Below are 57671 nucleotides of genomic sequence, written 5' to 3'. Positions count from 1 at the left end.
TATTCCCGGCGACCTATGAACTGCCGAAGAAGGATCTAACGGCAAAAGGGATCGCAGAGACCATGCTGAAGGAAACCGAGAAGCGTTTGGCTGAAATTCCGGATTGGGAGAGCCAGCTGGAGGCGCGAGGCGTGACGTTCCATGGGCTCATGACCATCGCTTCGCTGGTGGAGCGGGAAGTGGTTGCGGACCAGGAGCGCGCCCTGGTAGCCGGCGTGATTTATAACCGGCTGGAAGAGGATATGAGGCTTGAAATCGATGCGACCGTTCAATATCTGTTAGATAAGCCGAAGGAGCGGCTGCTTTACGCCGACCTGGAGGTCGAGAGCCCGTACAACACTTATCGTCAAAAGGGACTTCCGCCGGGGCCTATCTCGAGCCCGAGCCTGGAATCCATTCAGGCAGCCCTGAACCCGGAGAAATCCGATTATTTGTTCTATGTGACGAAGAAGGACGGTACGCAGGAGCATCTCTTTGCCAAAACGTACAAAGAGCATTTAAAAAACATCGAGGCCAGCAAAAAGATGGCACAACAATAATATGACGTGTTCAGCAAGTCCGATTGCGGCAGGCAGGCGACGCCTCAACCCTACGGCATGAAAGAGGCTTGTTGAACAACCTCTAATAGGGAGGAAATCATCATGAGTATCAAACCTGAATTATTGGCGGCAGCCGGCTCCGTGGCCGATGCTGCTGCTTACTTGGAAGCCGGGGCCGATGCGCTGCTTGTCGGCGAAGACCGCTTCGGCATGAGATTGCCCGGCAGTTTGACCCTGGACGAAATTGCGCAAGTCGTGCAGCTTGCTCACGGGCAAGGAAGCAAAGTGTACGTAAGCTTGAACAACTTAATGACCAATGATTTGCTGCCGGAGCTTCCCGCTTATGTTAAAGCGATCGGAGACATCGGAGTGGATGCGGTGGAATTCAACGATCCCTCGGTGCTAACCACCGTAAAAGACTTGGCTCCGCAGGTAAAGCTCCACTGGAATGCGGAAATGACCGCCACCAACTATTCAACGGCCAATTACTGGGGAAGCAAAGGCGCCTCCCGGGTTATTCTGGCGCGTGAATTGAATATGGACGAAGTCACGGACATGAAGCCGCAGCTTCAGCTGGAAGCGCAGGTCCAGGTCCACGGCATGACCAACATCTATCACTCCAAGCGGCGCCTGGTGAACAGTTACATGCAGCAGCAGGGCAGACCGGTCAATGACGGCAGCCTGGGCAAAGAGCGAGGCCTGTTTCTCATCGAGGCCGAACGCCAGGACGAGAAATATCCGATCTATGAGGACATCAATGGCACCCATATCATGAGTTCGGAGGATATCTGCATTCTGGAGGATCTGCATCTGCTGATGGCAGCAGGCGTGGACAGCTTTAAGGTGGAGACCCTGCTGAAGCCGCGCCATTACAATGAGGTTGTAATTCGAACGTATCGTAACGCGATCGATCTCTATGCCGCAGACGCTTCAGCTTATGCATTTCAGGAAGAGTGGATGGACGGAATCCGCGCGATTCAGGATCCGGAACGCGAATTGTCGTTTGGATTTTTCTACAAGGAACAAGTTTATTAAGGAGTGGACAGCATGGAAGCAATGGCACAGCCAAAATACAAAGGCAAACGCTATCGCCTGGACAAGCCGGAATTGCTCGCCCCGGCCGGTAATTTGGAAAAACTGAAATTTGCGGTGCATTATGGCGCCGATGCGGTATATATCGGAGGACAGAAATACGGCCTTCGTTCGAATGCGGACAACTTCAGCTTCGAAGAAATGAAAGAAGGCGTGGAATTCGCCAAGAAATACGGCGCGAAGGTGTTTGTGGCCACCAACATTTATGCGCATAACGAGGACATCGAAGGCATCGAATCCTACCTGCGAAGCCTGGAAGAAGCAGGCATTGCAGCGATCATCGCTGCCGATCCGGCGATTATCGAGGTTGCCAAGCGCGCTGCGCCTAAACTTGAAGTACATCTGAGCACGCAGCAGTCCACGCTCAATTGGCAGGCCGTGAAATTCTGGAAGGACGAAGGATTGCCGCGGGTCGTACTGGGACGGGAGGCAAGCCTGGAGGAAATCGCAGCGATTAAAGAGCATGTTGACATTGAGATCGAAGCCTTTATCCATGGAGCAATGTGCTCCTCGTTCTCCGGTCGCTGCGTATTGTCCAACCATTTTACGGACCGTGATTCCAACCGGGGCGGATGCTGCCAATCCTGCCGTTGGAAATATGATTTGTTCGAGGATGGACGAGAAGAGCAGGGACATTGGGTGTCGGAAGAGCAGCAGCTGATGGAACAGCCTGCCCCTGCTCCATCCCCGTTCAAACCGGGCGTTACCCAAATCCCGCTGTTCCAGCCGGAAGATAATCAGTTTACGATGGGGTCGAAGGATCTCTGCATGTTGGAGCATATTCCGGATCTGATCGAGGTCGGAATCGACAGCTTCAAGATTGAGGGACGGATGAAATCGATCCATTACGTTGCGACCGTGGTCAATGTGTATAGACAGGCGATTGATTCTTACATGGCCGACCCTGACCATTATGTATTGAAGCCGGAATGGATCGAGGAGATTAATAAAGCGGCCAACCGACCGCTGAATACTGGATTTTTCTATGATACGCCGGACCATGAGGATCATATTTATGAACCGGAAGAGAAGGCGGTGCCTTATGATTTCGCGGGATTGGTGATGGAATATGACGAACACTCGGGAACGGCCGTCATCCAGCAGCGGAACCACTTTAAGCCGGGGGATCAAATCGAATTTTTCGGGCCGGAAGGGACCTTCTTTAAGCAGACGGTTGGGCCTATCCAGGATGAGAATGGAAGCGAACTGGATGCAGCTCGCCATCCCCTTCAGCTCATTCGCATGAAGGTGGATCAGCCGGTGCGTCATTTTGATATGATGCGAAAACGCAAAGGATCATAAAATATAGTTCTTAAGAACTACACAATTGAGAATCCGGGTCTGTGGATGGACCTTGGATTCTTTTTGTTTACAAAAAAATTAGGATTTAAGAATTATTTTTTTGCGAAAACCCAAAGGAAAACACCCCCAATTGTCGAAATAAAGAGTAACGAATACGTTTCAGGGGATTGGACCGACGTATTAATAATATGATTGTGGTAGGTGAACAGCTAATGTCAGAAGTTGAGCAGCATGATAAGAAACCGAAAAAGGACAAGAAGCCCGGGGGAAACAAAGAGAAAAAGAAAACGCCTTCGGCATCATCAGGGATACATACTGCCAAGTCGTTCGTTTCCAACATGGGAACGGCCATAAGCCGGATGCCGATGAACCCGGCAAAATCCGTCGGAATCCGGTTGTTCCTGATCTTTTTGTCAGCCATTGTATTTTTTGTGATCGTCCTGGGGTATCTGTCTTACAACAAGGCAAAGGACACGATTGAGAAGAATGCTGCAAACGGCAATCAGCAGACGATTATCCAAACCTCCGAGAAAATCGACATCATTCTGGATAAGTACGAGAATGCCGGCAGACAAATCTTCTATGACATTGAATTGCAGAAATTGTTGTCCGAGTACACGGATAAGAAGTTAAGCGAGTACGATGCGTTTACGGTAGAGCGGACCATCCGCGATAAACTATCCAATCAGATTACGTCGGACTCGGCCATCAGAGCCATTTATTTGATCCCTTCCAAGGGAGAGAAGATCATATCCGCAGGACAATCCTCGGAATCCTCCAAAACCGTCCTTGAGCAAAGCTGGTATGCCGAACTGAAGGAAGGCGACAAGAAGATTATGTGGCTGCCAACGATGCAGAACAGCGGTGCTCCGTATTTCACGATTGCCCGCTCCTTGGGTTCCATGAACGACCTGACGTCTACGTATGTCGTCATGTTTGAACTGAACGCCTCGGTGCTGGATGCCCAGCTGAAGGGAATTAACCTTGGCGAGAACGGTCAACTGCAATTGATCAGTCCGGAAGGCATCGTTGTTTCCTCCAGCGATTCCTCCATCGTGGGTTCGGAAACCGCTTGGACGTTTGCGAAAGAGTTTCCGGCCGACACCAAAACGGATGACGTAAGAACGAAGGATGAGGAAGGAAGAAATGTACTGGCGGTTTACAATACGCTGAGCACGAACGATTGGAAGCTCGTAGGCTCTGTCCAAACGAGCGAGCTCACGAAGGATGCCTCCAGCATACTGGTCATCACGCTGATCGTGGCTGCGATCGACGTTATTTTTGCCATTCTGATCGGTATTTGGATGGTAAGAATGATTGCCCGTCCGATAGGCAAGCTGAACCTGCTGATGAAGGAAGGCGCTAAAGGGAATTTGAATGTTCGTACAGACCATAAGAGCCAGGACGAAATCGGTCAGCTCTCGGCCAGCTTCAACGATATGATGGAGCAGATTACCGGACTCGTGCAGCAAACGAGCAATACCGCCCAGGAAGTGCTTCGAACGGCTGCAGAATTAAGCGATGCCTCGAAGAAGACTGCGATTTCGGCCAAAGAAATTGCCGTGGCTACCGAGGAAATTGCGAACGGAGCCAGCAGTCTGGCAGTTGAAGCAGAGCGCGGCAGCGATCTGACCAACAACATCTCGAAGCAGATGCAAATCGTTGTTACGGCTAACGAAGAGATGGGCAAATCGGCCCGTCACGTAGAAAGCTCCAGTGAGCTGGGAACGAAGCATTTGAGCGACTTGCTGGATAAGACCCATCAGACCGAGGATATGACCCGCTCGATGATGCATAAGGTTGATGGCTTGAAGGAAACGACATCTTCGGTTGCCAAAGTGCTTGATGTGCTTCAGAACATCACTAAGCAAACGAACATCCTCTCCTTGAATGCAACGATCGAAGCGGCCCGTGCCGGAGCAGCCGGTAAAGGCTTCATGGTCGTAGCCGATGAAATCCGCCAGTTGGCAGACCAATCCAGGCAATCCATCGATATGGTCAGCCAAATTACGGACCGCATCATGGCCGAGATGAACGAAACCGTGCAGGTACTGCTCGATGCGAACCCGCTCTTCAAAGGTCAGATGGATGCCGTTAAGGAAACGAACGATATCTTCGTATCCGTTCAACAGCAGATGGTAGAATTTATCGATCGCTTGGATTCCGTCACGCATTCGATTGATGAGTTGAATGAATCTCAAAATGTACTTTCGGAAGCGATGAGCAATGTGAGCGCGGTAGCCGAAGAATCCTCCGCAACTTCGGAAGAGGTGGCTTCTCTCTCCACAGAGCAGCAAAGCGTCAGCAGTCAGCTGGTCAATCTGTCAACACAGCTTGAGAATGTATCGAATGAGCTGAAAGAGACCTTGTCTCGTTTTAGATTATAGAAAGTTGTTTCATAGGCTGTTCCATCCGTTAAGCGGGTAGGAGCAGCCTTTTTTCTGTTACGGATAAAAATGGATTTCAGAGGGTATCATAACGGAGAATATGGTTGAAGGAGTCGAGGTCACATGAAGACGAAGCAGCCTGGCCAAACGCCTGAATTCCTGTCAACGCACCTAAAGGAAAACCTGGAAACATTAAGTCTGTTGCTCAATGACCCCAGCGACCTCACCACCAAAGTGCTTCAGGTTGGGGGCGTTTCATATACCTCAGCCATTGTCAGCTTGGAAGGATTATCCGATCAGTTGTTGATTAAGGAGCAGATTATCCAGCCGATTCAGCATAACCCGGAACAATACGCGTCATCCATGAAGGATGTGCGGCATGTTCTCCATGAAATCGAGAATCGGATGATATCCCTGCAGATCACCAACCGAACGAGACGCTGGGATGAAGTCATTCCGGTCATTCTTTCGGGCGATACGATTCTTATGCTGGAGGGTACGGATGAGGTCCTGCTGATCAAAACCCGCAAATGGCCGGGACGGAGCATTGAGGAACCTCAAACCGAAGCGCTGGTGCGCGGCCCGAGAGTAGGATTTACGGAAAGCATCTACACCAACATCTCCCTGCTGCGAAGACATATTCGCGAGCCCAATCTGACGATCGACCCCCATACCATCGGCAGGCGATCGAACCAGTCGCTTGCGGTCGTCTATATTAAAGGATTGACGAATCCGGAGCTGATCGAAGAAGTCAACCGCCGGCTGAAGTCGCTGGATCTCGACTATGCCCCTGAATCCGGGACGGTGGAGCAATGGATCGAGGACAGCTTTTTATCGCCGTTTCCCCAGATCCTCAATACCGAGCGACCGGATAAAGTCACTTCCGCCCTGCTGCAGGGAAAAGTAGCGATTTTGCTGGACGGTACCCCTTTTGTGCTTCTGCTTCCGTTTACTTTCATTTCCCTGTTACATTCCCCGGAGGATTATTACGAACGATGGAGCATTGGTTCGCTGATACGTTTGCTGCGTCTTGTGGCCATCGGAATTACCTTGTTTCTTCCCGCGCTGTATATTGCCATCCTGTCTTTCCATCCCGGTATGATCCCGTTTAAGCTCGTATTCTCGATTGCTGCTTCACGGGAAGGGGTGCCCTTTCCTGCAGTGATCGAAGCCTTACTGATGGAAGTTACACTGGAATTGCTGCGGGAAGCGGGAATTCGCCTGCCGAAACCGATAGGTCAAACGATCGGTATTGTCGGAGGACTTGTGATCGGGGAGGCTGCGGTTCAGGCGGGGATCGTGAGCCCGATTATGGTCATCATCGTGGCACTGACAGCAATATCCTCCTTTGCCATTCCGTCTTACAGCGCAGGCATTTCTTTTCGAATGCTGCGCTTTGCGATCATGATTGCTGCAAGCTTTCTGGGACTGTATGGGATCGTGCTGACCTTTATCATGATCTGTATCCACTTGATGAGGCTGCATAGTTTCGGAATCCCGTATCTGAGTCCCATTGCCCCCTCTGTTCAGCACGATTGGAAGGATATGTTTATCCGCGTGCCGGTGACTTGGCTTACGCTCAGACCTTTATTTATGAAGCCCCAGGATATCCATCGGGCAAAAAAGCGGTGATTCGTAATGAACCTTAACCAACGAAGCAGTCAAACGATCGGAAGAAAAGAGATTGTCTACTCTGTCAGCAATATGATGATTGGACTCGGAATCCTCACGCTCCCTCATACGATTGCGAAGAAGACCCAGTTCTCGGATGGCTGGATGCCGATCATTCTGGGCGGCATGATCGCATTTGTATTTGCTTGGGCCATCGGCGTATTGGCTTCGAGGTTTCCCGGTAAAAACTATCATGCAATGGCCTCGATGATTTTGAGCCGAAAAGCAGCCCATGTGTTGACGCTGTTAATGAGTCTCTACTTTTTGTTATTTGTCAGTTATCAAGTGCGCGGCGTTTCTACGATAACGAGGCTGTATTTATTCGATAACACGCCGGAGGAAATCATCGGACTGGTTTACTTGCTGGTATTAATCTATGCCGTTGCCGGTCCAAGCATCGCTTTGGTGCGCTTGAACCTGATTTTCTTTCCAATCGTTGTCACGATTTTGCTGCTGATCGTCCTCTTGAATCTTGGAAGCTTAAACATGCACTTTCTGCTGCCTGTGTTTAAAACCGATTGGAGAAGAATCGTTGCCTCTTCGAAGGATACGGTATTCTCCTACCTCGGACTGGAGATCATGCTGTTCTACAACATCTATGTCGCTAGGAAAAGCAAGCTTCCAGGCTCTATCTTACGCGGGCTGATGATACCGATCTGCATATACTTTGTTGTTTTTGTGTTTGTCATTGGCGTTTTTGGACCGATGGTGGTTTCCAATACGCTGTATCCGTTAGCCGAATTGGCCAAAGAGGTTGAAGTTCCGGGAGGAATATTCGAACGGTTTGAATTTTTCTTTTTTGTCATCTGGTTGATGACGTTGTTCAGCACGAATGCGATGGCGTTTGACGTGGCTTTATTGGCGTTGGAATCCGTATTCCCTAAACATCGAAGATTTACGATGATCCTTGTTCTTGGACCGGTACTGTTCATCCTCGGTTTATTGCCGAGCTCGCTCCGAGAACTCAACGTTTTTGCCGAATGGATCAGTTATATGGGGGTCGGATTCGCATGGGTGCTTCCGGCACTGCTGCTCTTGATCGCTAAAGTTCGGGGGGTGAAGGGGGATGGCTAGAAAACTCCGGATGTTCCTGGCGCTTATGCTGTTATGGCCGACAGCCGGCTGCTGGGACCGCATCGAAATCGAGGAGCGCGGATTTGTAGTCGGCACGGCTCTTGACGCGGCAGAGGAAGGACAAATTAAGCTTACGTTTCAAATTGTCGTGCCTACGCAGATGAAAGGCTCCAGCGGCCAAAAGAGTGAGGGGGGGAGCCCTTTTATCAATCTGTCCTCGACCGCGAGCAGCGTATTCAAAGCCGCACGGAAGATGTCGAATGAGATCAGCCGCTCTCCTTACCTGGCCCATAATCAAGTGATCATTATCTCCGAAGCGCTGGCCGGAACGGAGCACATAGGCGATGTACTGGATTTGTTTGTCCGGGATCCGGAGAACCGGCGAGCTTCCAATATTATGGTCGCTGAGGGAGAGGCAAGCAAGATCCTGGAGATCCATTCAAAGATCGAAACCTTGCCCGTGCAGTACATTCGTTCGACGCAAGAAAATAAGGACAAAAGCGAATCCATCACGCCTCCAACGAATATGGGGGAACTGCATCATTTCCTGTTGTCCAAGTCGAGTTATGCGCTGCCCCGGGTATCGATCACGCAAGACGACAGAGTATCCACCAGCGGCGCGGCTGTGTTTAACGGCGAGAACTACAGGTTCATGGGATTCCTGGACAACGATGAAACCACGGGCCGGAACATGATGCAGGGAACGGTAAAAACCGCATCCCTGGAACTGGTCGTTCACGGCAAACAGCTCGTTTATGAAGTCAGGGAATTCAACCGGATCATTCGAGTCCATCTGGACGATCGCGGACTTCCCGAGTTTGACGTTGAAATTTCGGTTAGAGGCAATATTGGGGAAGCTGAGCTGGAAGAGAGCGAAATCGTTCGCGAACTAAACGGGGAGATCAAGCGCAAGGCGGAGGAACGGATCAAGGAAATCGCAATGGATGTCATTCAAAAGGCCCAGAACGATTATAAATCGGACTTTTTGGGCTTCTGGAAGAAATGCCAAGAGCAGGAGTACGAAACTTGGAACCGTTACAAGGACGACTGGGACCGAGGTCAAAACATTTTTTCGCAATGCAAGATCCATGTGCACGCAGACGCAAGAGTCCGAACCATTGGAACCATTACCGGGACAGAATAAGGAAGGAAGGCAGGTTGATGGAATTCATGGATCTTCGCTACGATATTTTGTTAAATCCGCTTGTCGTGATTGGTATACTGCTGCTCATCCTCGTACCGTTGACCTTATTCCAAACGAACCGGTATCTGCACAAATACGGGGATCCGCCCTGGAAGCAGCCGGAGAAACCGGATGATGGTGCAGAGTGAAGCGAACATGATTGAGTCAGGTTCCATATGGAAATAATGAGGAAACAAAGACTCAATTGGAGGACGGAACCATGAGGCTAATCCGCAATAAGCGAATTACATACGGATGGCTGATTTTGACGGTATTGATTGCTATTTTGACGATGCGCCTTGCCTGGGTGCAGCTCGTGATGAAGCATCAACGGGTCCCCGGAAGCCGGCATACAATGGTTGAGGCATCGCTTATCCAGCGGGAACGGGGCATCGTGCTGGATTCGGGCCGCGGACATTTTACGGATCGCAACGGAAAACCGCTCACAGGCAATTTGATCTGGACAGCCGTATTGTTTCCGGCCGGCGAGAAGGAGCTGAGGAGCGCCCATCATCAGGTTGCCAAGCTGGCCCGCATCCTGGGAACGGACACGAATCAGTTGCTGCAAATCTGGGGCAAGCTAAAGGAGCCGCAGCTGTGGCATGGAGCGGATTCCCGCATTCCGCGTTCCTTGTCCAAGGAGCAGATCGAGCAGATTCGCGAGCTTGAGCTCCCCAAACTCAAGGTTCTTCCTTATGAGCAGCGGTACGGTAATCGCCAATCGGGCATGCAGTGGCTTGGTTTTGTATCCGGCCAGCGTAAGGAAAGCCTGTTCTTTCAGGATTATCCGGAGATTTCGGGAACCAGCGGCCTGGAGAAGACGATGGATTCGCTGATCCGGGGTGAAGGACCTACGGTCGTCTATTTTCCGGTAAACAGCACGAATGAAGTGATTCAGGATATGAAGCCGATGGTGAAGGCGCCGGACAATCGGTACTATCCGTTACGGGTATCCACAACGATCGATATCGACATTCAGCGGGGGATCGAGGACATCACGGAAAAAGCGGGCATGAAAGAAGGGGCGGTTGTCGTGCTGGATGCACGCAATGCCGATATCGTGGCGATGGTATCCAGACCGTTTTACAATCCGGAGCAGATACATCCGAAAGACGGTCAGTGGGAGAATCGCGGATTGAAAGCGGCCACGCCAGGCTCCGTGTTCAAGCTTGTCACGGCAGCGGCCATTTTGGAGAATGGTCTCAGCTCGCCAAACGAACATTTTCATTGCGATGGGGAATACGGCAAGTTCGGATTGTCCTGCTGGAAAAAGGGCGGGCATGGAACGATTGATCTGCGCGAGGGCTTTGCGGAATCCTGCAACGTCGTATTTGCCACGCTTGCGGAAAGATTAACCCCACAGCAAATAATCTCAGCGGCATCCGCGCTGGGCTTTGGTCAAAGCGTAGGCTGGCAATCACAGCAGTTTTTAGGGCTTCGCTCATTTGCACCGTTGGATCATGAAGAGAAGGGGACGGTCTTTTCAGGCTCCGCGGATGCCTCCGATGCAGGCGTAAGAGTGCAGACAGGCATAGGCCAAAGAGACGCTGCCGTATCTCCGCTCCAAGCCGCTAATGCGATGGTGACGCTGCTTCATGGCGGGGTGAAGAGCAAGCCGCGTATTGTGAAGCAGATTCGGTACGCGAACGGCCAGTTGCTTCAGGATACGAATCCGCTGTACGAACGCCCAGCAGGAAACGGTATTTCCCGGGAAACCTCTTCGATCCTGCTCGAATGGATGGAGGATGTCGTTCAAGAGGGAACAGGAAGAGCTTTGAATCATCGCAAATGGACCCTTGCAGGCAAATCGGGAACCGCTCAAGTCAAAGTAAAGGGCCGCGCCCGAAACAACCAGTGGTTTGTCGGGTACGGCCCGGTGGAGAAGCCACGTTATGCGGTGGCAGTATTGGTGGAGAATCGGAGCACGAACAGCAGCAATCAGGCAACCGAAATATTCGGTCAGGTCTCCGATTTCTTGGCCTCGGTTGAAGCGGGCTCCGGCTCCGCGTAAGAGCGGGACATATCCCAAGGGGACACATCGAATTCTTCGCTCGGCAGATGGATCCACTGCTTCAGATATCCCTGCGCAAGCAATTCCTTGATGAGAATCAGCAGGATGGGAGCCAGAATCAAACCGGCAACCCCAAATATCGACAGGGAGATCATCATAAAGGACAGCATCAGAAAGGCGGAGGATACGCCGATCGAGTTTCCCGTAATTTTAGGCTCGAGCAGCTGTCTGGAAATGACCACAACGGCAAGCAGAACGATCAAGCCGATTGCAAGCCCGGTGTTGCCTACAATGAACAAATAGGTGATCCACGGAATAAGAATAACGGGAACCCCGAGCAGCGGCAATACATCGAATACGGCGCAGATAAGCGCGACGGACAGGGAATTGCCCGTACCTAATATCAAGAGTCCTATGTATACAATGACAAAGGTGATGCTGACCAGCTTCATCTGGGCTTTAATATAAGAGCCGATTGCCTTGAATACATTGTCCTTCAGGAAAACGAAAGCCGTCTTAAGCGTCTTCGGCGTCTTGTCCTTGGCGATTCTCCGCCAGCTGCCGATTTCCGTGCTCAGGAAGAAAGCGAGGATAATCGCAACCCCGAAATTCGCGATGAACGAGGAGAACGACCCCATGAATCCAACGATGTAACGGAAGAACGACTCGGCAGCGCCCTGGGCAAAGGTGGTAATGTCTTGGAAGTAACCGTTCAGGCGGTCCGTCAGATCCGGCGGCAGCGCGTCGAGCTTCGTCTGCAGGAACATCAGGGTTTCCGAGAAATGCTTCTGGATCGTTTGGGTGTAAGCCGGCAAATTGTCCTGCAGGTTCATGAATTGCGATACGATGAGCGCTCCGGCTCCAAACAGGATGCCAAGGATGACGAGCAGGAAGAGCAGAACGGATATCGCCGCGGCGAAGGGCTTCGGAAGCCCCCTGCGGTGCAGGAATTTGGAGAAAGGCTCAATAATCAGGAAAACGAGGAAAGATAAAAACACCGGAGCCGCAATCTGGTAAAGCTTGCTGAATATGAGCATGATCAAGTAAACCGTAAGCACGATTAAACCTATATCGAAGGCGGTTCTCCAATATTTTTTATACAAGGGAAGCATAGTGGGATATCGGCTCCTTTATACTTTATTGATAGATATCATTGTACACGATTTGCGAAAAAAAAGCCTATTTCTTTAAGTGCTATGATAAAATAATAATAGTGTCTTTCATTAGAAAAAGAAATAAAAAGCGGGGAGTTAGCATGCAAACGTTACTGCTATGGTTGTTTTACCTTTCATCTTTTTATGCATTCATTCCCGGCATCCTGACCCGGATATTCGGTTTTCGAGTATTTCGCAGGGGAACAGGCTTGGAAGACTTCGCCTTAACCTTTGATGATGGTCCTGATCCGTTCTATACGCCAAGACTGCTGGATCTATTGAAGCGGTATAATATGAAAGCGACTTTTTTTCTGGTCGGTTCCCATGCCGAGAAGCATCCGGAGGTCGTCAAACGCATTCATAGCGAGGGTCATCTGATCGGGATTCACAACTATGTTCACAAGAGCAATTGGTTAATGCGACCCGTGACCGTCCGCAAGCAAGTCAAGCGCACGGACGATATCATCTACGCCATAACCGGCGAGCGCTCGAGATATTACAGACCGCCTTGGGGAATCGTGAATCTATTCGATTTTGCCAAGAATACCGGCTGCCGCATCATCTTATGGTCCTCGATGTTTAATGATTGGCGAAGCAAGATCGGCGCTGACAAGCTGACTCAGCGTATGCTGGCCAAGCTGAACGGCGGCGAGGTTATGCTCCTCCATGACTGCGGTACGACGATGGGAGCGAACCCCGATGCGCCGGAGCAAATGCTGATTGCCTTGGAACGCGTACTGAAAGTCGCAGAGCAGAAAGGAATGAGAAGCATCCGAATCGACGACATGATGGCTAAGGAAAGCAAAGCGAAAGCGAAGAAGCTGTCTCCTCTCAAGCGGTTGATCGTCTCATTGTGGCTCTTGTGGGAAAAAGCATTTCATGCGGTGTTCGCGCTCGAAACGGTTAATCCGGAGGATCCGATGCTGCATTTCCGAAAGCGTGCCTTCACCGGCAAAACGGTCGTGATGGAAGACGGCAGCCGGCTTGAGAAGGGAGACCAGGTGCTCGAGCTCCACTTTGACAACAAAAAATTGTTCGAGATCGGCAGCCGCTCCCGCTCGGAAGTGCAGCTTGCCATCAAAATGATTCGTGCCGTGCAGAAGGATTTGCCTTCTCTGGCGAACATGGTGATGGACCGGCCCGAGTTTAAGGATATCAAAGGTTTGTATGCCGTAACCATGATTTCGCGGGGCCCCGAGCAATTCGGATTCCATGTGATGGATTTGCCTCGGGGGCTGTTCGCAAGCTCGTCCAGACTGTATCTGAAACTGCTGCTCAGCGTCATTCACCCGAAAGGGCAGGCCCGCCTGAAGGAGGGCACCCAGATGATGGAGCCGAAAATGCTCATCATGCCGGTGGATGTTCTGATCGGACGTTATGCGGAGAAGAAAACGCAGGTTTTGCCTCCATCGGAGGAACAGCAGGAAGTTCAACAGGAGCATGCGGGTGATCTGGCGGTTGCCAGTGTATCGCAAGGCATGTAGTTCATCGAATCGATGGTTTCCGCTATTATGCATGGATTATCTCTTAGATGGTTTTGGTTATAAAAAAGGGGGTTATCCCCGCAGGCTGCTGCAAATGCCTGCGCGGGATAACCCCTTTGCTTTATTAAGGATTAGATTTTCAATACGCCGCCAGAGCTGGCGTTGGTCACAAGCTTCGAGTAGCGGGCAAGGTAACCGGTTTTCACTTTCGGTTCGAACTCAACCCATTTGCTGCGGCGTACAGCCATTTCCTCTTCGGAAACGTCCAGCAATTGAATCGTCCGTTTATTCAGGTCCAGCTCGATGATATCCCCGTCTTCAACGAAAGCGATAGGTCCGCCTTCAGCCGCTTCCGGCGAGATGTGTCCGATGCTGATGCCGCGGGAAGCGCCGGAGAAGCGTCCGTCAGTGATCAGACCGACTTTGGCTCCAAGCCCCATGCCTGCAATCTGCGAGGTCGGCGCCAGCATTTCCGGCATGCCCGGTCCGCCCTTCGGCCCTTCATATCGAATGACAACCACATGGCCTTCCTTGACCTTGCCGTTGGCAATGCCGCTTAGCGCCTCGTCCTGGGAGTCAAAGCAGATGGCAGGTCCTTTATGGTATCCGCCAACCGACGGATCGACCGCACCGACTTTGATGATGGAGCCTTCAGGAGCCAGATTGCCGTACAGTACCGCGAGTCCGCCGCGCTCGGAATACGGGGAATCGATCGGATGGATGACGTTCTCATCCTGGATTTCACAGCCCTCTACGTTCTCGGCCAGCGTTTTGCCGGTTACGGTAATGCAATCCCCGTGCAGTGCGCCGGGCTTCTTCAGAAGCTCGTGCAGAACCGCGCTTACTCCGCCTGCCAAATGCACATCCTCGATGAAGTAATCCGAAGCCGGAGCCAGCTTGGAGATGTGTGGAACGCGGTCAGCGACTTCGTTGATCCGCTCCAGCGGGTAATCAAGGCCGGCTTCTTGGGCAAGCGCCAATGTATGAAGCACCGTGTTGGTGGAGCCGCCCATCGCCATATCGAGCGCAAACGCATTGTCGATAGCTTCCAGGGTTACGATGTCACGCGGCTTCAGGTCCATTTTGACAAGTTCCATCAATTGTTTGGCCGATTGTTTAACAAACTCTCTGCGCTCTTCGGCGATGGCAAGAATGGTGCCGTTGCCCGGCAGAGCCAGACCCAGCGCTTCGGCGAGGCAGTTCATGGAGTTGGCGGTGAACATGCCGGAGCAGGATCCGCAGGTTGGACATCCGTATTGTTCCAATTCCAGGAGCTCATCGTCATTGATTTTGCCGACCTGGTGAGCGCCGACGCCTTCGAATACGGAAGTCAGGGACAATTTGCGGCCTTTGCTGTCCACGCCGGCCTTCATCGGTCCGCCGCTGACAAACACCGTCGGGATGTTAACGCGCAGGGCGCCCATCAGCATGCCGGGCGTAATTTTGTCGCAGTTCGGGATACACACCATACCGTCGAACCAGTGGGCGGATACAACGGTTTCCAGGGAATCCGCAATGATCTCGCGGCTTGGCAGCGAGTAGCGCATGCCGATATGTCCCATGGCAATTCCGTCATCCACGCCGATGGTGTTGAACTCGAACGGAACGCCGCCGGCTTCACGGATCGCATCCTTCACGATCTTGCCGAATTCCTGAAGATGCACGTGACCCGGAACGATATCGATGTAAGAGTTGCACACGGCGATGAACGGTTTGCCGAAATCCTCTTCCTTAACGCCTGCTGCACGCAGCAAGCTGCGGTGCGGCGCGCGGTCAAAGCCTTTCTTGATCATGTCTGAACGCATTTTTTTGGTTGTCATGATGTCGATTTCCCCCCAGATCTATTTTAAAATTGTTACGCTTTAGCGCGGTCTTCCGGCAAAGCAGCCGGGTACCTGTAAACAGCGAATAGGTTTTAAATGAGTCTATCACAAAAAGGTAGGTTTTTCTACATGATATTAATAGGAAGCGATGGAAGGAAGCCTGTCGTGAAGGCCAAGAAAAAGCCTGTCCCCCTTGGTCGGGAACAGGCTTCCTACTGAAAAGATATGCTATTTCTTGCCGCCTTTGCGGCCAATTTCCTGATAGAATTCGCGATTATGATTCCGCGAGGTGGCTTCGCCGCCCTTTTGACCGATTTCCTGGTAAAACTCGCGGCTATGGTTTTTGGACGTCGCTTTGCCGCCTTTTTTGCCGATTTCCTGATAGAATTCGCGGCTGTGTTTTTTGGCGGTGGCTTCGCCGCCAAGACGTCCGGCTTCTTCGCGGGTCATCTTTCGATTGCTGCTGGTGGCCATGAACAAATCACTCCTTTACCGTCGTATTTGCTATGCGTATATGTTACTTACCACGGTCCATTTGTCATGAATCAAAACATTCGACTAAAGATTGGTAAATTTTCAAGTCGGAGCGATTTCTTGATCCCATGCGCCAATAACGCTTAAATCAGAGTTTATTTCATGGTTTAATAAGAGTATGATCAAGAATAGGATAGGGAGGTTTTGAACCATTGCCGTTTGTTCAACTGAAAGGACGAACCGTTCCCTGCCAAGGGATCTTGTTTGATAAAGACGGTACGCTGCTTCATTTCATGGCGCTGTGGGGAGGATGGGCCGATTATGTGCTCGAGTTCATGGAGGAACGGCTGGAGCTGATGGGATCCGGCTTTACGCTGCCGAAAGAGAAGGTGCTGGGGACCAAGCACGATGCCGGCGGACGCGTATCGGGGTATGATCTGCGGGGTCCGCTCGCCATGGGCACCGTGGAGGAGACGAACGGGCTTCTGGCCTGGCAATTGTACGCAGCCGGGATGCCATGGAACGAGGCGATTGTGCAGGTCCATCAGATTACGAAAAATGCCATGTACGAAGTCCGTCAGCGAAAGCCGGCATTCCCGATGCCCGGACTGGAACATTTTCTGGAAAAATGCAGCTTGGCCTCCGTGAAGATGGCAGTGGTGACTTCGGATCAAACCTCAGGCGCCGTGGAGCAGTTGGAATGGATGGGGCTTCGCTCGTACTTTACGGTCATTATGGGAAGAGATCAGGTTCGAAATGGCAAGCCGCACCCCGAAATGACCGAGGCGGCCTGCCGCCGGCTCGGGATCAAACCGGAGGAAGCGGTCGTCATCGGCGACAGCAACGCGGATATGCAGATGGCGAAGCAAGCAGGCGCTGCGCTGGCCGTAGGTTTAATGACGGATGAAGGGGAGCCGGCGCATCTGACAGATGCCGATGTTGTCATATCCGATTATAATGAATTAGACGTGCACAGGTAGACGTGTTATTTTAAGGGCTGTACGGAGGTGTATAAGAGTGGAGAACAGGGAAAAGATCGAGCAGTTGGCAACATGGATCGAAGCGAGCGACTACATTGTTTTTTTCGGGGGAGCGGGTACCTCCACCGAGAGCGGAATACCAGACTTCCGTTCGGCAGCCGGACTGTACCAGAGCGAGCACCAGTCTCCGTATCCGCCGGAGGTCATGCTCAGCCATACTTTTTTTATGCAGCATCCGGAAGTGTTTTACGACTTTTACCGGAGCAAGATGCTGCACCCGCTTGCGCAGCCGAACGGCTGTCACCGCCTATTGTCGAGACTCGAGCATGACGGGAAGCTAAAGGCGGTCATCACGCAGAATATCGATGGCCTGCATCAGTCGGCGGGATGTTCCGAGGTGCTGGAGCTTCACGGTTCCGTGCACCGCAATTATTGCATGGATTGCTCCCGATTCTACAGCCTTCAGGAGATTCTGGACATTAAGGAAATCGTCCCGCGCTGCAAGGATTGCGGGGGGCTGGTCCGGCCGGACGTCGTGCTGTATGAAGAGGAATTGGACCAGAACGTCATCATGCGCTCGATCCAGGAAATATCGACGGCCGACTTGTTGATTATTGGGGGGACTTCCCTGACGGTACACCCCGCCGCTAGTTTGATCTCCTATTTTCATGGAAGCAAGGTAGCTTTGCTGAATGCAGATCCAACCCCATACGATCATCGGGCAGGCCTCCTGATTGCGGATCGGATCGGTCAAGTCATGACGCAGGTGGATAAACTGATCAGCACGTGAGGGGACAAAAGGCGGCGTATTGCCGTACCTATCCCTGTAATCGTTTTCTTGTCAAAGGAAGACCAAACGCGATAAGATGGAATTTAGCAATGGACCTATTCACTTAGAGAGGCAGGGATTGCAAGTGACCTATGTGGCTAGCGAAGACCGCTATGAAGGAATGAAGTATAACCGCGTGGGGCGGTCCGGGCTTAAACTTCCCGCGATCTCCCTTGGATTATGGCATAATTTCGGTGGCGTCGACACGTACGAGAACGGGCGGAACATGATTACGCGCTCCTTCGATCTGGGCATCACCCATTTTGATCTGGCGAACAATTACGGACCTCCTGCAGGCTCTGCCGAGGAGACTTTCGGTAAAGTGCTTTCCAGAGACCTTAAGGCATATCGTGACGAAATCGTCGTTTCGTCCAAAGCCGGCTATTATATGTGGCCCGGTCCTTACGGCGATTTCGGATCGCGTAAATATCTGGTATCAAGCCTCGACCAGAGCTTGAAGCGAATGGGCCTGGACTATGTGGATATTTTCTATCATCATCGGATGGATCCGGAAACGCCGCTCGAGGAAACCATGGCAGCGCTGGATCATCTCGTTCGTTCCGGCAAGGCGCTGTATGTCGGAGTCTCCAACTATTCGCCGGAGAAGACCCGGGAAGCGATATCGATCCTGAAAAACCTGGGTACCCCGCTGCTCATCCATCAACCGAGCTACTCCATGCTGGACCGCTGGGTGGAGAACGGTTTGCTTGACGTCCTGGAAGAGAACGGGGTCGGAAGCATCGCATTCACGCCGCTTGCCCAAGGGCTTTTGACGAACAAATATTTGAACGGCGTGCCTGTCGATTCCCGTGCCGCAAGCGCATCGGTGTTCCTGAACGAAAGCAATATCACGCCTGAGGTGCTGCGCAAGATCAGAGCCTTGAACCAAATCGCCCAAGCCCGGAACCAGAGTCTGGCTCAATTCGCGCTCGCCTGGGTTCTGCGCGGCGGCCGGGTGACGTCTGCCCTGATCGGAGCTAGCAAAGTAAGCCAGATTGAAGACAACGTGGCTGCCTTGAACAATCTGGAGTTCTCGAAGGAAGAGCTGGATCGCATAGAAGCGATTCTCAAAACGGAGAATGCATCTTCTTCGGAAGGATAGATGCTGGCGAAAACATGGCGGGATTGAAATAGATACATGACAAGGAGCGCCTTTAGGATGATAACCGCCTGAAGGACGCTCCTTTTTTTGCTAAGGGATGGCTTGGGCGCACTCTTTAAGTAAGCGCGGATGAAGAGATGATGTCCTTGCGGTACCGCGACGGGGATCTGCCGACGAGCCGCTTGAATTGGCGCGAGAAATAGAGCGGATCTGTCAGTCCGACCGATGCGGAAACCTGCTCGATGGACAAATCGGGACGTTCGCGCAGCAGCCGTTTGGATTGGTCGATTCTTAATTTAAGCAGATACGTGATCGGAGTCATGCCCGTTTCCTGCTTGAAGATCCGTGACAGGTATGCGCGGTTGTAGCCTAGGCTCGTACACATCTGTTCGATCGAGACGGGATGGGCGTATTGGGAAGCCATGTAACTGATCATCTGCTTCACCGTGCGCTGAACCTGGGGTTCTGACAGCGTCAATCGGGACGGCCGGTCGCTCTGATTCATGATCTCGGCCCAGATTAAATGCAGGTAACCGATGGCGGCCATGTGAGAGCTTTCTTCCCTGGATTGAAAATGGCCCTGGATGAGGGATACATAGCCGGGAATGGGGTTGTTCTCCACAAGGTGGAGGACAGGCTTTTCGGGCGTGAGCCCCAAACGGGATATCTCTTCATCGGCGTGTTCTCCGTCAAAGGCGACCCAGCGGTAACGCCACGGCTGGCTCGCATCGGATACATAGCTGACAATCTGGCCGGGATGAATCAGGAAGCAATCGCCGGGCCCGAGCTGGTATCTGTCGGTTTCGGTCCGAAATACGCCATGGCCCGATTCGATGATGTGCAAGAGGTAATGATCGAATATTTTGGGCCCCAACGCATGCTCCGGAAGGGTCTGGCTCTCGCCGGCGAATCGCACGTGGAGCCAGCCGCCGCCTTGCTGTGCTGGGTTGGAAGCAACAGAATAGGTTGGTTTCATCATTCATTTTCCTTTACAATGAGTTTGGGAAAAAGAGGAACTATAGGGATTTCGTGATCATGAATTTATTGTACCTCCATAAGTCACATAAATCCATATGTATCACACAAGATTTCATTATCGGTAAACGAGATTTCCATTATACTGAAGACAGTAAAACTACCATATGTACAGGATGGAGTGATAGGCAGTGACGACGCAACAGCTTATGGAAAGATTTATGGACAAGCACGGTGAGAGCCAGCATAAGGTTCGCATATTTAATGCGCCAGGGCGCGTGAACCTGATCGGGGAGCATCTGGATTACAACGGGGGCTATGTGCTTCCGGCAGCCCTGGAGTTTGGCACAACCTTGATTATCCGACCGCGTGACGATAACAAGGTGAGCTTTTCATCCACCAATATCCCCTATGAATTAACGATCAGTCTGGACGAGGATTATGGCTACAAAATCGATCAATGGACGGATTACCCGGTCGGCGTCATTACCGAGCTGAATAAAATCGGCTGCGGGCTCAGCAGCGGCTATGACCTGCTGTACCACGGGGATATCCCGAACGGGGCAGGCCTCTCGTCCTCAGCGTCCATCGAAGTGGTCACGGCTTACGCCTTCTTGAAGATGGAGGGCAAGGAGACGGATACGGTGGAGATCGCAAAGCTTTCGCAGCGGGTGGAAAACCTGTTCGTCGGCGTCAACTCCGGCATCATGGATCAATTCGCCGTAGCCAACGGCAAGCAGGATCATGCCATTCTGTTAATGTGCGATACGCTGGAGTATGAGCTGGTGCCTTTCCGGACCGGAGTATACAAAATCGTGATTTCGAATACCAACAAACGGCGCGGACTCGTCGATTCCAAATATAATGAACGCCGCAGCGAATGCGACCGCGCTTTGGAAATTTTGCAAAAGGAGCTCCCGGCGTTATCGTATCTCGCCCAGCTGAATCCGGATCAATTCGCGACCTTGCGGGACAGCATCCAGGATGAGACCGTCAGAAGACGCGCCCAGCATGTCGTCGAGGAGAACCAGCGCGTGCTTGATTCCGTGAAGGCTCTGAAAGAGGGGAATCTGGAAGTTTTCGGACAGTACATGAATCAGTCCCATGACTCTTTGCGTTATCTGTACGAAGTCACGGGCGACGAGTTGGATGCTCTGGTGGAAGAAGCCCAGCGGATTCCGGGTACGCTCGGTTCCAGAATGACGGGAGCCGGCTTTGGCGGCTGCACGGTATCCCTCGTGCACGAGGACGCGGTGGAACGTTTCATCGCGGAAGTGGGACAGCAATATGAGGCCAGAACGGGACTGAAGGCGGACTTCTACGTATGCGGCGTAGGTCAAGGCGTGCATGAAGTAAAGGAGGGCGAATAATATGGCTATTTTAGTGACCGGCGGAGCAGGTTATATCGGTTCACATACCGTGGCGGAGCTGCTGGAGCAAGGGGAAGACGTTGTAGTCATCGACAGCCTGGAGACGGGTCATCGCGAAGCGCTGCTGGGCGGAAAGCTGTATGTCGGCGATCTGCGCGACAAGGCGCTGCTGAAGCAGCTGTTCTCGGACAACGATATTGATGCCGTTATCCATTTTGCCGCGAATTCTCTGGTCGGCGAGAGCATGAAGGATCCGGTGAAATATTACGATAACAACGTGTACGGCACGCTGTGCCTGCTGGAAGCCATGAATGAGGCGGGCGTTCGAAAGATCGTCTTCTCTTCAACGGCCGCGACCTACGGTGAGCCCGAGAAGGTGCCGATCGAGGAAACGGACCGGACCCAGCCGACGAACGTGTACGGGGAAACCAAGCTGATGATGGAACGGATGATGTCCTGGTTCGATACCGTGCTCGGGGTGAAGTATGTCTCCCTTCGTTACTTCAACGCGGCCGGCTCGCATGCCAGCGGCAAGATCGGCGAGGATCACCGGCCGGAGAGCCACTTGATTCCGCTCGTTCTGCAAACCGCTTTGGAGCAGCGCGCCAGCATCTCGGTGTTTGGCGACGATTACGCAACTCCCGATGGCACGTGCGTCCGCGATTACATTCACGTCAGCGATCTGGCGAATGCGCATCTGCGCGCGGTTGAATACCTTCGTCGCGGCGAGTCCAGCAATGTGTTCAATCTCGGCAACGGACTCGGGTTCTCGGTCAAGGAAGTGATCGAGACATCGAAGCGGGTGACGGGTGCCGACATTCCGGTTGTCATGGAAGCCCGCCGTGCGGGTGACCCTGCGGTATTGGTGGCGTCTTCGGACAAAGCGCGCACGGTTCTCGGATGGACGCCGTCCAGAACGACGCTGGAGGAAATTATCGAGAGCGCATGGAAGTGGCACAGCAGTCGTCCGGACGGTTACGGCGACAATTAATCCAAGGGGGACGATGAACATGAATGCTGCAACATCAAGTACTCCCGAATCCAAGCAGGTTCTGCATGCCATTGAAATGCTGGTGCGATTCGCGCTTCATAAAGGCCTGATCCAGGCAGCGGATGCGGATTACAGCCGCAACCTGCTGCTGGAGGATTTCGGGTTCAGCGAGCCGTACGGCGACGAAGTGAACGACCCGATGCCGGATGGGCCCCAGGCTATGCTCGACATCCTGATCGATTACGGTGCGGCGCATGGCATGATCCCGGAGAATACCGATACGTACCGGGATTTGCTGGACGCCAAAATCATGGGCCGCCTCATGGCAAGACCTTCGGAAGTAACCGCTCGGTTCCGGGCGGTAGAGCAGGAGCAGGGGATCATCGAGGCTACCCGGCAATTTTACAGCCTGTGCATCGACTCCAACTACATTCGGATGGATCGCGTAGCCAAAAACGAATACTGGCGGCATGCCAGCGCGTACGGCGATATTGAGATTACCATCAATCTATCCAAGCCGGAGAAAAGTCCGAAGGAAATCGCCATGGCCAAACTGCTGCCTCCGCCGATTTATCCGAAATGCCAGCTCTGCCGGGAGAACGTGGGTTATGCAGGCAGGGTCAATCACCCGGCACGGCAAAACCTGCGCATTATCCCGCTGGAGTTGAACGGTGAACCATGGTTCTTCCAATACTCGCCGTATGTTTACTATAACGAGCACTGCATCGTGTTCCACCACGATCACGTGCCGATGAAGCTGACCAAGGAGACGCTTGCCCGCCTCTTGAGTTTTGTTGATGCTTATCCGCATTATTTTCTCGGATCGAACGCGGATCTTCCGATTGTCGGGGGCTCCATTCTCACACATGATCATTTCCAGGGGGGGCGGCATACCTTCCCGATCCAGAAAGCGCCGAAGGTGGCCGGGTTTACGCACGGGGATTATCCGGAGGTATCCGTTGCCATCGTGAAATGGCCGATGTCGGTGATCCGCCTATCCTCAAGCGATCGGGATTCGCTGCTTGAATGCGCGAACGGCATTTACGAGGGCTGGAAAACCTACAGCGACCCTTCGGCAGACATCGAGGCCTTCAGCGAAGCGGACGGCGAACGGGTCCGCCATAATACGGTGACTCCGATTGCCCGCCGTAATGACGAGGGCATCTATGAGATGGATCTGGTTCTGCGGAACAATCGCACCAACGAGCAGCATCCGGAAGGGATCTTTCATCCTCATCGGGAGATGTTCCACATCAAGAAGGAAAACATCGGCTTGATCGAAGTGATGGGGCTGGCGATCCTGCCGGGCAGGCTCAAGGAAGAGCTGGATCAGATCGCCGAGATTCTGGCGGGGAACGAGGCACTGTATGCGGACAGCCAGGCCGCTGACCATCCGCTCGCCGTCCACGGCGACTGGATCGAGGAGCTGCGGGGCCGGGGCATAGCCGCATCCGATAAAGCCGGGGCCACCCAGCTGGTACGCCGGGAGGTCGGCAGCAAATTCACGACGATTTTGGAGCATGCCGGGGTATACAAACAGACGGCGGAAGGGCAGCAGGCATTTCAGCGATTCCTGAGCCATATGGGGTACGTCCCTGACAGCAGATAAATATTCTTGGATGGAAATATGATGTGTTGAAGCTAACGATAACTAGGATCATCATTCAAACAGCCGATCTTCCGAAAGAAGGACGGCTGTTTGTTTTGCTTAATGGGAATGGTATAGAATGAAAAAGCACGCATGAATGAATTAGATGCAAACCAGATGCGATGGAGGTAATGTGACATGAGACCTTTTGTCTTTCATAATCCGACTCAGTTGATTTTTGGCAAGGGCAAGCTGAGTGCTTTAAGCGGTGAAGTGGCCAAATACGGCCGGAACGTTTTGCTGGTGTACGGCGGCGGCAGCATCAAGCGCAGCGGCCTTTACGACCAGGTCATCGCCTTGCTGAAAGAAGCGAATGCGGTGGTGACGGAGCTTGCCGGGGTGGAACCGAACCCGCGCCTGTCAACGGTACATAAAGGTGTGGAGTTGTGCCGGGAGCATCACATCGACCTTATTTTGGCCGTTGGCGGCGGAAGCGTCCTCGACTGCTCCAAAGCGATTGCCGTAGGAGCCAAGTATGACGGAGATATGTGGGATTTCGTAGAGCGCAAAGCCGTACCGCAAGCGGGTCTGCCGCTTGGAACGGTGCTTACGATGGCCGCAACGGGATCGGAGATGAACGGCGGCTCCGTCATCACCAATGAAGTGACCCAAGAGAAGATGGGCTGGGGCAGCCCGCATGCTTATCCCGCCTTTTCGATCCTGGACCCTGTGCATACCTTCTCCCTTCCCCGGGATCAAACGGTGTACGGTATCGTGGATATCATGTCCCACGTACTGGAGCACTACTTCCATCAGGATACCAATACGCCGGTGCAGGACGGTTTCTGCGAAACGATTCTTCGAACCGTTATCGATACGGCGCCGAAGCTGGTTGAGGACCTGGAGAACTATGAGCACCGCGAGACGATCATGTACTGCGGTACGATGGCGCTGAACGGCATGATCAACATGGGAATGGCCGGCGACTGGGGAACCCATAACATCGAGCACGCGGTGTCTGCCGTATACGACATTCCGCACGGCGGCGGCCTGGCAATCCTGTTCCCGAACTGGATGAAATATAATCTGAACGCGGATCCTCAGCGCTTCAAGTCGCTTGCCGTGAATGTATTCGGTGTTGATGCTGCCGGGAAAAGCGATGAAGCGGCCGGACTGGAAGGAATCGAGGCGCTCCGCCGCTTCTGGACTTCCATCGGTGCGCCGAGCACGCTGGGAGATTACGATATCGACGACCGCGAGATCGGGTCCATGGCCGATAAAGCGATGCGCTTCGGTCCTTTTGGCAACTTCCGCAAGCTGCAGCGCGAGGACGTCGTTGAAATCTATCGGATGTCGTTATAGGGGTTGTCCTGTCGTTAGCTGACAAGGAATAAAAATGGTTTTAAAGCCTGCCGGTTCAAGCCGTGCAGGCTTTTTTGCTGGGGCGTCGAATATAGATTATGAAGAGATTTTCATACGTTTGAGGCAAATAATTGAAACTTTAGCAAACATTTTGCCGTATTACTTGTTATACACAGTAAGGAATTCCAGAGGGGGCAATCAACATGGAAGCGTTATATTGGGGCTGTCTGATCGGGGGCGTGATCTTCGCCATCGTAACCGTGGTGCTAGGCGACATACTTAGCTCGGCGCTTGACGGATTGTTGGACTTTTTGTCAGTGGATTTTTTCAATCCGGTTGTGATCGCCGGGGGAATCACCGTATTCGGCGGGACCGGAATCATGCTGACGAAATACACGGAATTGGCGGCAGGTGCCCATGTAACGCTATCTGTCTTGGCGGCCATCGTCATTTCGATTCTCGTCTACTTCGGGTACGTGAAACCGATGGAGAACAGCGAGAACTCGACGGGCTTTTCCATCAAGGAGCTTGCGGGCAGGATCGGCGTAGTCACGGTGCCGCTACCTGCTGAAGGATTCGGGGAAGTGATGGTCAAGGTCGGGGCAGGCAACACGATGCACATTGCCTCAAGCTTTGATCGTCAAACGCTTCCGGCAGGTGTCCGCGTGGTGGTTGTCGACATTGTTGATGGCGTCCTGAGGGTGTCCGAACTGGAAGAACGAAAAGGAGAGGATTGATTCAATGCCAGAGTACTTAGTAATTCCGTCGATTGTTGTAGGCGTCATTGTCGTGTTAGGACTTGCGTTCTGGGCCCGCTACAAAACGGTGAGCCCGGATGAAGCGATGATTGTCACCGGTTCTTTTTTGGGAAGCAAAAATTTGTCGGAGGACGAATCCGGCCGCAAAATCAAAATCGTTCGCGGCGGCGGCGCTTTTATACTCCCCGTGTTTCAGCGCTCCGAATTCGTATCGCTCTTATCTCATAAACTGGATGTCATGACGCCTGAAGTGTACACGGAGCAAGGCGTGCCGGTTATGGCGGACGGGGTGGCCATCATTAAAGTGGGAAGCTCGATCGAAGATGTGGCGACCGCAGCCGAGCAATTCATGGGCAAGCCCATTGAAGCGCTGAAGGGTGAAGCCCAGGAGGTGCTGGAAGGCCATCTTCGTGCCATTCTCGGTTCCATGACAGTAGAGGAAGTATATCGTAACCGCGACAAGTTCGCGCAGGAAGTTCAGGGGGTCGCAGCAAGAGACCTGAAGAAGATGGGTCTGCAGATCGTTTCCTTTACCATTAAGGACGTTCGCGATAAACACGGATATCTGGAAGCGCTTGGTAAACCGCGGATCGCTACGGTCAAGCGGGATGCGGAGATTGCCGAAGCCGAAGCGATGCGGGATGCGCGGATTCAGAAGGCACGCGCCGAAGAAGAAGGACAGAAGGCCGAGGTCGTACGCGATACCAATATCGCGGAAGCCGAGAAGGAAAGGGAGCTGAAGGTCGCGTCCTTTAAGAAGGAGCAGGATACGGCAAAGGCCGAAGCGGACCAAGCTTATCATATTCAGGAAGCCCGAGCCAGACAAACGGTGGTTGAGGAGCAGATGAAGGTTGAGCTCGTTCGCAAGGAACGCGAAATCGACCTGCAGGAGAAAGAAATCATGGTTCGCGAGAAGCAGTATGACGCGGACGTGAAGAAAAAAGCCGAAGCGGATCGCTATGCGGTTGAGCAGGCTGCCGAAGCGGATAAGGCCCGGAAGATGCGCGAAGCGGATGCTGTGCAATACTCCATCGAAACGCAGGCCAAAGCGTCTGCCGAGCAGAAGCGCCTAGACGGTATGGCGGTTGCGGATGCCGAGCGCGCGAAAGGTACGGCCGAAGCCGAAGTCATCCGCCTGCGCGGTATTGCCGAAGCCGATGCCAAAGAGAAGCTGGCGGAAGCGTTCCAGAAGTTCGGCGAGGCTGCTGTGCTCGATATCATCGTGAAAATGCTGCCTGAGCTTGCCGGCAAGATTGCTCAGCCGATCTCGTCCATCGACAAGCTGACCGTTGTGGATACTGGGAAGGGCGAAGGAGCGGCTCGCGTGAGCAATTATGTGACCGAGCTGATGTCCACGGCGCCTGAGATGCTGAAGAGTGTGTCCGGGATTGACGTGGAGGATCTCATTAAAGGATTAACAACGAAAAAATCCGCCACGGCTCAAAAGCCGGTGTCCATCGAGCAGGAACTTGTACCGGTCCCTGTAGAGACAAGTGCCGCTAAGGAAGAGTAGATCAAGCCGCAAGCAGGGGCCGGAATACATGGTGGCAGGCAGCGGTACGGCACCTTGAAGACTTTGGCAACCACAAATGATTTTGCCGCGCTCTTATATTTCTGATAAGATATCCGAGTATACGCGTATGAATCAAAAAGAGGTGCGAACGTGAGCAGCTTACAAGTGGCTAAAGTGTTGAACAATAATGTAATCATAGCGAAGCATCCTCAACATGGCGAGGTTGTTGTTATCGGCAAGGGCATCGGCTTTAACCGGAAGAATAAAGACCGTATCCCTGCCGCCGCTGCCGAGAAGATGTTCATTTTGACCAAACCGGAGGAGCAGGAGCAGTATAAGCAGCTGGTGCCTCACATCGACGAGAAGCTGATTGAGGCGATGAATGATATTATTCTGAATGCCGCCAAGTCCAGCGACGCTCCTCTGAATGAGCATATCCACATTGCCTTGACGGATCATATCGCATTTGCCATTAAACGCCATGCCCAAGGTCTTTATATCCACAATCCTTTTTTATACGAAACCAAAGAGATGTACCCTGAAGAGTACGAGATGGCCGAATATGCCGTCCGTACCATTCGGGAGAAGCTCGGGGTTGACTTGGGCCAAGAAGAAATCGGATTCATTGCCCTTCATTTTCACGGTGCCCTTACGAACCAGCATATCTCCGAGGTCCGCAAGCATTCGGAGCTGATCGCCGACTTGGTACATACCGTCGAGCAGCAGCTGGAGTACGCCATCCCGAAGGATACGCTGGATTATTCCCGATTGCTGACGCACCTCCGGTTTGCCTTGGAACGGGTTCGGCGGGGGGAAGCGGTGAACGAGACGAGTTCGCTTGACGGCCTTTTGAAGCGTGAATATCCCGAGACCTATTCCCTGGCATGGAAGCTGACCAAAATGATGGAGCAGCGGCTGAAGAAACCCATCTATCCCGCTGAGGCCGGTTATTTGACCATACATCTGGAACGGTTGGTCCAGCGTAAAGAGCAGGGCGGGCAAATGTGAAGATTTTATTAAGTCCCTTACCATGTGGTTGCAACGATAAATGAACGGTGTTACAATACGAACAGTTATGAACCATAAAACTTCAAATCCAACGTGTAACTGATTCGATCAGGCATGAGTATTGCAGGAATTTGGTTGTTATTACCCATTTTTGGGTAATCTAATCCATGAGATTAGTCATCCATTTACCTGTGGTTGCTCATGCCTTTTTTGATTTGATGGCTTTATGATGATCTACCTACAGCTTGTGATAACAACTAGAGACAGAGGGTGAGAATTTTCATGTTTAAGCGGCTTTTTGGCGTACTGCAAAGGGTCGGTAAAGCTCTGATGCTGCCAGTGGCCATATTGCCGGCGGCCGGACTATTGCTCGGTCTTGGAAATATGCTGGTCAACCCCGATTTCCTGCAATACGCACCTTGGCTGGATGCGGCCTGGGTTCAAGCGGCTGCCACGGTCATGATGAATGCGGGACAAATCGTATTCACGAACCTATCCTTGCTGTTTGCAGTGGGGGTTGCGGTCGGTTTAGCCGGAGGTGAGGGCGTTGCGGGACTGGCCGCGATCATCGGTTACCTTGTCATGAACGTCACCATGGGCAGCGTGATCGGCGTGACGCCGGCCATGGTCGGCACGAATTACGAATATGCCAGCGTGCTTGGCATTCCGACGTTGGCTACCGGGGTATTCGGCGGAATCATCGTCGGTATATTGGCAGCCAGCATGTACCGACGGTTTTTCAAAATCGAGCTTCCGTCCTATCTGGGCTTTTTTGCAGGAAAACGTTTTGTTCCGATTATGACGGCCGCAACGTCCGTTTTGCTTGGTCTGTTGATGGTGTTTATATGGCCGCCGATCCAGTCGGCGCTTAACACGGCGTCGCATTTCATGCTGGAACAAAACCTGACGCTGTCCGCTTTTGTGTTCGGCGTCGTGGAACGCGGATTGATTCCGTTCGGACTGCACCACATTTTCTATTCCCCGTTCTGGTTTGAATTCGGGGAATACCTGAACCAGGCAGGACAATTGGTTCGAGGGGACCAGAACATATTCATGGCCCAGCTTCGGGACGGCGTCGAGTTTACGGCAGGCACATTCATGACGGGTAAGTATCCGTTCATGATGTTCGGTCTCCCTGCGGCAGCGCTTGCCATCTATCATGAGGCAAGACCGGAGAACAAAAAGTTCGTGGCCGGCATCATGGGGTCTGCGGCGCTGACTTCCTTCTTGACCGGGATCACGGAACCGCTTGAGTTCTCGTTCCTGTTCGTCGCACCGATCCTGTTCGCCGTGCATGCGTTGTTTGCCGGCCTGTCCTTCATGACCATGCATATTTTGGGCACCAAAATCGGCATGACCTTCTCCGGCGGCCTGATCGACTACATGATCTTCGGTGTCATTCCGAACCGGACGCCATGGTGGAATGTTCTCATCGTGGGTGCTATTATGGCTGTAATCTATTACTTCGGCTTCCGGTTTGTCATTCGGAAATTCAATCTGAGGACGCCGGGGCGCGAGGAAGCTTCGACGACAGAGCCGGAATCAGGCTCTGGAGCAGCGGTCGCTGGCAGTAAAAATGATCTGCCGTCTAATATCCTGACTGCACTGGGCGGCCAGCCTAACATCGCGCATCTGGATGCATGCATCACTCGTCTTCGCGTAGAGGTAAAAGACAAGGGACATGTCGATAAGGCAAGGCTGAAGCAGTTGGGTGCGTCAGGCGTGCTGGAGGTGGGGAATAATATCCAGGCGATATTCGGAACCCGTTCCGATACGATCAAATCGCAGATTCAAGACATCATGTCGGGAATCACGCCGACCACTGCGCCTCAAGCAGAGGCCTTGGAGACGATGCCGACGGCTCAAGAGGAACAGCAGGCCGGACAGGACGGGGAAACGCTCGTTAAGGAGGAAATCGTATCCCCGGCCGATGGAGAGCTTATGGATATTTCCCATGTGCCTGACCCCGTGTTTGCCGAACGGATGACAGGGGACGGATTTGCGATCGTGCCTCATAACGGAACGATTGTGTCTCCCGTTAACGGCACCGTGTTCAATGTGTTCCCCAGCAAGCATGCCGTCGGCATTATGTCGGATGGCGGCAAGGAAGTGCTTGTCCATATCGGCGTCAATACCGTTAAGCTGAAAGGGCAAGGATTTGAAGTCCTGGTGCAAGAGGGGGACCTGGTCTCCACCGGTCAACCGATCATGCAAGTGGATCTGGATTATGTGAAGGAGAATGCCAAATCGATCATTTCTCCTATTATCTTCTCGAATCTGCCGGAGGGAGCTTCCGTGAAGCTGAACAAGACCGGTGAAGTAAAAAGCGGCGAGGAAGGGATCATTACCCTATTGAAACCTTAACCTCGCGATGGTTTCCAGGATTCTAAAAATTAAAATATACGAAAGTAGGATGATGAACATGCAACAAACATTCAGAATTATTGACGAAGATGGAATTCACGCACGCCCGGCAACCGCATTGGTGAATACGGCTAACAAATTCCAGGATACCAACTCTTTTGCCGAAGCTAACGGCAAAAAAGTAACGCTGAAGTCGATTCTCGGCGTTCTGTCCCTCGGATTGGAGCAAGGCGACACATTGACACTGATCACGGAAGGCGGCAATGAAAGCGAGGCGCTGACAGCATTGCAAGAAGTGATGGTGAACGAAGGGCTAGGCGAGCTTCATGAATAATTTGAAAGGTATCGCGGCTTCGGCAGGTATTGCGATAGCACGTGCTTTTACGCTGGAGCATCCCGATTATTCCGTCACGGAGAAGCAAGTCACGGACACGGATGCGGAGCTCGCGAAGCTGGATGCGGCGCTGGCCCAGTCACAGGCTGAGCTGGAAGCGATCAAAGCCCGCACGCTTCAGGAACTCGGGGAGAAGAAGGCTGAGATTTTCGAATCTCATCTTCTCATCCTGAATGATCCCGAATTGATTGAACCGGTCAAGGCGAAAATCGCTTCCGAATCGGTTAACGCGGAATATGCGCTGAACGAAACGGCAACCCAGTTCATTCAAATGTTCGAGAACATGAAGAGCGCCTACTTGCAGGAGCGAGCAGCGGATATGCGCGACGTCACCAAACGCATCCTGAAGCATCTGCTCGGCTTGAATTATGTCAGCCCTTCGGAGATCAGCGAAGAAGTGATCGTGGTTGCAGAGGATTTGACTCCGTCGGATACGGCGCAGTTGAACCGGAACTACGTTAAGGGCTTCACGACGAATATCGGCGGACGTACCTCGCACTCCGCCATCATGGCCCGTTCCCTTGAAATTCCGGCTGTCGTCGGGACGAAGAACGTGCTCTCTGCGGTCAAAAACGGGGATATGATCATCGTTGACGGATTGGAAGGGGATGTCATCGTTAATCCTACGGAAGCCATCGTAGAACAATACCGTGCGAAGCAAGACGCCTATGCCAAGCAGGTGGAGGAGTGGAAGAAGCTGCGCTCCGAACCGACGGTTTCCAAGGACGGAATCCATGTGGAGCTGGCTGCCAACATCGGGACGCCGAATGATGTGGCCGGCGTGTTGGAGAACGGCGGAGAAGCCGTAGGATTGTACCGTACGGAATTCCTGTACATGGGCAGAGACAAACTTCCTTCCGAAGAGATCCAGTATGTCGCTTACAAATCGGTTCTGGAGAAAATGGAAGGCAAGCCGGTTGTTGTTCGCACGCTTGATATCGGCGGGGATAAGGAGCTGCCGTATCTGGATCTTCCCAAGGAAATGAATCCGTTCCTCGGATTCCGTGCCGTCAGATTGTGCCTGGACCGCCAGGATATTTTCAGAACACAGCTTCGGGCGCTGCTGCGTGCAAGCGTCCACGGCAACCTGCGTATCATGTTTCCCATGATAGCGACACTGGGCGAGTTCCGCGAAGCCAAAGCGCTTCTGGAGGAAGAAAAGGCTAAGCTTATAAGCGAAGGCATTTCGGTTTCCGAAGAAATCCAGCTGGGCATCATGGTGGAGATTCCATCTACCGCCGTGCTTGCCGATCAATTTGCCAAAGAGGTGGATTTCTTCAGCATCGGAACCAATGACCTGATTCAATACACGATGGCCGCCGACCGCATGAATGAACGGGTGGCGTATCTGTACCAGCCATACAATCCGGCGATTCTGCGACTGGTTAAAATGGTCATCGATGCCGCCCATCGCGAAGGCCGCTGGGTAGGCATGTGCGGCGAAATGGCCGGCGACGCGACTGCTATTCCGATTCTGCTCGGTCTGGGGCTGGATGAGTTCAGCATGAGCGCGACCTCCATTCTGCCGGCTCGCAGCCAGATCGGGAAGCTGTCCCGCAGCGATATGCAGGCACTTGCAGCCAAAGCGCTTGAAATGGGTACCGCAGAGGAAGTAGTGGCTCTGGTGGAATCCATTGAGGCTGCAGCCGAGTAAGAAGGAAGACAACGTCCAACTTGATCGATCCCTGCAGTCGTATTACGTTTGTTTCTGGGGACTCTACCAATCTTTTTCCACGATAGCATCACATTGACAACATCTGTCCATAGCGGACAGATGTTTTTTTTGTCAAAAGAAAGACACCGGGCATATTTGCTAGTATAATAGCCTAAATATATAGTGAATTGGCTTGGAACCCAAACCAATTCAGGGCTTTTGGCATACCATGATATATGAAAGCGTTCTAAATTCATGTGCTAGAGGTCTGTCTTATGATTCAGGCGCCCATACTAGGAAGAAGTAAATCTACTATAAGTGACGGTGACGATGAGTATGGACATGATCAAGAGCTGCACAAGCGTTAAGCTGGGAGCGACCTACCGAAGAGAGGGAACGGCCTTTCAGGTATGGGCTCCGGATGCGGTTAATGTAAAGCTGGCTTTATATGAGGGTCCGGGAGAGTATAACGAGCAGGGTCTTGTGACGGATCACGAGGGCGGTACGCTGTATGCGATGGTCCGGAATGAGGAAGGCGTATGGTCGGCTCAGGTAAACCGTGATCTCCATGGAACTTATTATATGTACCGAATCGAGTCTGCGGAGGGAGGCGTCTGTTATGCCGTTGACCCTTATGCAACCGCTGTGTCCGCGAATGGCTGCCGCGGCGCGGTGGTCGACCTGGCGAAGAGCAATCCGCCGGGGTGGGAGCAGGATGTTAGACCGAACCTGCTAAAGCCTACGGATTCGGTGCTCTATGAGCTGCATGTACGCGATTTCTCGATCCACACGGATTCGGGAATGAAATATAGAGGAAAATACAAGGCATTTACGGAGGGCGGTCTGCGAGACTCCGAAGGAAACGCCCTTGGTCTGGATCATCTTGAGGAATTGGGCGTGACCCATGTGCATCTGCTGCCGGTATTTGATTTCCGGACGGTCAATGAGCTGGACGGATATGCAAGCGGGCGTTTAAACCGCGAGTATAATTGGGGCTACGATCCGCAGAATTACAATGTGCCTGAAGGTTCGTATGCAACAGATCCCATGGATCCGATCGTGCGCATCCGGGAGCTGAAGGAGATGGTTTTGGCCCTTCATGCAAGGGGAATCCGCGTCGTCATGGATGTGGTTTATAACCATACGTATACGGTGGACGACGGCCCGTTCGAACGATTGGCGCCGGGGTACTTCTATCGCAAGGACGGATACGGGAATCTATCGAACGGTTCGGGCGTAGGGAACGAGCTGGCCACGGAGAAGCCGATGGTGCGCAAATACATCAAGGATTCGTTAAAATACTGGGCCCAGGAATATCATATCGACGGATTTCGGTTCGATCTGATGGCTCTGATCGATACAACGACGATGAAAGAGATCGTAAGCGAGCTGCGCCGAGAGGTCGACCGTTCTCTCTTGTTCTATGGTGAGCCATGGACGGGAGGAATGAGCCCGTTAACGGAGCAAACCGTCAAGGGAAGCCAGAAGGGCCAAGGCTTCGCCGTATTTAATGATCATTTCCGGCATGCCATCAAGGGGGACAATGACGGGCGCGGCCGAGGGTTTGCTACGGGCGAGCCATGGTACGAAGGGGCCGTCGTTGAAGGAATGATGGGCTCGATCCATGATTTTGCGCTCTACCCGGAGGAAACGGTGAATTATGTCACCGTGCACGACAATTTGAATCTGTGGGACAAAATTTTAGTGGCGCAAGGCATGGAAGAGCAGGCAGGGCTTCTCCGTTTGACGGATGGGAAGCTGGTTAACGAAGGAGATGTATGGCAGGCAACCGCTGCGTCCACACCCTATGCCGGCATCCCCGATGAAGATGTGATGTCGGCTGCGGCCGTGCGCCGGAGCTTGCTGGCTAACGGCATCGTGCTGCTCTCCCAGGGGATTCCGCTGCTGCATGCGGGCGATGAGCTGCTACGCACGAAATACGGCGATCATAACAGCTACCGCAGCGGGGACGCCATCAATGCCATTCGCTGGTCCAATAAGCGACGCTTCAAACCGGTGTTCGATTATTACAGAGGTCTTATCGCCCTGCGAAAAGCCCATCCGGCGTTCCGGATGGCATCAAGAGAAGAGATCGAAGGCCATATGGAAGTGCTGCGAAGCAGCGATCGGATCATTGCTTACCGCCTTACGAAGCCAGCCGAACAAGGCAGCTGGGGCCAAATCGTCGTCATCGTTAACGGCAATGAACATGAAATGCCGGTGGATCTGCCGCCTACCCCTTACCGCTGGAACATCGTGGTGAATGATCGTCAGGCGGGGATAGATACGATCCAGACGCTGGATCAAGGGAAGGCAGTCATTCCAGGTCTGTCGCTGATGGTGTTATATGAGGATCTGGCCCATATGAAACAGGGGCTGACGGCCGTTGAGATCGAATATGAGAGACGCGACCAAGCATACGAGGGATGGAACGTATGGGTATGGGGAACGGGCGTGCAGGATGGCAGCATTCCATTCTCCCGCACGGACAGCGGCAGGGCACGGGCAGTCTTCTACGCGGCTTCCGGAACCGATCGGATCGGCTGTATCGTCAGGCTGAATGAATGGGAGGACCGGGAAGGCGAGAACGATTGGTTTATCGATATTCCGCCGGATGAAGCAGAGGTTCGGATAACGCTGCGAAGCGGTCAAAGCGAAGACAGCGACACTAAAGAGCAGCGGGATATCGCCAGTTAGAATAGGATGAAATAACAAGGAGCCCTTTCCATGGTGAAAAGGGCTCCTATTTACATATTTTCAAAAGGGGTACTCTTTATTACCCGCTGCATTGTCATTTAAAACATCGAAATTCCATGATTAGTTAGCAGGTAAATAGGGTAATAATGAGATAGACTTTGTTTTCGATAAAGGAGGATGTCACTCATGTCAAAAGGAAACACAGTTCAACTGAAAGCCAATGTGCGTGATGAATTTACCCGGGCTTCTCGCCGAGAGCTTCGCGAAAGCGGCGGACTTCCCGGTGTTGTATACGGTGCGGGCGAGGAAAGCATCCCCGTAGCTGTTGATTTCAAGGATACGGCGAAGCTGTTCCACACCGGGCGTTCCGAGGTGTTTCAGCTAGATATTCCGGGCTCTGGCAAAGTGCCTGTGTTGATTAAGGATATTCAGAAGAGACGCGGCAACGTATCCCATGTGGACTTCCTGCGCATCTCCATGAACAAGCCGGTCCGTGTCAGCATCCCGGTGGATTATCAGGGCACTGCTGCCGGAACGAAGTCCGGGGGCATCCTGCAAACCCAGGTCACGGAAATCGAAGTGGAGGGTTTGCCGGGCGATCTGCCTACTACCCTGGAAGCGGACGTATCCGCCCTGGAGATTGGGGACAAGCTCACGGTAGCTGATCTTAAGGTGCTGGAGGGTATCACATTACACGCTTCGGAAGAGGAAATTCTCGCCACGGTCATCGTGCCTCGCGCGGTGGAGGCGGCGGAGACCGAGAGTGAAGCGGACGCTGAGGAAGCGAATGCGGAAGAGGCCACAACCGAAGAATCATAATAAGCATGATAAAAAGGCGCTTGCTTTGCTGGTATCCAGCAGGGCAAGCGCTTTTTTTGGCGCAAGGCAGGAATGGCTTTATTTAACCTTGCGGTCATGAATGCCTTTGTAACTGATCGGAGCGTTCCCGAAGTATTTGTTCCATATGGTCAAATACGTTCCGTCCTGCTGCATGGTAGCCAGGGCATTATCCACGGCCGCCACGAGATCCGGATTCCCTTTGACAAAGACTGCGGAAATCTCGGATACTTGATCGGCGGATTCGGCGGCAGCGACCGGTATATCCGGGAACTGCTGCTTTAGGTTGGTGACGGATAGCTGGTCCGAAATGACGGCATCCAGGTCTCCATTTGCGAGCATGTTAGCGGCGTCGGATATATATTTAATCGGGACCGCTTCCGCTCCGTACCGCTTGGCCATATCCTTATAGATTCCGGTTGGGTTCAGGCCGACGCGCTTGCCCTTGATATCCGAAAAGGTACGGATCTGAGCTTCGCCCGAGGAATGAACCAGGAGGACGGGGGTAGAGGATAAGTAAGCGACGGAAAAATCATAGAGCGCCCGCCGGTCCGGCCGGTCTTCGATCTGGTTGAAGACGGCGTCGTATTTGCCTTCCGTCAGCCCAGGCAGCAGATTCTCCCACCCGGTCTCAACGAATTCGGCCTTTAGCTCCATATGACGGGCAACCTCTTCAGCGATTTCCACATCGAATCCCGTAAGTATTCCGCCTGTACCATGGTAACTGAAAGGGGGATAATCCCGTTCCGTGGCGATTCGCAGGGTTCCGCGTTCCACGGCATTCCGAAGCAGGAAGCCGGTGTTCACCCGGTATGGATTAACGCCCATGTTCGGGGACGGGACCCGGTCGTTGCTGTTCACCGTACAGCCGCTAAGCACAATGGAACCGAAAAGAGAAAGCAAGCAGGCAAGACTGACATAACGTATCGATTTTGTTCCGCGCATGACTCCAAAAACCATCCTTTCTTTATTCACGGTCCTTCGAGGCCCATTTCGTAAAGTTAGCATGTCCCAAAGGATGGTTCGTATATTCGCGAAATGTCAGTGCCCGGCCATAATAACGTGTACTAATTCAACGTAAGAGTAACGAACAAAAAGAGGCCTTGCCTCCTCCGGCTGCGGCAGCAGCAGAAAGCGCAAGGCCTCTTATCGCTAGAATCGGTTGGAGCTCACTACGGCAAGGCTTAAAGATAACGCCGTTTCTTGGTTAACGGGCCATCCATCCGCCGTCCACGCATAACACATGCCCGTTCATGTAATCCGAAGCGGCGGAAGCGAGGAACACGGCAGGGCCTCCGATATCCTCGGGCTTGCCCCAGCGTCCGGCCGGAATGCGGTCCGTAATGGACGTGCGGCGATCCTCGTCCTGACGGATGGCTGCCGTGTTATCGGTTTCGATGTAACCGGGAGCAATGCCGTTCACCTGGATGCCGCTGGCTGCCCATTCGTTGGCCAAAGCCTTGGTTAAGCCGGCAACGCCATGCTTGCTCGCCGTGTAACCGGGCACGTTGATTCCGCCTTGGTAGGACAGCATGGAGCAAATGTTAATGATCTTGCCGCTGCCGCGTTCGATCATATGTCTCCCGGCCAGTTGGGACAGCAAAAAGACGGTGTTCAAATTCAAGTCGATCACGTCAAGCCAATCCTGCACGCCGTGATCCTTGGCCGGGGTCCGGCGGATAATGCCGGCATTGTTTACCAGAATGTCCACATGCCCGGTCAGCTCCAGCGCTTGATCAAAGGTCTGCTGAAGTTTGCTTTGGTCGCTTAAATCGACCCGAATCTCGGAGGCTTTTCTGCCGAATCCCTTGATGGCTTCAATCGTTTCGGCGCTTGTATTCATGGACACGGCAACGATATCCGCGCCGGCCTCGGCCAGCGCTATGGCGATGCCTTGCCCCAGTCCGCGGGCCGAGCCGGTGACGATCGCCGTTTTGCCTGATAAATCAAACCTGTTCATGCTCCGTTAATCCCCTCTCATATGTTCGCTAAATGGATGCAGTACGAAACTAGGCCGTTCGTTATAGAGGTAAGAGTCTCAAGCGGGCGGTTACAGCAGGGTAACGCCGGCTCCCTCGTATTGCTTTACCGTCTCGGGAGACAGTCTCGCATCGGTCATGATGCCGCTGATCTCCTGCAAGGATGAAAAAGTCCGCAAGGCCGTCTGACCGAATTTATGATGATCGACGACGGCATAAACCTCCGCCGAGGTTTCGATTAAGGCCCGTTTGAACGGAATCAAATCCCCGGTATAGATGGACAACCCATGGTCAAGATGGACGCCCGTGGCAGATACGAAGGCTTTTTGAATGTTCAGCTGCGTTACGTACGCTACGCCTTCCGGGCCTGCGAGCATGTTCCGCACCCGGTAGCCCCCCGGAACGACCAGCCGGATATGATTCTTGGTCGCCAGCTCGCTGATGATATAGACATCGTTCGTAATGACCGTTAACGGCATATCCTCCAGCCTGCGGGCGATCTCCAGCGTGGTGCTGCCGCCGTCAAGGGCAATGATGTCGTCCGTGTTGATATGCTTCAGTGCCTTCTGCGCGATTTCGGTCTTCTCATCCGGGTGCTTGGCCAGCGGTTCTTTTGAGGGCAGGATGCCGAATTGGTCGCTGTGCGCCAGCACGGCTCCGCCGTGCACGCGGACGATCAGACCCTGCTCCTCGAGCTTGGTCAAATCCTCGCGTATGGTTTTTCCGGTTACCTGAAGCTGCTGGCTCAAATCGGCGACGGTCACTTCTTTATGGGTTAGAAGGTACTCCATTATTTTTTCATAACGTCGTAACGGGTTCATATGGTTCTCAACTCTTCCGTGGGTTAATGGATATTCCCCTCTATTTTAAATCCTTCATGGACACGGGGTCCATATCATCATAACGTTTGTTGTCCCCGGCCATGCCCCAGATAAAGGTATAGTTGCTTGTGCCTACTCCGCTGTGGATCGACCAGCTCGGCGAAATCACGGCCTGTTCGTTGCGCATGACGATGTGGCGCGTTTCGCTCGGTTCACCCATCAGATGGATGGCGACCGCATCCTCCGGCAAGTCAAAATACAGATACGCCTCCATGCGTCTTGGATGCGTATGGGCAGGCATCGTGTTCCACATGTTCCCTTCCTTCAGCAGGGTCATGCCCATGACAAGCTGGGCACTCTGAATGCCTTTTTGATGAATGAAGCGATAGATCACGCGATCATTGGAATTTTTGATGTCGCCCAAAGCGCTGGAATCGGCTTCTTCAAGGGTGGCTTTGGCCGTCGGGAACGATTGGTGGGCCGGGGCCGAATTCAAATAGAATTTGGCAGGATTGGCCGGATCGGTGCTTTGGAAAATGACCTCTTCGGTCCCCATGCCAACGTACAGGCATTCTTTGTTGTTCAGCTCATGCTCCGTCCCGTCAACCAGGACGGTACCGTGTCCGCCGATATTGATGATGCCAAGCTCACGGCGCTCAAGGAAAGAGGAAACGCCAAGCTCTTTAAGGTCGGTATCCAGCTTGACCTGCTCCCGTACGGGTGCGGCACCCCCGATAATCAAACGGTCTTCATGCGTCAGGACCAGCTCCAGCTTGTCGGGCGTAAACAGGACGGGAATATGGAATTCCTTGCGAAGCCGTTCCGTGTCAAATTGTTTCACTTCATTCGGATGTGAGGCATAACGTCTTTCCATTGCATGTCATCTCCTTAAGAGTCATTTTATAATCCATTCATAATGTTCATATAAGTACAAATTACTCCATTTACGTTCATATTACAATAGCCAAAATTCAAAATGAACGGATTGTTGAGTCTTGAAAAGCCGTTTTCCTCCATTTTTACCGACTGAAAAGGGGGAGGAAAGGGAAGAATTAGCTTGAGAAGATATGACAAAGGATGAGCGGACTTAGGAAGTCATAAAGCGAACAAAGCAGGACTAGGAGATGCGAAGCCCTATGAAAAGAATGATGGTTATCTTTGCTGCTCTGCTGGCAGTAACCGGTTCCCAAACGGCAGCCGACGTGCCTCATTATCCATTTCATCATGCCAGGGAACGAGAGGCCTGGATCAGGTCCGGGGGTGAACGCGACGAGTCCTGGGTCAATATCGCCCATCGGGGGGCGTCGGGTTATGCGCCTGAGAATACGATGGCTTCGTTTGTCAAAGCGTTTGACATGGGAGCGGATATGCTGGAGCTGGATGTTCAGCTGAGCAAGGATGGAGAGGTCGTGGTGATCCATGATTCCACGGTTGAGCGAACCACCGACGGGCAAGGCGAAGTGGGCGGCCTAACCTTGGAGGAGCTGAGGCGGCTGGATGCGGGTTCGTGGTACGATTCGTCGTTCAAAGGAGAAATCATTCCGACATTGGCGGAGGTGCTTGAGCACTTCGGTGGCCGGATCGGATTGCTGATCGAATTGAAATCGCCCTCCCGGTACCCGGGCATCGAGCAAAAGGTTGCTGGCGATCTGAGAAGATATGCCGCCCAGACTGAAGGACAAATGTACAAGGACCTGATTATCGTACAGTCTGCCGATACGGACTCGCTGGTTCGGTTCCGCCAGCTGATGCCCGATATCCCGCTTGGCGTAGTTATCACCAGTGCGGGCGACTTATCCAAGCAGCGGCTGGATAATATGAAGGCGTACGCGGACTACGTGAGTATATCGATGAGGCTCGTCTCCAAGGGTCTGGTCCAAAAGATCCATCAATCGGGGATGAAAACGATGGTGTGGACCATTCGGGATATGCTGCAAATACCTTATGTGCTTCAAATTAACGTTGACGGTATCATTACGGATTATCCGGACCGGGTGCCGATTACGATTTCGAACAGGAACATGACCAGATAAATAATGAACGACGGCAGTCTCTTGAGAAATCAAGGGCTGTTTTTTACTTTACGTCAATAAAAATAACACATCATAAAGAAAATTCATTCTATCATTATATAATCACAAACTAAATGTTATTTTATATAACACAAAATAGGGGATTCACACGACAATTTTACTAAAAATGAAAAAACGAAATAAAATTATGTAAGAATTATTGACACAGGAAATATAAGGCAACTATAATGTGGAATAACGAACAGAGTAGAGAGGTTATAGACGGAATGTTCGGAAACGGAAAAAGGGAGTGGGGAGCCAATGAAAAAACAAAGCGTAATCGTTAAAGGATGGGCCTCGTTTGTATTATGCGCCATTTTAATGTCAGGCTGCGTGACGGAAAAGGAAACCGCTCCAACCGCCGGAGCGGATAACGGAAGCCCGCCGGTAGAAGCCGCAGGCGATTCGATCAAGGTCGGCATTCTTCACTCGCTTAGCGGGACGATGGCGATCAGCGAGGTGTCCGTTAAGGATGCCGAGATGCTTGCGATCGAAGAGATCAATGCGGCAGGCGGCGTGCTCGGCAAGCCAATCGAACCCGTGATCGAGGACGGTGCCTCGGATTGGCCGACCTTCGCGGAGAAGGCGGGCAAATTGCTGCAGCAGGATAAGGTTGCCGCCGTGTTCGGAGGCTGGACCTCCGCCAGCCGGAAAGCCATGCTCCCTGTTTTCGAACAAAACCACGGTCTTTTGTTTTATCCGGTTCAATATGAAGGGCTGGAATCCTCACCTAACATTTTCTATACGGGCGCAACAACCAATCAGCAAATCGTGCCTTCGGTGTCCTGGCTGCTCGAGAACCGCGGCAAAAAAATGTTTCTGCTCGGCTCCGATTATGTGTTCCCAAGAACGGCCAACAAGATCATTAAGGCCCAGCTGACGGCCGAGGGCGGCGAGCTGGCGGGAGAGGAATACACGCCGCTGGGCCACACCGATTTCAGCACGATTATAGCCAAGATCAAAGATGCGAAACCCGATATCGTCTATAACACGCTGAACGGCGATAGTAATGTGGCCTTCTTCAAGCAGCTGAAGGATGCGGGCATTACCTCCAAGGATATGACCACGCTGTCCGTAAGCGTAGCGGAGGAGGAAATCCGCGGCATCGGCGCCGATATCCTGGAGGGCCATCTGGCAGCCTGGAACTACTATCAGTCCACGGATACTCCGGAAAACAAAGCTTTTGTTGATAAATACAAAGCGAAATACGGCGCTGACCGGGTCACGGCCGACCCGATCGAGGCAGGTTATACCGCGGTGTATTTGTGGAAGGCTGCGGTAGAGAAGGCGGGAACCACGGACGTGGATAAGGTGAAGGAAGCGGCCAAAGGCATTGAGTTCGCCGCCCCCGAAGGCAAAGTGACCATCGATGGCGACAATCAGCATATTCATAAAACGGTGCGCATCGGCGAAGTGCAGGCTGACGGACAGTTCAAGGAGCTCTGGAACTCGGGCGAACCCGTCAAACCGGACCCCTATCTGAAAACATACGATTGGGCAAAAGGTTTGAGCGGCGAATAAAACTTCATCAATGCATGAAAGGCCTGCGGGCCTTTCGTGAAAGGAGGTTCACCCCGGATGGATATGACGATCCTGCAGGTGTTTAACGGACTGAGCGTCAGCTCGATATTATTATTGATCGCGCTCGGTTTGGCGGTAACGTTCGGCTTAATGAATGTCATTAATATGGCCCATGGCGAGCTGATCATGATCGGCGCTTATTCCACGTACGTTACCCAAGGTTTGTTCTCCGCTTATATGCCGAAATCGTGGTTCGATACCTATTTCATCGCCGCATTGTTAGTATCCTTCATGGTTGCCGCCGCGGTCGGCTGGCTGCTTGAAACGGTGCTTATCCGCCATTTGTACGGCAGACCGCTGGATAGTCTGCTCGCCACATGGGGCGTCGGGATGATGCTGCAGCAGATCGCAAGGTTCATCTTCGGCGCACCGAACGTGGCCGTAACCAGCCCTTCCTGGCTGAACGGCGGGCTTGCGATCACCTCAAGCATCATCCTTCCTTACAAGCGGCTGTTCATTGTATTGCTCGTAGCCGTCGTCCTGACGGCGATGTATCTCTATATTTACAGAACGGTTCAAGGCCGTAGGATGCGGGCGGTGATGCAGAACCGAAGCATGGCCGGTTGTCTCGGCATTTCGACCCGGCGCGTGGACGGACTGACGTTTGCGATCGGCTCGGGCATCGCCGGTATTGCGGGCTGCGCATTGACGCTGCTCGGCCCGATCGGACCGTCGATCGGAACCTATTATATCGTCGATGCTTTCATGGTGGTGGTGCTGGGCGGCGTCGGAAAGCTGGTCGGCACGGTTGCCGGAGCGCTGGGCATCGGCGTGTTCAACACGCTGTTTGAGACCTATACTTCGGCATCCATCGGCAAAGTGCTGGTATTCGCCTGCATCGTGGCTTTCCTGCAGTGGAAGCCCCGCGGGCTCGTCGCGCTGCGAACGCGCAGTTTGGATTAGAGAGGAGGGGAATGCATGGTGCTGAAATGGTTGACAGGAAACCCCGGCGGCCGATCGAAACGGATTCTATGGAGCGCGGTGCTGCTCCTGATGTGTTTGGCCCCTTTGTTCACGACGCCTTTTCGCCTCGGATTGCTAACGAAATTTTTGGCTTTGGCGATCCTTGCGGTCGGGCTTGACCTGATCTGGGGATACGGCGGCATTCTGAGCCTTGGACATGGCGTGTTCTTCGGGCTGGGCGCTTATGCCATGGCCATGTACCTGAAGCTGGATGCCAGCGGCTCGGCCCTGCCTGATTTTATGGGTTGGAGCGGGGTGGCGTCCCTGCCCTGGTTCTGGGAGCCTTTCCGATCGTTCCCGGCGGCCTTGATACTCGGGATGCTGTTGCCGGCCCTGCTGGCGTTGATACTCGGATTCTTTACGTTCCGCAACCGGATCGTCGGCGTGTATTTTACGATTCTGACGCAGGCCCTGGTCATGATCGTGGTTACGCTGTTTGTCGGCAAGCAGGAGTGGACGGGGGGAACGAACGGGCTTACGGGCTACAGCTCCATTTTGGGATTTAACCTGAATGCGCCCTCCACGAAAATAGGATTGTATTTTATTACGCTGGCCGCTTTGGCAGGAGCCTATATTCTATGCAGAAGAATTGTGAACAGCCGCGTGGGCCAGGTGCTGGAAGCGTCGAGGGATGGGGAGAACCGGGTACGGTTTCTGGGATTTGATCCTTCCCGCTACAAAACCTTTGCGTTTGCCGTATCGGGGGGGCTGGCCGGGCTAGCAGGCATGCTGTTTGTCCTTCAGGTCGGCATTATTTCGCCGTCCATGATGGGCATCGTCCCGTCTATTGAAATGGTGCTCTGGGTCGCGCTTGGCGGCAGGGGAACGCTGATCGGCGCCATAATCGGCGCCGTGCTGCTGAACGCGGCCAAGACCGGGATCAGCGAAGCTTATCCCGAAGGGTGGCTGCTGGTATTGGGCGCTTTGTTTGTCATTGTTGTGGTCTTGATGCCGAAAGGATTGACCGGGTTGTGGAGCAAGGCGGCTTCGTCATTATCCAAAAGAGGAGGGACTGTCCATGCAGCCGTACGCAAAGAGAGCTGATGTTTCGGTAGCCGCACATGGGGAGGTCAGGGGCATCGGCATGTCGCCCACCGTGCTGTCCGCGGAAAATATAACGGTGGCCTTTGGCGGGTTTGTAGCGGTGAACGGCATGAATCTGGCGCTTCGCCAGCATGAGCTGCATTTTCTGATCGGCCCGAACGGGGCAGGGAAGACCACGATGCTGGATGTGATCTGCGGAAAGACTAAGCCTGGGGCGGGGCGGGTGCTGCTCGGCGACGGACTTGAGATTACGAGGAAGCGGGACTATGAAATCGCGGGTCTCGGCGTGGGCCGGAAATTCCAGGCACCGTCGATATTCCCCAACCTGAGCGTCAAGGAAAACCTGGAGCTGACCGTCGATTCGGACCGAAGCGTGCTCCGGGCGCTGAAGGTCAGGAGAAATCGATGCACTACGTTCGAGATGAAGAAGGTTCTGGAATTGATCGGACTTCCCGATCGGCTTCATGTTCGGGCAGGTTCCCTGTCGCATGGAGAGAAGCAGTGGCTGGAGATCGGCATGCTGCTGCTTCAGAAGCCGCGGCTTCTGCTGCTGGATGAACCGGTAGCGGGAATGACGGACGAGGAAACGATGAAGACCGGCGAGCTCCTTCAAGGCATTGCTAAGGAATGCTCTGTCGTTGTGGTCGAGCACGATATGGAGTTTGTACGTTCTTTTGCCGCCAAGGTTACCGTCATGCATGAAGGGAAACTGCTGAAGGAAGGGTCCATGCAGGAGATTCAGCGCGATCCGCTGGTGGCCGAGGTTTACCTTGGAAAAAGGAGGGAGGCGAATGCTCAAGCTGCAGGGCATTGAATCGGGTTATGGGGAGAGTGCCGTCCTGCGCGGCGTGTCCATGGTCGTGGACCCCGCAAGGATCGTATGCCTGGTTGGGCGTAACGGAGTCGGGAAAACCACGCTGATGCGAACGATAACCGGGCAATTGAAAATCCGGCAGGGGCGGATGAGCCTTGGCGAGCAGGAGGTTACCGGTTGGGATTCCGTAAAGAGAGCAAGAGGCGGGATCGGGTATGTCCCGCAAGGGCGCGAGATTTTCCCTCAACTCACTGTAAAAGAGAATCTCCTGCTCGGCCTTGAGCCATGCGTGCCTCGTACGAAGGCATTCCCGGAGGATGTGTTAGCCTTGTTTCCGGTACTGCCGCAAATGTATCACCGCCAAGGCGGTGACCTAAGCGGAGGACAGCAGCAGCAGCTTGCTTTCGCGAGGGCGCTTGCCTCCCGGCCCAAGGTGCTGCTGCTCGACGAGCCGACCGAAGGCATCCAGCCTTCCATCGTGGAGGAAATTCAAGACGTCATCCGCGGGATCAAAGCCAAAGGAGAAACGTCGGTCATTCTGGTGGAGCAGAGCATCGAATTCGTCCGAAGCGTGGCCGATTATATCTATGTCATGGATAAAGGGACGATCGTAGCCGAAGGGGTGCAGGATGCCATCGATATAGAGCAGTTCGAGCATTATTTGACGGTCTAAAGAGTTTTCATGAAAGCTGGTTCGCATTTGGAGGTAGACCGTCAATGAGATTTGAATGATAGAGGTTGTCTCTATGGGTTCGTTGTTACCTATAGGGCAGCTCTTTTTTTATTTTGATCTTGCTATTTTGGAGATGCGGGGGTAGAATGTGAGTGATTCAACTTGTACGTACATTCATTTGATTAACATTCATTTATATGTAAAGGTATGTACAAGTTAGTGAGTAATCATTCGTACAGGAGGCGTTATAATCATGAATTTGAAACCGCATTCTTTTTGGTTTGTCACCGGAAGCCAGCACTTGTATGGTCCCGAAACGCTGGAACAGGTCGCCGAGCACTCCCGCATCGTGGCAACGGAGTTTGACAAAGATCCTGTATTTACGTACCCCATTGTATTCAAGCCGATCGTAACGACACCCGATGAAATATACAACCTGATTCTTGAGGCTAACAACGATGAGTCCTGCGCAGGCATCATGACGTGGATGCACACGTTCTCCCCGGCCAAAATGTGGATCGCGGGCCTATCCCAGTTGCAGAAGCCGCTTCTTCATTTCCATACCCAATTCAACCGGGACATTCCTTGGGAAACGATTGATATGGACTTTATGAACCTGAACCAGTCCGCTCACGGCGACCGCGAGTATGGCCATATCGGTGCCCGTCTGGGCATTGCACGCAAGGTCGTCGTGGGCCACTGGGAAGACGGGGAGGTTCGCGGCAGCATTGCCGGCTGGATGCGGACTGCCGCGGCCTATGCCGAAAGCCGCAGGCTGAAGGTGGCCCGCTTCGGCGACAATATGCGTCAGGTAGCGGTAACCGAAGGGGACAAAGTGGAGGCGCAAATCAAGCTTGGCTGGTCCGTGAACGGTTACGGCATCGGCGACCTTGCGCAGTCCATGAACGAAGTCGGCGATGAAGAGGTCAAGGCGCTCCTGAACGAATATGCGGAGTCGTATTCGATTACCAAGGAAGGGCTTAGCGACGGTCCCGTGCGCGATTCGATCGCGTACCAAGCCCGGATCGAGATTGCGCTTCGCCGTTTCCTCGAGGAAGGCGGCTTCGGCGCATTCACGACGACCTTCGAGGATCTGCACGGAATGAAACAGCTCCCGGGGCTCGCCGTTCAGCGCTTGATGGAGTCCGGTTACGGTTTCGGCGGGGAAGGCGATTGGAAAACAGCGGCCCTGACACGCGTGTTGAAGGTGCTTGCAGACAATAAAAGCACTTCCTTCATGGAGGACTACACCTATCATTTCGAGCCGGGAAATCATATGATTCTCGGATCGCACATGCTGGAGGTATGCCCGACCATCGCGCTGGATAAACCCACGCTTGAGGTTCATCCGCTCGGGATTGGAGGCAAGGGGGATCCGGCACGACTCGTGTTTAACGGCCAAGACGGCCCTGCCGTCAATGCTTCCCTGATTGATCTCGGGCACCGCTTCAGACTGCTGGTGAATGTGGTGGACGGCGTCAAGGTGGAGCAGCCGATGCCGAAGCTGCCGGTAGCCCGCGTGCTGTGGAAGCCGCAGCCATCCCTTCGCGAATCTGCGGAAGCGTGGATTTTGGCCGGCGGCGCGCATCATACCGTTCTCTCTTATGCCATGACGGCCGAACACTTAAGCGATTGGGCGGAGATGGCCGGCATTGAAGCGGTCATTATCGACAAGGATACAACGATACCGCGCTTCAAGAACGAGCTCCGCTGGAGCGAAGCCGCATACCGTCTGCGGTAACTGGTTCTGTCGGCATTCGCCTAGCCTGTGTTACAATAGCGAGATAGCTTAGGATTGCAGGGGATCCTAATATAATGAGTACGTGAGGCTAGAGGTGAATGATGAATAATAGACGGATACCCAAATATATTGTATTAAAAAACGAACTGCTCTCGTGGTTTGAATCCGGCCGGCTTCAAGCAGGCAAACAGGTTCCTTCGGAGCATGAAATCGCGGACCAGTTCGGCGTAAGCCGCCAGACGGTCCGCCAAACCTTCGGCGAGCTGGAGAAGGAAGGCTGGCTCGAACGGATTCAAGGCAAAGGAACCTTTGCCCGCAATCCGGCGCGGCGGGAAAGCGAGCAGGTCAAGACGATCGGCATCATGACGACGTACATCTCGGATTATATTTTCCCGCATATCGTCAGGGGAGCGGAGGCGGAGCTGCGCAGCAAGGGATACCGCCTGCTGCTCTCCAGCACCGACAACAACAAGGAGAAGGAGATGGAGAGCCTTCGGCTCATGACCAGCCAGCCGCTGAGCGGGCTGATTATCGAGCCGACCAAGAGCGCGGAGGGCAATCCGAATCTGACATATTTCCTGTCCCTGCAGGAGAAGGGGATTCCGTTTCTGATGATCAACGAGAAGTATCGGGAACTGGAATGCCCTTGCCTTAAGCTGGACGATGAGCTTGGCGGTTACAAGGCCACGCGGCATTTGATCGAGAACGGCCATTCGGCGATTGCCGGATTCTTCAAGCGGGACGACCTTCAGGGCGTAAACCGGCTGAAGGGCTTCTTGCGGGCGCATCGGGAGGCGGGCATCCCCGTTTCGCCGGAGCGGGTGGTTACGTATACAACGGAACAGAAGGGCCGTTTCCCTTATGAACAGGCCGTCCAATTGCTGAAGCAGCCGATCGGGCAGCGGCCGACGGGATTCGTATGTTATAACGACGAGCTGGCCGTGTCTTTGGCGGAGGCGGCAGGGGAATGCGGGCTGCACATTCCGCAGGACGTGTCCATGGTCGGTTTCGATGATTCCACCCTAGCCGTTGCTTCCGGCGTGAAGCTGACGACGATGACCCACCCGAAGACGGAGATGGGGATCATGGCGGCCAGGCAGTTGATCAGCATGATCGAGCATCATACCGTGTTTGAGGATACGGTTTATCAACCGGAGCTTGTGGAGAGAGAATCGGTGGACAAACGATAGAGAATAGGGAGTTTAAGGTCCGATATTTCGGACCCTTGCTTGCCAACTTGTACGTACAACTATATTTTCAAGGCTGGAGAGGAGCGGTTGTTCATGTTGGAGGATTTGAAGCAGCAGGTGCTTGAGGCGAATCTGGAGCTTCCGAAGTACGGGCTCGTTACCTTTACATGGGGAAACGTCAGCGGCATCGACCGTGAACGCGGACTGTTTGTCATTAAGCCGAGCGGCGTGCCGTACGAGGATTTAAAAGCGGACGACATGGTCGTGCTGGATTTGAAGGGGAATGTCGTTGAAGGGGATTTGCGCCCTTCCTCCGACACCCCGACTCATCTGGTGCTGTATCAGAACTTTAAGGAGATCGGCGGGATTGTGCACACCCACTCGCCATGGGGAACGAGCTGGGCTCAGGCGGGTCGCGCGCTGCCTGCTTACGGAACGACGCATGCCGACTATTTTTACGGGGAGATTCCGGTTACGCGGCCCATGACCCGGGAAGAAATTGAAGGGGCCTACGAGCTGGAGACGGGCAATGTCATCGTTGAACGATTCGCGGATCTGGATCCGAACATGGTGCCCGGGGTGCTTGTGCATTCCCATGCGCCGTTCGTGTGGGGCAAGGATGCCCATAATGCCGTGCATAATGCGGTGGTGCTGGAGGAGTGCGCCAAGATTGCAGCCCGGATGCAGCAGATCAATCCCGAAACCGAACCGATGGATCAGACGCTGCTGGATCGCCATTTTTTGCGGAAGCATGGAGTTAATGCTTATTACGGTCAAAAGTAACGCATATATTCATCATTCATGATTTCATCGGTAGGAGGAAATGAGATGGGGAATAAATACACCATTGGTGTCGATTACGGAACGCAGTCCGGACGTGCGGTATTGGTTAATCTGGCGAACGGGCAGGAAGTGGCGGATCATGTAACGCCTTATCGGCACCATGTTATTGATGAGTTTCTGCCGGGTTCCGGAAAGCGGCTGGAGCATGACTGGGCGCTTCAGCATCCGGGGGATTATCTGGAGGTTTTGCAGGTATCGGTGCCTGCCGTCATCCAACAATCCGGCATTGATCCGGCGGATGTGATCGGCATCGGCATCGATTTTACGGCTTGCACCATGCTGCCGGTTGACGAGCTTGGCGAGCCGCTCTGCTTCCATCCGGAGCTGGCCGATCAGCCGCACAGCTGGGTTAAGCTGTGGAAGCATCACGCGGCCCAGCCGGAAGCAGACAAGATCAACGCGATCGCCGCTGAGCGCGGAGAGGCTTTTTTGCCCCGTTATGGCGGGAAGATCTCATCCGAATGGATGATAGCCAAAGTCTGGCAGATTCTTGACGAGGCGCCGGCCATCTATGAACGCGCGGATCGGTTCCTGGAGGCCACGGATTGGGTCATCTCCCAAATGACCGGCCATATTGTCCGCAACAGCTGTACGGCTGGTTACAAGGCGATATGGCATAAGCAAGACGGATATCCAAGCAAGGATTACTTTAAAGCGCTGGATCCCAGATTGGAGGATCTGGCCGATACGAAGCTGCGCGGAGAGGTCCGTCCCCTTGGGAGCAGCGCCGGCGGCTTGACCGAGAAGATGGCGGAAATGATGGGCTTAACGCCTGGCATAGCCGTGGCCGTCGGCAACGTTGACGCGCATGCCGCGGTACCGGCGGTCGGCGTCGTAACACCGGGCAAGCTGGTCATGGCCATGGGGACCTCGATCTGCCATATGCTGCTCGGCACGGAAGAGAAGCAGGTCGAAGGGATGTGCGGCGTCGTCGAAGACGGCATCATTCCGGGATTATACGGTTATGAAGCCGGGCAATCGGCGGTGGGCGATATTTTTGAATGGTACGTTGAGGAAGCGCTTCCCGCGTACGTTAAGGAGGCTGCGACCGAGGAAGGAATCGGCGTGCATCAATGGCTGGAACGGGAAGCGGCTGCATACAAACCGGGCCAGAGTGGTCTGCTAGCGCTGGATTGGTGGAACGGCAACCGCTCGGTGCTGGTGGATACGGATCTGACCGGGTTGATGTTAGGGATGACGCTGTTGACGAAGCCGCAGGAAATCTATCGCGCCCTGCTGGAGGCGACGGCTTTCGGCACGCGCAAAATCGTGGACGCCTTTCATGAGAACGGCGTGGCTGTGGATGCTCTCTATGCATGCGGCGGACTGCCGCAAAAGAACCGTCTCCTGATGCAGATTTATGCGGACGTTACCAATCGCGAAATCTATGTGGCTGATTCCAAACAGACGCCGGCGCTTGGTGCCGCGATGTTCGCCGCAGTGGCGGCGGGTCAGGCGAAAGGCGGATATGATTCCATTATCGATGCGGCCGAAAAGATGGCACGGGTGAAGGAAGAGACCTTCAAGCCGATACCGGAGCATGTGGAAGTGTATGAGCAGCTGTATCAGGAATACAGCAAGCTGCATGATTATTTCGGCCGCGGGGAAAACGACGTCATGAAAAGGCTGAAGCGGATTAAGCAGACGGCAGAATAGGCTGGCGGAGCAGCGCAAGACCAGAAGAGGATCGTCCCGCCCTGCATATAGAGGGCGGGACGTCCTTCGAGACAAATATAGACCAGATGCTTGGATCGTCAACATGGGATGGGATGAAAGGGGAGGAGCTGCATGACGGATTATTTGAACGAAGCAAAAGGTTTAATGAGCCGAATGAGGGAAGTCCGGCCGGCGTTCCGCGGACTTGAAACGATGGAGCTGGAGCCCGGCGCTATTTCAGCTGTGCCCGCGTACCTTAAACGGCAGGGCCTCAATTCACCGATCGTGGTGGCCGATGCGAATACGTATGAAGCTGCGGGTCAAACGCTGATGGAGCGGCTGGAAGCGGAAGGTCTGGAACCCCGGCTGTGCTTGATCGAGCCTGATGAGTTAGGCGACGTGGTGGCGGATGAACGCTCGCTGATGCAGCTTTTTATCGAGGTGGAGCCAGAGCGGACAGGATGCCTCATCGCTGCCGGATCCGGTACCCTTCATGACATTACCCGCTTTGTCGCTCATCGGTGCGGGAAGCCGTTCGTCTCTGTACCTACGGCACCTTCGGTAGACGGCTTTACTTCGGCCGGCGCGCCGATCGTGGTTCGGGGGATCAAGCAGACCTATGCTGCAACGGCTCCGATCGCCATATTCGCCGACCCGGATATCCTTGCGAAAGCCCCGCAACCGCTTATAGCGGCGGGGTTTGGCGATATGCTCGGCAAATATACGTCGCTGCTGGATTGGAGATTCTCCTCGACCACGGCCGGCGAGCCCTATGATGGCCAAGTGGCAGAAATCACGGAGCGGGCACTGGAATCTTGCATCCAGCACGTGGAGGCCATCGGCCAGCGCACGGAGGAAGGCATCCGCATTCTGATGACGGCTTTGATTGAATCCGGGATCGCGATGCTGCTGTTCGGGCAGTCCCATCCTGCCTCAGGGGCAGAGCATCATTTGTCGCATTACTGGGAGATGGAGTACTTGCGCCGCGGCAACCGGGCGCTGCTTCATGGCGCCAAGGTAGGGGTAGCCTGCAGCGAGATATCGAGCCTTTACCATGCTGCGGCTGATCAACGAGTGTATCCTTATGCCGAGCCCAAGCTTTGGGAGACGTATGGGGAGCAGGTTCGGGAGTGGCTTCGGAAGGTTCCTTCGAAGGAGGAGATCGCCGGGCTGCTGCGGCAAGCGGGAGGTCCTTCCAGCCTGGAGGAGCTTGGCATTGATGAGGAGCTGTTTGGGGAGAGCCTGCGGGAGGCGCATAAGCTGCGCGACCGTCATACCATCCTGAGGGCACTGAACGAGGCTGACGGGGCAGGACAACCTGTGACTTCATACAGATAGCACAGCAGAGAGCGGGCCATGTCCGTCCGCCGACCTAAAGAATGGGCTTGCTGATAAGGTTATAGAAGGTATTCCCTTTAGCTAAAAAAGGCCTCTACATGATCGAATGATCATAGAGAGGCCTTTTTTGCGTCGTTCCCTTATCCTTCCTTCACATCATACAGCACGCGGGCCAACAGATCTTGACTGTAGTTTCCGAAATGCTTGCCGTAAATGGTTAAGCCGCGTTTATTCACCGACTGCTCGTTAACGGCAATCCTGAAGGTAAGCTCGCTCTTGTAATCGAGCTGTATTTGGTCCAAACCGACATCCGAAATGCGGCACCCGTCGATAAAGCTGCCTTCTTTATTAATTCGGATGAGCTTCAGCATGCCGTATTGGTTCAAGTGGGGTGGCCACCATTCAGGGTTGAAGGTACCGCGTTTGTCCCCGAAATCCCCCGGACTTGTCCAGCTGCCGATTTCGATCCCATTGACGTAAAAGAAAATATCCGACGGGTAATTATCGCAATGTCCCGGTGCTTCAGACCCCAGCTCCAAGGAGAATTGGATCTCGCGGAACGATTGGTTGGATTTCAAATAATTCGGGATCCGATATTCCAGGAAACCTTCGGTCAGCCAAATAATCTCCGAATTGATGCGCTCCGGATCGGCGAAATAGCGCGGATCGTCGAAATCTCCGATGATGCTGTCCTTGGTCGCAAGTCCGCAGGTCGGGATGGCTTGGTAGTCGCTGTAATGGCCGACCCGAATTTCCACCTCGTACAGATTATTAATATCCTTGCTTCGCAAATCGACCATCAAGGTGTCTTTATTCAGATAGCAGATCTTCTGGATGCCATGCTTCCCGCCCGTGGTATGGATTTCGATCAAGCCGCTTTCCTCCAGCTTCTTGATATGCATGGTAATGGCGCCATTGCTGAGGTTCAGCCTGTTTGCGAGATCATTCAGGTTCAGGCTTTGATTCTTGGCCAGCAGCTCCAAAATTTGAATGCGGATATCGGAGCTGAGCGCTTTGAAGATATCCAGTCCGCTCATTAAATCTTTAATGTAGATCATCTTATTTCAAACCTTCTTCCGATTAAGGGATTTATAAGGATGGGATGTTTGCAAACGTTTATTTCAAATAATTATAAATCAATATGAGCGTGAAATAAAGATGCGTTCAAAATCTTCAGAAAACTTGTGCGTGAAACAATAAAATCGATGCGGAAAACGCTTTTATTTGAGGATTATATTAAATTAGGATTGCAAAAAACAAGTGATTTCGGCTATTCTCGACAGAAATTGCGCTGGTTTTTATGATCATGAAAGTTTATTTTTTATTTATATAAATCATTTTATATTTGTATATTTACAGAGACCCCACCATATGATATTTTAGATCTGAAAACGAATTCAATTAATTTTATTTGAATTGTTTTACAATTATATCAAACGGAAGGTGAAGAACTTGGCAGCTGAGAACATGAAAGCACGAATGATCGTGGATAAGTCGTTTCGGATCGCGCAAGTTGATAACCGCATTTATGGTTCATTCATTGAACACCTAGGCCGCGCAGTATATGGCGGGATTTACGAGCCAGGCCATGAAACCGCGGATGCGGACGGTTTTCGGAATGACGTAAAGGAATTGATCAAGGAGCTGGACGTCCCGATTATCAGGTATCCCGGCGGGAATTTCGTTTCGGGGTATAACTGGGAAGATGGCGTGGGGCCTGTTGCCGAACGGCCAAAACGGCTGGAGCTGGCTTGGAGAACGCTGGAGCCGAACGATGTCGGCACGAATGAGTTTATATCCTGGGCCAAGGAAGTAGGCTCGGATGTCATGATGGCCGTGAATCTGGGGACGCGGGGGATCGATGCCGCCAGAAACTTGCTGGAATACACCAACCATCCGGGAGGCACGTATTGGAGCGACCTGCGCCGCCGCCATGGTTTTGAACAGCCGCACAAGATCAAGACCTGGTGCCTCGGCAACGAGATGGACGGACCTTGGCAGATCGGACACAAAACGTCCGAAGAGTACGGCCGGCTTGCGCTCGAGACGGCAAAAGCCATGCGGCTCGTCGACCCGACCATTGAGCTGGTTTCCTGCGGAAGCTCGAGCACGGGCATGCCGACATTCCCTGAATGGGAAGCCGTAACGCTGGATCATACGTATGAGGCGGTCGATTACATATCCCTGCATCAATATTACGGCAACCGTAATAACGATACCGCCAATTACCTGGCACTTACGCTCGATATGGACCACTTTATTCATACGGTGAAATCCACCTGCGATTACATCAAGGCCAAGAAACGCAGCAAAAAGACGATGTATCTGAGTTTCGATGAGTGGAATGTCTGGTATCATTCCAATGACGCCGACAGGCAGATTGATCCATGGAGCATCGCTCCCCCTCAGCTGGAGGATGTGTACAACTTCGAGGATGCGATTCTTGTGGGCAGCATGCTGATCACGTTCCTGCGCCATGCGGACCGGGTCAAGATGGCTTGCCTGGCACAGCTCGTGAACGTGATCGCTCCGATCATGACCGAGAACGGCGGACGATCTTGGAAGCAGACGATCTTTTATCCGTATCTTCATGCATCCAAATTTGGCCGGGGCGTATCCCTGCTGCCGATCGTCGACTCGCCGAAATACGATTCCAAGGACTTTACCGACGTTCCTTATCTGGACAGCGCGGTCGTTCATAACGAAGCGGATGAAGAAATTACGATTTTTGCCGTGAACCGCCATCTGGAGGAAGCCTTGGAGCTCGAATGCGATGTTCGCAGTTTTGAAGGTTACCGGCTGTTGGAGCATATCGTGCTGGAGCATGAGGATCTGAAAGCGGTGAACACCGCATCCGAGGAAAAAGTAAAGCCTCATCATCAGGGGGGCGCGAAACTCGATAACGGTATGGTTAACGCAAGGCTTGCCAAGGCATCATGGAACGTCATCCGCTTGAAAAAAGCCTAATAACAGCAAGGGGGCGGTCCTCGATGTGGGCTGCCCCGTCTCCCAAACACTCATATCAAATTACACACAATATGAAAACGCTTTATTTCTGAGGAATAGCAGAAGTACCGATGTTCGAAGTGTAGGTTTGTATGAACGAAAATTAAGGGAGGTCCAGTAAGATGATGAAAAGATGGATGATTGTATTCATGGTGTTATGTATGACGCTCTTCCTGTGGGGATGCGGCAAATCGAACAATGCCGGCGGCGAAACCTCGGTCCTGGACGGGGGGGCGGGAGAAAGCGCTACGGAGCTGTCGTATTGGACGTTTGTTGAGCTGCACGGCCAGCACTTCGAGAAAATGCTGGGCAAATGGAACACGGAGAACCCCGATCGCCAGATCAAGCTGAACGTAACGGTCATGCCTTATGACGACATGCATAACAAATTATCCATCGCGGTTCAATCGGGGACGGGTGCCCCCGACATTGCGGATATCGAGCTTGGGAAATTTCCGGATTTCCTTGCCGGCACGCCGCAGCTTGAACCGCTCAACGACGTCATTGATCCATACCGGGATACCATCGTGAAATCCCGTATCGACCTTTACAGCAAGGAGGATGTGAATTACGGCATCCCGACCCATGTCGGAGCTTCCGTCGCCTTCTATAATACCGAGATTTTGGAGGAGGCCGGGGTCAATTATCAGGATATCGTGACTTGGGAGGATTTCAAGCAGGCCGGTATCCAGGTGTATGAAAAAACCGGCAAGTATATGGGGACGGCCGATACAAGCGCAGCTTGGCAAGCTTCCATGCTGCTCGCTCAGCAAGGCGCGGATCTGACGGACGATTCCGGCAATCCGATCGTGAATTCGGAGCCGATGGTGAAGGCCATGACGCTGCTCAAGGATCTGCAGGACAGCAATGTCATCGCGACCATCGCCGGCGGTCAGCCTGATACCGAAGAGGCCTACGGCGAGTTTAATGCAGGAAATTATGCCACGGCTTTCATGCCGTTATGGCAAATGTCCAGATATACCAATTACATGTCCGATTTGTCGGGAAAAATAGCCATCGCGCCGATTCCGGTCATCGAAGAAGGAATGCCCCGGTCGGTTGGCGGCGGCGGAACCGGCACGGTCGTGACCAAGACGGCAAAAGACGTGCAGCTGGCAAAAGATTTTCTGGCCTTCGCCAAACTGTCCCTGGATGCCAATAAAGAAATTTGGAACACGCTTGGATTCGATCCGGTCAATATGGACGTCTGGGATATGAAGGATGTTACGCACAATGCCGAGAATCAGTTCGTGAAATATTTCGTCAATAACCCGTTCGATGTCCTGAATGAGATCCGGGATGAAATCCGTTTAATCAAATCGACCTCCGCATCG

46 protein-coding genes and 1 pseudogene (2 of these 47 only partly in view) are annotated in these 57671 nt (G+C 53.1%); 38 read left to right on the top strand and 9 right to left on the bottom strand.

Features of this window, described 5'->3' with window-relative positions:
• From mltG to RB298_RS30695, 9 genes are all read left to right on the top strand, one after another.
• A protein-coding gene (gene mltG, locus RB298_RS30735) for an endolytic transglycosylase MltG (RefSeq protein WP_486050162.1) crosses the window boundary here: on the top strand, positions 1-539 show its 3' portion. 505 nt of this gene lie to the left of the window's left edge; 539 of the gene's 1044 nt are visible here — the last part of the coding sequence; the start codon falls outside the window, past its left edge; it ends in the stop codon at positions 537-539.
• 102 nt (positions 540-641) lie between these two features.
• Positions 642-1574 (top strand): peptidase U32 family protein, encoded by a 933-nt coding sequence (locus RB298_RS30730; RefSeq protein ID WP_452519742.1) that lies wholly within the window; start codon positions 642-644, stop codon positions 1572-1574.
• A gap of 12 nt (positions 1575-1586) precedes the next feature.
• A complete protein-coding gene (locus RB298_RS30725) occupies positions 1587-2933 on the top strand; it encodes a peptidase U32 family protein (protein WP_486050120.1) in 1347 nt (448 codons plus the stop codon).
• A gap of 212 nt (positions 2934-3145) precedes the next feature.
• A complete protein-coding gene (locus RB298_RS30720; protein ID WP_009592774.1) occupies positions 3146-5320 on the top strand; it encodes a methyl-accepting chemotaxis protein in 2175 nt (724 codons plus the stop codon).
• Between the two features lie 123 nt (positions 5321-5443).
• Positions 5444-6952 (top strand): spore germination protein, encoded by a 1509-nt coding sequence (locus RB298_RS30715; protein ID WP_096772950.1) that lies wholly within the window; start codon positions 5444-5446, stop codon positions 6950-6952.
• A gap of 6 nt (positions 6953-6958) precedes the next feature.
• On the top strand, positions 6959-8065 hold the full coding sequence (locus RB298_RS30710) for a GerAB/ArcD/ProY family transporter (protein WP_486050118.1): 1107 nt from the start codon (positions 6959-6961) through the stop codon (positions 8063-8065).
• A complete protein-coding gene (locus RB298_RS30705; RefSeq protein WP_486050116.1) occupies positions 8058-9209 on the top strand; it encodes a Ger(x)C family spore germination protein in 1152 nt (383 codons plus the stop codon). Before RB298_RS30710 ends, RB298_RS30705 begins: the two co-directional genes overlap by 8 nt.
• A gap of 17 nt (positions 9210-9226) precedes the next feature.
• Positions 9227-9397 (top strand): hypothetical protein, encoded by a 171-nt coding sequence (locus RB298_RS30700; protein WP_186326401.1) that lies wholly within the window; start codon positions 9227-9229, stop codon positions 9395-9397.
• A 71-nt stretch (positions 9398-9468) separates the two neighbouring features.
• Complete coding sequence (locus RB298_RS30695; RefSeq protein ID WP_486050114.1) at positions 9469-11259, top strand: peptidoglycan D,D-transpeptidase FtsI family protein; 1791 nt, start codon at positions 9469-9471, stop codon at positions 11257-11259.
• Here the strand turns inward: RB298_RS30695 and RB298_RS30690 are convergent.
• On the bottom strand, positions 11208-12371 hold the full coding sequence (locus RB298_RS30690) for an AI-2E family transporter (protein ID WP_015734070.1): 1164 nt from the start codon (positions 12369-12371) through the stop codon (positions 11208-11210). The genes RB298_RS30695 and RB298_RS30690 overlap by 52 nt on opposite strands.
• 143 nt (positions 12372-12514) lie before the next feature.
• On the opposite strand from RB298_RS30690, the gene RB298_RS30685 reads away from it, so the two are divergent.
• On the top strand, positions 12515-13897 hold the full coding sequence (locus RB298_RS30685; RefSeq protein ID WP_375121096.1) for a polysaccharide deacetylase family protein: 1383 nt from the start codon (positions 12515-12517) through the stop codon (positions 13895-13897).
• Positions 13898-14028: 131 nt separating this feature from the next.
• On the opposite strand, the gene ilvD is transcribed toward RB298_RS30685, so the two are convergent.
• A complete protein-coding gene (gene ilvD, locus RB298_RS30680) occupies positions 14029-15717 on the bottom strand; it encodes a dihydroxy-acid dehydratase (protein ID WP_015734072.1) in 1689 nt (562 codons plus the stop codon).
• 237 nt (positions 15718-15954) lie between these two features.
• Positions 15955-16194: pseudogene (locus RB298_RS30675) on the bottom strand (KGG domain-containing protein); the annotation flags it as partial.
• Positions 16195-16406: 212 nt separating this feature from the next.
• Here RB298_RS30675 and RB298_RS30670 point away from each other — a divergent pair.
• The 3 genes from RB298_RS30670 (at position 16407) to mgrA (ending at position 19105) form a co-directional block, all read left to right on the top strand.
• Positions 16407-17174: an HAD family hydrolase gene (locus tag RB298_RS30670; RefSeq protein ID WP_015734073.1), complete on the top strand. Its 768-nt coding sequence runs from the start codon at positions 16407-16409 to the stop codon at positions 17172-17174.
• Positions 17175-17211: 37 nt separating this feature from the next.
• Positions 17212-17964: an NAD-dependent protein deacylase gene (locus tag RB298_RS30665; RefSeq protein WP_096772956.1), complete on the top strand. Its 753-nt coding sequence runs from the start codon at positions 17212-17214 to the stop codon at positions 17962-17964.
• A 124-nt stretch (positions 17965-18088) separates the two neighbouring features.
• A complete protein-coding gene (gene mgrA, locus RB298_RS30660) occupies positions 18089-19105 on the top strand; it encodes an L-glyceraldehyde 3-phosphate reductase (RefSeq protein ID WP_192572689.1) in 1017 nt (338 codons plus the stop codon).
• Between the two features lie 115 nt (positions 19106-19220).
• Here mgrA and RB298_RS30655 read toward each other — a convergent pair whose 3' ends face one another.
• Entirely contained in the window at positions 19221-20084 is an 864-nt protein-coding gene (locus RB298_RS30655; protein ID WP_015734076.1) for an AraC family transcriptional regulator, read from the bottom strand.
• A 187-nt stretch (positions 20085-20271) separates the two neighbouring features.
• Between RB298_RS30655 and RB298_RS30650 the strand changes: the two genes are divergently transcribed.
• The 12 genes from RB298_RS30650 to RB298_RS30595 all read left to right on the top strand — a co-directional run bounded on the left by RB298_RS30650 (position 20272) and on the right by RB298_RS30595 (position 36598).
• A complete protein-coding gene (locus RB298_RS30650; protein ID WP_486050111.1) occupies positions 20272-21450 on the top strand; it encodes a galactokinase in 1179 nt (392 codons plus the stop codon).
• Between the two features lies 1 nt (position 21451).
• The gene (gene galE / locus RB298_RS30645) at positions 21452-22441 is read left to right on the top strand and encodes a UDP-glucose 4-epimerase GalE (protein WP_486050109.1); all 990 of its coding nucleotides are present in this window, start codon (positions 21452-21454) and stop codon (positions 22439-22441) included.
• A gap of 19 nt (positions 22442-22460) precedes the next feature.
• Positions 22461-24050: a UDP-glucose--hexose-1-phosphate uridylyltransferase gene (locus tag RB298_RS30640; protein WP_375121092.1), complete on the top strand. Its 1590-nt coding sequence runs from the start codon at positions 22461-22463 to the stop codon at positions 24048-24050.
• A 177-nt stretch (positions 24051-24227) separates the two neighbouring features.
• Positions 24228-25391: an iron-containing alcohol dehydrogenase gene (locus RB298_RS30635; RefSeq protein ID WP_096772960.1), complete on the top strand. Its 1164-nt coding sequence runs from the start codon at positions 24228-24230 to the stop codon at positions 25389-25391.
• 203 nt (positions 25392-25594) lie between these two features.
• The gene (locus tag RB298_RS30630) at positions 25595-26128 is read left to right on the top strand and encodes an NfeD family membrane protein (protein ID WP_015734081.1); all 534 of its coding nucleotides are present in this window, start codon (positions 25595-25597) and stop codon (positions 26126-26128) included.
• A gap of 4 nt (positions 26129-26132) precedes the next feature.
• Positions 26133-27662 (top strand): flotillin lipid rafts scaffold protein FloT, encoded by a 1530-nt coding sequence (floT, locus tag RB298_RS30625; protein WP_009591831.1) that lies wholly within the window; start codon positions 26133-26135, stop codon positions 27660-27662.
• Between the two features lie 150 nt (positions 27663-27812).
• Entirely contained in the window at positions 27813-28670 is an 858-nt protein-coding gene (gene glcT, locus RB298_RS30620; RefSeq protein WP_375121091.1) for a glucose PTS transporter transcription antiterminator GlcT, read from the top strand.
• A 282-nt stretch (positions 28671-28952) separates the two neighbouring features.
• A complete protein-coding gene (ptsG, locus tag RB298_RS30615) occupies positions 28953-31034 on the top strand; it encodes a glucose-specific PTS transporter subunit IIBC (RefSeq protein ID WP_375121090.1) in 2082 nt (693 codons plus the stop codon).
• Between the two features lie 58 nt (positions 31035-31092).
• The gene (locus RB298_RS30610) at positions 31093-31368 is read left to right on the top strand and encodes an HPr family phosphocarrier protein (protein ID WP_009591829.1); all 276 of its coding nucleotides are present in this window, start codon (positions 31093-31095) and stop codon (positions 31366-31368) included.
• Positions 31361-33082: a phosphoenolpyruvate--protein phosphotransferase gene (gene ptsP, locus RB298_RS30605; RefSeq protein ID WP_096772963.1), complete on the top strand. Its 1722-nt coding sequence runs from the start codon at positions 31361-31363 to the stop codon at positions 33080-33082. Before RB298_RS30610 ends, ptsP begins: the two co-directional genes overlap by 8 nt.
• Positions 33083-33418: 336 nt before the next feature.
• Positions 33419-35779, top strand: a complete 2361-nt coding sequence (gene pulA, locus RB298_RS30600) for a type I pullulanase (protein ID WP_486050160.1) — start codon at positions 33419-33421, stop codon at positions 35777-35779.
• A 186-nt stretch (positions 35780-35965) separates the two neighbouring features.
• Positions 35966-36598, top strand: a complete 633-nt coding sequence (locus RB298_RS30595; RefSeq protein WP_486050104.1) for a 50S ribosomal protein L25 — start codon at positions 35966-35968, stop codon at positions 36596-36598.
• 78 nt (positions 36599-36676) lie between these two features.
• Here the strand turns inward: RB298_RS30595 and RB298_RS30590 are convergent, their stop codons facing one another.
• From RB298_RS30590 to kduI, 4 genes are all read right to left on the bottom strand, one after another.
• Entirely contained in the window at positions 36677-37561 is an 885-nt protein-coding gene (locus RB298_RS30590; RefSeq protein WP_486050102.1) for a transporter substrate-binding domain-containing protein, read from the bottom strand.
• A gap of 262 nt (positions 37562-37823) precedes the next feature.
• Positions 37824-38576, bottom strand: coding sequence for a 2-dehydro-3-deoxy-D-gluconate 5-dehydrogenase KduD (gene kduD, locus RB298_RS30585; RefSeq protein ID WP_009591832.1), 753 nt, complete (start codon positions 38574-38576; stop codon positions 37824-37826).
• A 90-nt stretch (positions 38577-38666) separates the two neighbouring features.
• Complete coding sequence (locus tag RB298_RS30580) at positions 38667-39416, bottom strand: DeoR/GlpR family DNA-binding transcription regulator (protein WP_486050100.1); 750 nt, start codon at positions 39414-39416, stop codon at positions 38667-38669.
• A gap of 40 nt (positions 39417-39456) precedes the next feature.
• On the bottom strand, positions 39457-40290 hold the full coding sequence (gene kduI, locus RB298_RS30575; RefSeq protein ID WP_009591835.1) for a 5-dehydro-4-deoxy-D-glucuronate isomerase: 834 nt from the start codon (positions 40288-40290) through the stop codon (positions 39457-39459).
• A 262-nt stretch (positions 40291-40552) separates the two neighbouring features.
• Here kduI and RB298_RS30570 point away from each other — a divergent pair, with 262 nt between their 5' ends.
• The 11 genes from RB298_RS30570 to RB298_RS30520 all read left to right on the top strand — a co-directional run bounded on the left by RB298_RS30570 (position 40553) and on the right by RB298_RS30520 (position 53331).
• Entirely contained in the window at positions 40553-41449 is an 897-nt protein-coding gene (locus RB298_RS30570; protein ID WP_255250441.1) for a glycerophosphodiester phosphodiesterase, read from the top strand.
• 300 nt (positions 41450-41749) lie between these two features.
• On the top strand, positions 41750-43009 hold the full coding sequence (gene urtA / locus RB298_RS30565) for an urea ABC transporter substrate-binding protein (protein WP_486050097.1): 1260 nt from the start codon (positions 41750-41752) through the stop codon (positions 43007-43009).
• Between the two features lie 57 nt (positions 43010-43066).
• Positions 43067-43972 carry an urea ABC transporter permease subunit UrtB gene (urtB, locus tag RB298_RS30560; protein ID WP_015734091.1) on the top strand — a complete coding sequence of 302 codons (906 nt, stop codon included), beginning with the start codon at positions 43067-43069 and terminating at the stop codon, positions 43970-43972.
• 15 nt (positions 43973-43987) lie between these two features.
• Positions 43988-45076 (top strand): urea ABC transporter permease subunit UrtC, encoded by a 1089-nt coding sequence (gene urtC / locus RB298_RS30555; protein WP_015734092.1) that lies wholly within the window; start codon positions 43988-43990, stop codon positions 45074-45076.
• Positions 45051-45890: an urea ABC transporter ATP-binding protein UrtD gene (urtD, locus tag RB298_RS30550; protein WP_096772969.1), complete on the top strand. Its 840-nt coding sequence runs from the start codon at positions 45051-45053 to the stop codon at positions 45888-45890. The genes urtC and urtD overlap by 26 nt, the downstream gene beginning before the upstream one ends.
• The gene (gene urtE / locus RB298_RS30545; RefSeq protein ID WP_096772970.1) at positions 45868-46563 is read left to right on the top strand and encodes an urea ABC transporter ATP-binding subunit UrtE; all 696 of its coding nucleotides are present in this window, start codon (positions 45868-45870) and stop codon (positions 46561-46563) included. The genes urtD and urtE overlap by 23 nt, the downstream gene beginning before the upstream one ends.
• A 253-nt stretch (positions 46564-46816) precedes the next feature.
• Entirely contained in the window at positions 46817-48304 is a 1488-nt protein-coding gene (araA, locus tag RB298_RS30540) for an L-arabinose isomerase (RefSeq protein WP_277748326.1), read from the top strand.
• Positions 48305-48405: 101 nt separating this feature from the next.
• Positions 48406-49494, top strand: a complete 1089-nt coding sequence (locus RB298_RS30535; protein WP_486050158.1) for a substrate-binding domain-containing protein — start codon at positions 48406-48408, stop codon at positions 49492-49494.
• Between the two features lie 93 nt (positions 49495-49587).
• Entirely contained in the window at positions 49588-50277 is a 690-nt protein-coding gene (araD, locus tag RB298_RS30530) for an L-ribulose-5-phosphate 4-epimerase (protein WP_096772973.1), read from the top strand.
• Positions 50278-50322: 45 nt separating this feature from the next.
• Positions 50323-51993 carry a ribulokinase gene (locus RB298_RS30525; RefSeq protein WP_096772974.1) on the top strand — a complete coding sequence of 557 codons (1671 nt, stop codon included), beginning with the start codon at positions 50323-50325 and terminating at the stop codon, positions 51991-51993.
• Between the two features lie 132 nt (positions 51994-52125).
• Entirely contained in the window at positions 52126-53331 is a 1206-nt protein-coding gene (locus tag RB298_RS30520) for a sn-glycerol-1-phosphate dehydrogenase (protein WP_096772975.1), read from the top strand.
• A gap of 140 nt (positions 53332-53471) precedes the next feature.
• Here the strand turns inward: RB298_RS30520 and RB298_RS30515 are convergent, their stop codons facing one another.
• Positions 53472-54389 carry an ArsR/SmtB family transcription factor gene (locus RB298_RS30515; RefSeq protein ID WP_486050093.1) on the bottom strand — a complete coding sequence of 306 codons (918 nt, stop codon included), beginning with the start codon at positions 54387-54389 and terminating at the stop codon, positions 53472-53474.
• A gap of 409 nt (positions 54390-54798) precedes the next feature.
• Here RB298_RS30515 and arfA point away from each other — a divergent pair, with 409 nt between their 5' ends.
• The gene (gene arfA / locus RB298_RS30510) at positions 54799-56298 is read left to right on the top strand and encodes an arabinosylfuranosidase ArfA (protein WP_486050156.1); all 1500 of its coding nucleotides are present in this window, start codon (positions 54799-54801) and stop codon (positions 56296-56298) included.
• A 161-nt stretch (positions 56299-56459) separates the two neighbouring features.
• Positions 56460-57671, top strand: partial view of an ABC transporter substrate-binding protein gene (locus RB298_RS30505; RefSeq protein ID WP_015734101.1) — the 5' portion only. 117 nt of this gene lie beyond the right edge of the window; only the first 1212 of its 1329 coding nucleotides appear in the window; its start codon is at positions 56460-56462; its stop codon lies off the right edge, out of view.

The sequence above is a fragment of the Priestia sp. BR_2 genome, assembly GCF_041954005.1.
Lineage (GTDB): Bacteria > Bacillota > Bacilli > Paenibacillales > Paenibacillaceae > Paenibacillus_AQ > Paenibacillus_AQ lautus_A.
The sequence above is the reverse complement of the archived record's forward strand: the minus strand, read 5'-3'. Positions and strand labels throughout refer to the sequence as shown.

Bases quoted from the DNA above. Each gene is read 5' to 3' on its own strand.
- RB298_RS30730 (WP_452519742.1), top strand. From the start codon at position 642: ATGAGTATCAAACCTGAATTATTGGCGGCAGCCGGCTCCGTGGCCGAT.
- RB298_RS30725 (WP_486050120.1), top strand. From the start codon at position 1,587: ATGGAAGCAATGGCACAGCCAAAATACAAAGGCAAACGCTATCGCCTG.
- RB298_RS30720 (WP_009592774.1), top strand. From the start codon at position 3,146: ATGTCAGAAGTTGAGCAGCATGATAAGAAACCGAAAAAGGACAAGAAG.
- RB298_RS30715 (WP_096772950.1), top strand. From the start codon at position 5,444: ATGAAGACGAAGCAGCCTGGCCAAACGCCTGAATTCCTGTCAACGCAC.
- RB298_RS30710 (WP_486050118.1), top strand. From the start codon at position 6,959: ATGAACCTTAACCAACGAAGCAGTCAAACGATCGGAAGAAAAGAGATT.
- RB298_RS30705 (WP_486050116.1), top strand. From the start codon at position 8,058: ATGGCTAGAAAACTCCGGATGTTCCTGGCGCTTATGCTGTTATGGCCG.
- RB298_RS30700 (WP_186326401.1), top strand. From the start codon at position 9,227: ATGGAATTCATGGATCTTCGCTACGATATTTTGTTAAATCCGCTTGTC.
- RB298_RS30695 (WP_486050114.1), top strand. From the start codon at position 9,469: ATGAGGCTAATCCGCAATAAGCGAATTACATACGGATGGCTGATTTTG.
- RB298_RS30690 (WP_015734070.1), bottom strand. From the start codon at position 12,371: ATGCTTCCCTTGTATAAAAAATATTGGAGAACCGCCTTCGATATAGGT.
- RB298_RS30685 (WP_375121096.1), top strand. From the start codon at position 12,515: ATGCAAACGTTACTGCTATGGTTGTTTTACCTTTCATCTTTTTATGCA.
- ilvD (WP_015734072.1), bottom strand. From the start codon at position 15,717: ATGACAACCAAAAAAATGCGTTCAGACATGATCAAGAAAGGCTTTGAC.
- RB298_RS30655 (WP_015734076.1), bottom strand. From the start codon at position 20,084: ATGATGAAACCAACCTATTCTGTTGCTTCCAACCCAGCACAGCAAGGC.
- galE (WP_486050109.1), top strand. From the start codon at position 21,452: ATGGCTATTTTAGTGACCGGCGGAGCAGGTTATATCGGTTCACATACC.
- RB298_RS30640 (WP_375121092.1), top strand. From the start codon at position 22,461: ATGAATGCTGCAACATCAAGTACTCCCGAATCCAAGCAGGTTCTGCAT.
- RB298_RS30635 (WP_096772960.1), top strand. From the start codon at position 24,228: ATGAGACCTTTTGTCTTTCATAATCCGACTCAGTTGATTTTTGGCAAG.
- RB298_RS30630 (WP_015734081.1), top strand. From the start codon at position 25,595: ATGGAAGCGTTATATTGGGGCTGTCTGATCGGGGGCGTGATCTTCGCC.
- floT (WP_009591831.1), top strand. From the start codon at position 26,133: ATGCCAGAGTACTTAGTAATTCCGTCGATTGTTGTAGGCGTCATTGTC.
- ptsG (WP_375121090.1), top strand. From the start codon at position 28,953: ATGTTTAAGCGGCTTTTTGGCGTACTGCAAAGGGTCGGTAAAGCTCTG.
- RB298_RS30610 (WP_009591829.1), top strand. From the start codon at position 31,093: ATGCAACAAACATTCAGAATTATTGACGAAGATGGAATTCACGCACGC.
- ptsP (WP_096772963.1), top strand. From the start codon at position 31,361: ATGAATAATTTGAAAGGTATCGCGGCTTCGGCAGGTATTGCGATAGCA.
- pulA (WP_486050160.1), top strand. From the start codon at position 33,419: ATGGACATGATCAAGAGCTGCACAAGCGTTAAGCTGGGAGCGACCTAC.
- RB298_RS30595 (WP_486050104.1), top strand. From the start codon at position 35,966: ATGTCAAAAGGAAACACAGTTCAACTGAAAGCCAATGTGCGTGATGAA.
- RB298_RS30590 (WP_486050102.1), bottom strand. From the start codon at position 37,561: ATGCGCGGAACAAAATCGATACGTTATGTCAGTCTTGCCTGCTTGCTT.
- kduD (WP_009591832.1), bottom strand. From the start codon at position 38,576: ATGAACAGGTTTGATTTATCAGGCAAAACGGCGATCGTCACCGGCTCG.
- RB298_RS30580 (WP_486050100.1), bottom strand. From the start codon at position 39,416: ATGAACCCGTTACGACGTTATGAAAAAATAATGGAGTACCTTCTAACC.
- kduI (WP_009591835.1), bottom strand. From the start codon at position 40,290: ATGGAAAGACGTTATGCCTCACATCCGAATGAAGTGAAACAATTTGAC.
- RB298_RS30570 (WP_255250441.1), top strand. From the start codon at position 40,553: ATGAAAAGAATGATGGTTATCTTTGCTGCTCTGCTGGCAGTAACCGGT.
- urtA (WP_486050097.1), top strand. From the start codon at position 41,750: ATGAAAAAACAAAGCGTAATCGTTAAAGGATGGGCCTCGTTTGTATTA.
- urtB (WP_015734091.1), top strand. From the start codon at position 43,067: ATGGATATGACGATCCTGCAGGTGTTTAACGGACTGAGCGTCAGCTCG.
- urtC (WP_015734092.1), top strand. From the start codon at position 43,988: ATGGTGCTGAAATGGTTGACAGGAAACCCCGGCGGCCGATCGAAACGG.
- urtD (WP_096772969.1), top strand. From the start codon at position 45,051: ATGCAGCCGTACGCAAAGAGAGCTGATGTTTCGGTAGCCGCACATGGG.
- urtE (WP_096772970.1), top strand. From the start codon at position 45,868: ATGCTCAAGCTGCAGGGCATTGAATCGGGTTATGGGGAGAGTGCCGTC.
- araA (WP_277748326.1), top strand. From the start codon at position 46,817: ATGAATTTGAAACCGCATTCTTTTTGGTTTGTCACCGGAAGCCAGCAC.
- RB298_RS30535 (WP_486050158.1), top strand. From the start codon at position 48,406: ATGAATAATAGACGGATACCCAAATATATTGTATTAAAAAACGAACTG.
- araD (WP_096772973.1), top strand. From the start codon at position 49,588: ATGTTGGAGGATTTGAAGCAGCAGGTGCTTGAGGCGAATCTGGAGCTT.
- RB298_RS30525 (WP_096772974.1), top strand. From the start codon at position 50,323: ATGGGGAATAAATACACCATTGGTGTCGATTACGGAACGCAGTCCGGA.
- RB298_RS30520 (WP_096772975.1), top strand. From the start codon at position 52,126: ATGACGGATTATTTGAACGAAGCAAAAGGTTTAATGAGCCGAATGAGG.
- RB298_RS30515 (WP_486050093.1), bottom strand. From the start codon at position 54,389: ATGATCTACATTAAAGATTTAATGAGCGGACTGGATATCTTCAAAGCG.
- arfA (WP_486050156.1), top strand. From the start codon at position 54,799: ATGAAAGCACGAATGATCGTGGATAAGTCGTTTCGGATCGCGCAAGTT.